The organism is Glutamicibacter sp. B1 (assembly GCF_039602135.1).
GTDB lineage: Bacteria > Actinomycetota > Actinomycetes > Actinomycetales > Micrococcaceae > Glutamicibacter > Glutamicibacter ectropisis.
In genome coordinates this window covers 3,100,327-3,156,055 of sequence record NZ_CP125942.1, presented here as the reverse complement: position 1 = coordinate 3,156,055, position 55,729 = coordinate 3,100,327, and the positions used below count along the sequence as shown (strand labels likewise).

General features: G+C 56.0%; 58 protein-coding genes (2 of these 58 running past the window's edge). 39 read left to right on the top strand and 19 right to left on the bottom strand.

The features are described from left to right. A protein-coding gene (locus QMQ05_RS14810) for a metal-sensitive transcriptional regulator (RefSeq protein ID WP_334122422.1) crosses the window boundary here: on the bottom strand, positions 1 to 185 show its 5' portion. It extends 145 nt beyond the left edge of the window; only the first 185 of its 330 coding nucleotides appear in the window; it begins with the start codon at positions 183 to 185; its stop codon lies beyond the left edge, outside the window. A 96-nt stretch (positions 186 to 281) separates the two neighbouring features. On the opposite strand from QMQ05_RS14810, the gene QMQ05_RS14805 reads away from it, so the two are divergent. Beyond that, the gene (locus QMQ05_RS14805; protein WP_345471251.1) at positions 282 to 1,424 is read left to right on the top strand and encodes a lipid II:glycine glycyltransferase FemX; all 1,143 of its coding nucleotides are present in this window, start codon (positions 282 to 284) and stop codon (positions 1,422 to 1,424) included. Positions 1,425 to 1,437: 13 nt separating this feature from the next. Then, positions 1,438 to 2,712, top strand: coding sequence for a carbamoyl-phosphate synthase (locus QMQ05_RS14800; protein ID WP_345471249.1), 1,275 nt, complete (start codon positions 1,438 to 1,440; stop codon positions 2,710 to 2,712). An 8-nt stretch (positions 2,713 to 2,720) separates the two neighbouring features. On the opposite strand, the gene QMQ05_RS14795 is transcribed toward QMQ05_RS14800, so the two are convergent. Beyond that, positions 2,721 to 4,112: a DUF4232 domain-containing protein gene (locus QMQ05_RS14795; protein WP_345471247.1), complete on the bottom strand. Its 1,392-nt coding sequence runs from the start codon at positions 4,110 to 4,112 to the stop codon at positions 2,721 to 2,723. Between the two features lie 84 nt (positions 4,113 to 4,196). On the opposite strand from QMQ05_RS14795, the gene QMQ05_RS14790 reads away from it, so the two are divergent. After that, positions 4,197 to 4,655: a GatB/YqeY domain-containing protein gene (locus QMQ05_RS14790; protein WP_058255691.1), complete on the top strand. Its 459-nt coding sequence runs from the start codon at positions 4,197 to 4,199 to the stop codon at positions 4,653 to 4,655. 125 nt (positions 4,656 to 4,780) lie between these two features. On the opposite strand, the gene QMQ05_RS14785 is transcribed toward QMQ05_RS14790, so the two are convergent. Further along, positions 4,781 to 5,548, bottom strand: coding sequence for a DUF2786 domain-containing protein (locus tag QMQ05_RS14785; RefSeq protein ID WP_345471245.1), 768 nt, complete (start codon positions 5,546 to 5,548; stop codon positions 4,781 to 4,783). Between the two features lie 218 nt (positions 5,549 to 5,766). Here QMQ05_RS14785 and QMQ05_RS14780 point away from each other — a divergent pair, with 218 nt between their 5' ends. Beyond that, positions 5,767 to 5,931, top strand: coding sequence for a hypothetical protein (locus tag QMQ05_RS14780; protein ID WP_345471243.1), 165 nt, complete (start codon positions 5,767 to 5,769; stop codon positions 5,929 to 5,931). A gap of 30 nt (positions 5,932 to 5,961) precedes the next feature. On the opposite strand, the gene QMQ05_RS14775 is transcribed toward QMQ05_RS14780, so the two are convergent. Further along, the gene (locus QMQ05_RS14775) at positions 5,962 to 6,630 is read right to left on the bottom strand and encodes an IclR family transcriptional regulator (RefSeq protein ID WP_345471241.1); all 669 of its coding nucleotides are present in this window, start codon (positions 6,628 to 6,630) and stop codon (positions 5,962 to 5,964) included. A 193-nt stretch (positions 6,631 to 6,823) separates the two neighbouring features. Then, entirely contained in the window at positions 6,824 to 8,521 is a 1,698-nt protein-coding gene (locus tag QMQ05_RS14770; protein ID WP_345471240.1) for a purine-cytosine permease family protein, read from the bottom strand. 276 nt (positions 8,522 to 8,797) lie between these two features. Between QMQ05_RS14770 and QMQ05_RS14765 the strand changes: the two genes are divergently transcribed. Then, positions 8,798 to 10,693 carry an FAD-dependent monooxygenase gene (locus QMQ05_RS14765; protein ID WP_345471238.1) on the top strand — a complete coding sequence of 632 codons (1,896 nt, stop codon included), beginning with the start codon at positions 8,798 to 8,800 and terminating at the stop codon, positions 10,691 to 10,693. A 123-nt stretch (positions 10,694 to 10,816) separates the two neighbouring features. On the opposite strand, the gene QMQ05_RS14760 is transcribed toward QMQ05_RS14765, so the two are convergent. Next, positions 10,817 to 11,437: an RES family NAD+ phosphorylase gene (locus tag QMQ05_RS14760; protein WP_345471236.1), complete on the bottom strand. Its 621-nt coding sequence runs from the start codon at positions 11,435 to 11,437 to the stop codon at positions 10,817 to 10,819. After that, entirely contained in the window at positions 11,431 to 12,204 is a 774-nt protein-coding gene (locus tag QMQ05_RS14755; protein ID WP_345471235.1) for a hypothetical protein, read from the bottom strand. The genes QMQ05_RS14760 and QMQ05_RS14755 overlap by 7 nt, the downstream gene beginning before the upstream one ends. A gap of 133 nt (positions 12,205 to 12,337) precedes the next feature. On the opposite strand from QMQ05_RS14755, the gene QMQ05_RS14750 reads away from it, so the two are divergent. Both QMQ05_RS14750 and QMQ05_RS14745 read left to right on the top strand, forming a co-directional pair. Continuing rightward, positions 12,338 to 13,057, top strand: a complete 720-nt coding sequence (locus tag QMQ05_RS14750; RefSeq protein WP_345471234.1) for an AAA family ATPase — start codon at positions 12,338 to 12,340, stop codon at positions 13,055 to 13,057. A gap of 80 nt (positions 13,058 to 13,137) precedes the next feature. Continuing rightward, the gene (locus QMQ05_RS14745; RefSeq protein WP_345471232.1) at positions 13,138 to 13,965 is read left to right on the top strand and encodes a PspA/IM30 family protein; all 828 of its coding nucleotides are present in this window, start codon (positions 13,138 to 13,140) and stop codon (positions 13,963 to 13,965) included. A 73-nt stretch (positions 13,966 to 14,038) separates the two neighbouring features. On the opposite strand, the gene QMQ05_RS14740 is transcribed toward QMQ05_RS14745, so the two are convergent. From QMQ05_RS14740 to QMQ05_RS14730, 3 genes are read right to left on the bottom strand one after another with little or no spacing between them, the layout of a single operon-like run. Beyond that, positions 14,039 to 14,914, bottom strand: a complete 876-nt coding sequence (locus tag QMQ05_RS14740) for a DUF4097 family beta strand repeat-containing protein (protein ID WP_345471230.1) — start codon at positions 14,912 to 14,914, stop codon at positions 14,039 to 14,041. Beyond that, a complete protein-coding gene (locus tag QMQ05_RS14735; RefSeq protein WP_345471228.1) occupies positions 14,911 to 15,600 on the bottom strand; it encodes a response regulator transcription factor in 690 nt (229 codons plus the stop codon). Before QMQ05_RS14735 ends, QMQ05_RS14740 begins: the two co-directional genes overlap by 4 nt. Next, positions 15,588 to 16,862, bottom strand: coding sequence for a sensor histidine kinase (locus QMQ05_RS14730; protein WP_345471226.1), 1,275 nt, complete (start codon positions 16,860 to 16,862; stop codon positions 15,588 to 15,590). Before QMQ05_RS14730 ends, QMQ05_RS14735 begins: the two co-directional genes overlap by 13 nt. 126 nt (positions 16,863 to 16,988) lie before the next feature. Here QMQ05_RS14730 and QMQ05_RS14725 point away from each other — a divergent pair, with 126 nt between their 5' ends. From QMQ05_RS14725 to QMQ05_RS14715, 3 genes are all read left to right on the top strand, one after another. Continuing rightward, complete coding sequence (locus QMQ05_RS14725; RefSeq protein ID WP_345474814.1) at positions 16,989 to 17,207, top strand: hypothetical protein; 219 nt, start codon at positions 16,989 to 16,991, stop codon at positions 17,205 to 17,207. After that, the gene (locus QMQ05_RS14720; RefSeq protein WP_345471224.1) at positions 17,159 to 17,572 is read left to right on the top strand and encodes a GNAT family N-acetyltransferase; all 414 of its coding nucleotides are present in this window, start codon (positions 17,159 to 17,161) and stop codon (positions 17,570 to 17,572) included. The genes QMQ05_RS14725 and QMQ05_RS14720 overlap by 49 nt, the downstream gene beginning before the upstream one ends. 101 nt (positions 17,573 to 17,673) lie before the next feature. Next, positions 17,674 to 18,498 (top strand): SGNH/GDSL hydrolase family protein, encoded by an 825-nt coding sequence (locus tag QMQ05_RS14715; protein ID WP_345471222.1) that lies wholly within the window; start codon positions 17,674 to 17,676, stop codon positions 18,496 to 18,498. A gap of 14 nt (positions 18,499 to 18,512) precedes the next feature. Here the strand turns inward: QMQ05_RS14715 and QMQ05_RS14710 are convergent, their stop codons facing one another. Further along, positions 18,513 to 18,944, bottom strand: a complete 432-nt coding sequence (locus QMQ05_RS14710; protein WP_345471220.1) for a VOC family protein — start codon at positions 18,942 to 18,944, stop codon at positions 18,513 to 18,515. Between the two features lie 204 nt (positions 18,945 to 19,148). Next, positions 19,149 to 19,571: an acyl-CoA thioesterase gene (locus QMQ05_RS14705; protein WP_334123475.1), complete on the bottom strand. Its 423-nt coding sequence runs from the start codon at positions 19,569 to 19,571 to the stop codon at positions 19,149 to 19,151. 208 nt (positions 19,572 to 19,779) lie between these two features. Between QMQ05_RS14705 and glsA the strand changes: the two genes are divergently transcribed. The 7 genes from glsA to QMQ05_RS14670 all read left to right on the top strand — a co-directional run bounded on the left by glsA (position 19,780) and on the right by QMQ05_RS14670 (position 25,073). Beyond that, a complete protein-coding gene (gene glsA, locus QMQ05_RS14700; protein ID WP_082635527.1) occupies positions 19,780 to 20,802 on the top strand; it encodes a glutaminase A in 1,023 nt (340 codons plus the stop codon). Between the two features lie 209 nt (positions 20,803 to 21,011). Beyond that, a complete protein-coding gene (locus QMQ05_RS14695; protein WP_345471212.1) occupies positions 21,012 to 21,566 on the top strand; it encodes an alternate-type signal peptide domain-containing protein in 555 nt (184 codons plus the stop codon). A gap of 24 nt (positions 21,567 to 21,590) precedes the next feature. Further along, positions 21,591 to 22,166 (top strand): hypothetical protein, encoded by a 576-nt coding sequence (locus QMQ05_RS14690; protein ID WP_345471210.1) that lies wholly within the window; start codon positions 21,591 to 21,593, stop codon positions 22,164 to 22,166. Continuing rightward, on the top strand, positions 22,163 to 22,729 hold the full coding sequence (locus tag QMQ05_RS14685; protein WP_345471208.1) for a signal peptidase I: 567 nt from the start codon (positions 22,163 to 22,165) through the stop codon (positions 22,727 to 22,729). The genes QMQ05_RS14690 and QMQ05_RS14685 overlap by 4 nt, the downstream gene beginning before the upstream one ends. Next, positions 22,726 to 23,382, top strand: a complete 657-nt coding sequence (locus QMQ05_RS14680; RefSeq protein WP_345471206.1) for a hypothetical protein — start codon at positions 22,726 to 22,728, stop codon at positions 23,380 to 23,382. The genes QMQ05_RS14685 and QMQ05_RS14680 overlap by 4 nt, the downstream gene beginning before the upstream one ends. Continuing rightward, entirely contained in the window at positions 23,372 to 23,947 is a 576-nt protein-coding gene (locus QMQ05_RS14675; RefSeq protein WP_345471204.1) for a hypothetical protein, read from the top strand. The genes QMQ05_RS14680 and QMQ05_RS14675 overlap by 11 nt, the downstream gene beginning before the upstream one ends. 1 nt (position 23,948) lies before the next feature. Continuing rightward, positions 23,949 to 25,073 (top strand): signal peptidase I, encoded by a 1,125-nt coding sequence (locus QMQ05_RS14670; RefSeq protein WP_345471202.1) that lies wholly within the window; start codon positions 23,949 to 23,951, stop codon positions 25,071 to 25,073. A 24-nt stretch (positions 25,074 to 25,097) separates the two neighbouring features. Here QMQ05_RS14670 and QMQ05_RS14665 read toward each other — a convergent pair whose 3' ends face one another. Further along, a complete protein-coding gene (locus QMQ05_RS14665) occupies positions 25,098 to 25,727 on the bottom strand; it encodes a TetR/AcrR family transcriptional regulator (protein ID WP_345471200.1) in 630 nt (209 codons plus the stop codon). Positions 25,728 to 25,870: 143 nt separating this feature from the next. Here QMQ05_RS14665 and QMQ05_RS14660 point away from each other — a divergent pair, with 143 nt between their 5' ends. The 7 genes from QMQ05_RS14660 (at position 25,871) to rlmN (ending at position 33,033) form a co-directional block, all read left to right on the top strand. Then, positions 25,871 to 26,848: a nitrilase-related carbon-nitrogen hydrolase gene (locus QMQ05_RS14660; RefSeq protein WP_345471198.1), complete on the top strand. Its 978-nt coding sequence runs from the start codon at positions 25,871 to 25,873 to the stop codon at positions 26,846 to 26,848. Beyond that, positions 26,841 to 27,863, top strand: coding sequence for an agmatine deiminase family protein (locus tag QMQ05_RS14655; protein WP_345471195.1), 1,023 nt, complete (start codon positions 26,841 to 26,843; stop codon positions 27,861 to 27,863). The genes QMQ05_RS14660 and QMQ05_RS14655 overlap by 8 nt, the downstream gene beginning before the upstream one ends. Before the next feature lie 96 nt (positions 27,864 to 27,959). Continuing rightward, a complete protein-coding gene (locus QMQ05_RS14650; RefSeq protein WP_345471193.1) occupies positions 27,960 to 28,709 on the top strand; it encodes a sulfite exporter TauE/SafE family protein in 750 nt (249 codons plus the stop codon). Between the two features lie 53 nt (positions 28,710 to 28,762). After that, on the top strand, positions 28,763 to 29,920 hold the full coding sequence (locus QMQ05_RS14645; RefSeq protein WP_345471191.1) for a hypothetical protein: 1,158 nt from the start codon (positions 28,763 to 28,765) through the stop codon (positions 29,918 to 29,920). A 53-nt stretch (positions 29,921 to 29,973) separates the two neighbouring features. Beyond that, on the top strand, positions 29,974 to 30,642 hold the full coding sequence (locus QMQ05_RS14640; RefSeq protein ID WP_345471189.1) for a GOLPH3/VPS74 family protein: 669 nt from the start codon (positions 29,974 to 29,976) through the stop codon (positions 30,640 to 30,642). A 385-nt stretch (positions 30,643 to 31,027) separates the two neighbouring features. Beyond that, positions 31,028 to 31,624: a hypothetical protein gene (locus tag QMQ05_RS14635; RefSeq protein ID WP_345471187.1), complete on the top strand. Its 597-nt coding sequence runs from the start codon at positions 31,028 to 31,030 to the stop codon at positions 31,622 to 31,624. A 110-nt stretch (positions 31,625 to 31,734) separates the two neighbouring features. Next, the gene (gene rlmN, locus QMQ05_RS14630) at positions 31,735 to 33,033 is read left to right on the top strand and encodes a 23S rRNA (adenine(2503)-C(2))-methyltransferase RlmN (RefSeq protein ID WP_345471185.1); all 1,299 of its coding nucleotides are present in this window, start codon (positions 31,735 to 31,737) and stop codon (positions 33,031 to 33,033) included. An 84-nt stretch (positions 33,034 to 33,117) separates the two neighbouring features. Here the strand turns inward: rlmN and QMQ05_RS14625 are convergent, their stop codons facing one another. Next, positions 33,118 to 33,363, bottom strand: a complete 246-nt coding sequence (locus QMQ05_RS14625; RefSeq protein WP_058255666.1) for a hypothetical protein — start codon at positions 33,361 to 33,363, stop codon at positions 33,118 to 33,120. Between the two features lie 256 nt (positions 33,364 to 33,619). Here QMQ05_RS14625 and QMQ05_RS14620 point away from each other — a divergent pair, with 256 nt between their 5' ends. The 3 genes from QMQ05_RS14620 (at position 33,620) to QMQ05_RS16960 (ending at position 36,535) form a co-directional block, all read left to right on the top strand. After that, positions 33,620 to 34,744: a YkvI family membrane protein gene (locus QMQ05_RS14620; RefSeq protein ID WP_345471182.1), complete on the top strand. Its 1,125-nt coding sequence runs from the start codon at positions 33,620 to 33,622 to the stop codon at positions 34,742 to 34,744. A gap of 128 nt (positions 34,745 to 34,872) precedes the next feature. Beyond that, on the top strand, positions 34,873 to 36,069 hold the full coding sequence (locus QMQ05_RS14615) for a pyridoxal phosphate-dependent aminotransferase (RefSeq protein WP_345471180.1): 1,197 nt from the start codon (positions 34,873 to 34,875) through the stop codon (positions 36,067 to 36,069). A gap of 106 nt (positions 36,070 to 36,175) precedes the next feature. After that, positions 36,176 to 36,535: a DUF2695 domain-containing protein gene (locus tag QMQ05_RS16960; protein WP_350340389.1), complete on the top strand. Its 360-nt coding sequence runs from the start codon at positions 36,176 to 36,178 to the stop codon at positions 36,533 to 36,535. A gap of 3 nt (positions 36,536 to 36,538) precedes the next feature. Here QMQ05_RS16960 and QMQ05_RS14610 read toward each other — a convergent pair whose 3' ends face one another. Next, complete coding sequence (locus tag QMQ05_RS14610) at positions 36,539 to 37,240, bottom strand: DedA family protein (protein WP_345471178.1); 702 nt, start codon at positions 37,238 to 37,240, stop codon at positions 36,539 to 36,541. A 320-nt stretch (positions 37,241 to 37,560) separates the two neighbouring features. Here QMQ05_RS14610 and QMQ05_RS14605 point away from each other — a divergent pair, with 320 nt between their 5' ends. From QMQ05_RS14605 to QMQ05_RS14590, 4 genes are read left to right on the top strand one after another with little or no spacing between them, the layout of a single operon-like run. Continuing rightward, positions 37,561 to 38,478, top strand: coding sequence for an ABC transporter ATP-binding protein (locus QMQ05_RS14605; protein WP_345471176.1), 918 nt, complete (start codon positions 37,561 to 37,563; stop codon positions 38,476 to 38,478). Continuing rightward, positions 38,475 to 39,230, top strand: coding sequence for an ABC transporter permease (locus tag QMQ05_RS14600; RefSeq protein ID WP_058255655.1), 756 nt, complete (start codon positions 38,475 to 38,477; stop codon positions 39,228 to 39,230). The genes QMQ05_RS14605 and QMQ05_RS14600 overlap by 4 nt, the downstream gene beginning before the upstream one ends. Continuing rightward, positions 39,227 to 40,357, top strand: coding sequence for a sensor histidine kinase (locus QMQ05_RS14595; protein ID WP_345471171.1), 1,131 nt, complete (start codon positions 39,227 to 39,229; stop codon positions 40,355 to 40,357). Before QMQ05_RS14600 ends, QMQ05_RS14595 begins: the two co-directional genes overlap by 4 nt. Beyond that, the gene (locus tag QMQ05_RS14590; protein ID WP_345471169.1) at positions 40,354 to 40,959 is read left to right on the top strand and encodes a response regulator transcription factor; all 606 of its coding nucleotides are present in this window, start codon (positions 40,354 to 40,356) and stop codon (positions 40,957 to 40,959) included. Before QMQ05_RS14595 ends, QMQ05_RS14590 begins: the two co-directional genes overlap by 4 nt. On the opposite strand, the gene QMQ05_RS14585 is transcribed toward QMQ05_RS14590, so the two are convergent. Further along, entirely contained in the window at positions 40,956 to 41,456 is a 501-nt protein-coding gene (locus QMQ05_RS14585; RefSeq protein WP_345471167.1) for a DUF456 domain-containing protein, read from the bottom strand. The two genes, QMQ05_RS14590 and QMQ05_RS14585, sit on opposite strands and share 4 nt — an antisense overlap. A 473-nt stretch (positions 41,457 to 41,929) precedes the next feature. Between QMQ05_RS14585 and QMQ05_RS14580 the strand changes: the two genes are divergently transcribed. The 7 genes from QMQ05_RS14580 to QMQ05_RS14550 all read left to right on the top strand — a co-directional run bounded on the left by QMQ05_RS14580 (position 41,930) and on the right by QMQ05_RS14550 (position 52,287). Continuing rightward, positions 41,930 to 42,922: an ABC transporter substrate-binding protein gene (locus QMQ05_RS14580; RefSeq protein WP_345471165.1), complete on the top strand. Its 993-nt coding sequence runs from the start codon at positions 41,930 to 41,932 to the stop codon at positions 42,920 to 42,922. Positions 42,923 to 43,010: 88 nt separating this feature from the next. Beyond that, a complete protein-coding gene (locus QMQ05_RS14575; RefSeq protein ID WP_434063152.1) occupies positions 43,011 to 44,591 on the top strand; it encodes a sugar ABC transporter ATP-binding protein in 1,581 nt (526 codons plus the stop codon). Further along, positions 44,588 to 45,610, top strand: coding sequence for an ABC transporter permease (locus tag QMQ05_RS14570; RefSeq protein WP_345471162.1), 1,023 nt, complete (start codon positions 44,588 to 44,590; stop codon positions 45,608 to 45,610). Before QMQ05_RS14575 ends, QMQ05_RS14570 begins: the two co-directional genes overlap by 4 nt. Further along, a complete protein-coding gene (yjfF, locus tag QMQ05_RS14565; protein WP_345471160.1) occupies positions 45,607 to 46,602 on the top strand; it encodes a galactofuranose ABC transporter, permease protein YjfF in 996 nt (331 codons plus the stop codon). Before QMQ05_RS14570 ends, yjfF begins: the two co-directional genes overlap by 4 nt. Positions 46,603 to 46,771: 169 nt before the next feature. Next, positions 46,772 to 47,164: a hypothetical protein gene (locus QMQ05_RS14560; protein WP_345471158.1), complete on the top strand. Its 393-nt coding sequence runs from the start codon at positions 46,772 to 46,774 to the stop codon at positions 47,162 to 47,164. Then, positions 47,139 to 51,386: an alpha-L-arabinofuranosidase C-terminal domain-containing protein gene (locus tag QMQ05_RS14555; RefSeq protein ID WP_345471157.1), complete on the top strand. Its 4,248-nt coding sequence runs from the start codon at positions 47,139 to 47,141 to the stop codon at positions 51,384 to 51,386. The genes QMQ05_RS14560 and QMQ05_RS14555 overlap by 26 nt, the downstream gene beginning before the upstream one ends. A gap of 115 nt (positions 51,387 to 51,501) precedes the next feature. Next, complete coding sequence (locus QMQ05_RS14550; protein ID WP_345471155.1) at positions 51,502 to 52,287, top strand: enoyl-CoA hydratase/isomerase family protein; 786 nt, start codon at positions 51,502 to 51,504, stop codon at positions 52,285 to 52,287. Here QMQ05_RS14550 and QMQ05_RS14545 read toward each other — a convergent pair whose 3' ends face one another. Continuing rightward, positions 52,288 to 53,835, bottom strand: a complete 1,548-nt coding sequence (locus tag QMQ05_RS14545; RefSeq protein WP_345471153.1) for a long-chain-fatty-acid--CoA ligase — start codon at positions 53,833 to 53,835, stop codon at positions 52,288 to 52,290. A 190-nt stretch (positions 53,836 to 54,025) separates the two neighbouring features. On the opposite strand from QMQ05_RS14545, the gene QMQ05_RS14540 reads away from it, so the two are divergent. Then, entirely contained in the window at positions 54,026 to 54,793 is a 768-nt protein-coding gene (locus QMQ05_RS14540; RefSeq protein WP_345471151.1) for a VOC family protein, read from the top strand. On the opposite strand, the gene QMQ05_RS14535 is transcribed toward QMQ05_RS14540, so the two are convergent. Together QMQ05_RS14535 and QMQ05_RS14530 are read right to left on the bottom strand one after the other, a co-directional pair. Further along, positions 54,783 to 55,586 (bottom strand): GNAT family N-acetyltransferase, encoded by an 804-nt coding sequence (locus tag QMQ05_RS14535; RefSeq protein ID WP_345471149.1) that lies wholly within the window; start codon positions 55,584 to 55,586, stop codon positions 54,783 to 54,785. The two genes, QMQ05_RS14540 and QMQ05_RS14535, sit on opposite strands and share 11 nt — an antisense overlap. A 90-nt stretch (positions 55,587 to 55,676) precedes the next feature. Then, positions 55,677 to 55,729 carry the final stretch of an LLM class flavin-dependent oxidoreductase gene (locus QMQ05_RS14530; protein ID WP_345471147.1) on the bottom strand. 994 nt of this gene lie beyond the right edge of the window, so the window shows 53 of its 1,047 coding nt (coding positions 995–1,047); its start codon lies off the right edge, out of view; the stop codon is at positions 55,677 to 55,679.

Sequence of the window (55,729 nt, the reverse complement as noted above, 5' to 3'; positions counted from 1 at the left end):
TGCAATGCGGCGTTGATCGCGGAGATCTGGGTCAGGATGTCGATGCAGTATTTGTCTTCATCCACCATCTTGGCGACCCCGCGAACTTGGCCTTCGATGCGCTTGAGGCGACGCTCCAGCGCAGACTTGTCTGCGTGATAGCCGTGATGCTCGGCGTGGGTATCTGGGCTCTGGCTGGTTTCCATACCTCAATAATACCCCTCGGGGGTATTAAGTCAAATACCATCCGGGGGTATCTAGCCTCCCTGCTTATCTGCACGAAGCACGATAGGATTTCACCCGTGAGCCACAACGACCTGCACGTGCGTCCGATTTCCAGCGCCGAACACTCAGCCTTCCTTGAAACCGCCCACGACGTCAGCTTCCTGCAGCGTCCGGAATGGGCCCGGGTCAAGGGCGGCTGGCGTGGCGAATCCCTCGGCTTCTTCGACCAAGACGAACTGGTAGGCACCGCCCTGGTGCTGCACCGAGCCGCCCCCGTGATCAAAAAGACTCTTGCCTACGTACCCGACGGTCCGGTCATCGACTTTCAGACCTACCGGGCAGAGAACGTCATTGGACCACTGGCCGCCTACCTCAAAAACCGTGGCGCCTTCCAGCTGAAAATGGGGCCAGGACGCGAAGTGCGCACCTGGGCGGCCGCAGCTGTGCGCAAGAATCTCGGCAAGGAAGGCTTCAACCAGCTTTCCGACCTCGAACTTAAATCCAGCTCCGAGCAGGCCCTTGCTCTGAACGACGCACTGCTAGATCTTGGATTCACCAAGGAAGACGTTGGACTGGACTTCGGTGCCGGTCAGCCAGAATACGTAGCCCGCGTCGCGCTGCAGGACGAAGAAGGCAACCAGCTGGACGTAGATCAGGTCATGGCCAGCTACTCGTCGACCACCCGCAATGAAACTCGCAAGGCACTCAAGAGCACCTTGGAAATCGAGGTGGGCGACACCGAGGACATGGCCCGCTTCCATGCCCTGTATAACCACACGGCGGACCGCCAAGAATTCACCGGTCGCCCACTGAGCTACTTTGAAACCATGCACCGGGTGCTCAACGAAGCAGTGCCAGGATCCTGCACCCTGTACATCGCCAGCAATGAAGGCGTGGATCTTGCGGCATCCATCGTGATCCGTTCCTCCAACCTGGCCTGGTATCTCTACGGCGCATCGTCCTCGGAACACCGTAAGCTCTTCGCCCCGAAGGCGATCATGAACCGCATGGTGGAAGACTCCATCGCTGCCGGTTGCCGCTACCTTGATCAGGGTGGCGTCAGCGCCACCTTGGATAAGGACCACCACCTATCAGGGTTGACCAAGTTCAAGACCAACACTGGTTGCGACATTGTGCAGACCAACGGCGAATGGGACCTAGCGCTGAACAAACCGCTGGCCTGGGCTTTCGAAAAGTACATGAACTGGCGCAAGAAGTAGGGAAAACAGCACTTTGGCAATAGATCCAACCCAGCCCTTCGTCCCGGTCATCCTTGGCGGAGATATTGGAACCTACACCCTGGCCCGCGAATTTTACGAGGCGTACGGGGTACGCTCGGTCGTGTTGCCGGCAGCTGGCAACGGAGTCATTGAACATTCGGTGGCCATCGAATTGCGCCCCATTGGTTCTATGGCCGATGAAGCACGCGTGGTTGCGGCACTAAGGGACTTGGCTGCCGAGCTGAATGCCGATTCCTCGCGCCCACTAATGCTCTTTGGTTCCTTGGACTTCCACATTATGTTGATTGCCAAGCACCGCGAGCAACTCGAAGAGCACTTCGTGATTCCCTACCCAGAGTTGGAAACCATCGAAGCGGCCGCGCTGAAGGAAAACTTCTATGCGCTCGCCGACAAGCTCCAGATTGCTCACCCGCGCACGGCCGTGTACTACCCGGGTACTGAGCTAGATGCGATGGCCAAGGACTTCACCTACCCGGTGATTGGCAAGCCTTCAAGCTCGGGGAACTGGATCGCCGCAAAGTTCGAGGGCAAGCAAAAAATCCACACCATCAACTCCCGGGCAGAACTTGAGAGCCTACTGGCAAAGATTGACGGCAGTGGCTACACCTCGGGCTACATCCTGCAGGAATACGTTCCCGGCGGCGATGACGCGATGCGCCTATGCACCTACTTCGCCACCCAAGAAGGCAAAGTCATCTTCGCTGGATACGGTGAAGTGGTCATCGAAGAACATGCGCCACTGGTGCTGGGTAATTCGGCAGCGATTGTCACCGGTCAGAATGATCAGATGGCCGCTGATGGTGCGCGCATGCTTGAAGAGCTGGGCTGGCGCGGTATTGCGATGATTGACGCGAAATTTGATCGCCGCGATGGGCAGATCAAGTTCTTCGAGATCAACCCGCGTCTGGGGCGAAACCACTTCTATCTGACCGCTGCAGGGGTCAACCCGGCGCGTTTCTACGTGACCGAGTTCCTCGGACCAGACTTTGATAATTCGGATCCGCAGACGGATGCGGTGATGGAGACTGCCGCTGGGGTACTACAGCTGCGCCACGAACAACTATTTACCGTCCTGCCACATCACTTGTTGCGACAGTTCCTTGACAGTGAAACGGGTAAAAAAGCTGCAGCACTGCTCAAGGCCGGCAAGGTTGCTAACCCGTTGAAATTCTCGGCAGAAAAGAATCCTCGCCGTAAGTTGTACTTGGTATTAAACGCGGTGAACCATTACCGCAAGTACAAGAAATTCCCGCCGCGCGCCCAGTAGGTTGACGCTTACGGGCGTTCGGCTGATGGCTGCTGGCCGACGTTACTTGGTATCGGCCAGCCATCGAGGGCTTGAAGCCAGTGGCTTTGGGTGACCTCACCACCATCCAGAATATCGAGGCTCGTGGTGGAACCTTCGGTCTCGGGGACGTAAGTAGCTTGGGGGAATCCGGACATCGCGGCAATCCTCAGCGAAGTAGTTTCATCCGGATCATTCGTTGTAGACATGGCCATCCACTTCAGCGCAGACATGACACTTTCTCCGGCCGGAATCACCACGCGCTCGCTGAGAATATTGCTCATCGGCATCAGCGATACATCGTTTTGGGATTCGCCCTGAGCGTTAAGGAACTGAATCTTCGGATACCCGTTGATGGCGCAGGAAGAAGCCGACATATTTTTGGCGTACACAGCCATATATCGTGATCCGGCAGCGGCATCTGGAGAACCGAGACTCAGTTCTAAGTCATCCTGCGTGCAACTTGGTGCTGCGGAATTCTTGGGCCACGCGCTGACTCCATCGGGCAATTGCGCTGGGCGAGCAATGAGCGATTCGGGAAGCTTTTGGCCAACCCAGCCTTCGATAATGTCGGCGTAGCCAGCATCGCTGATGGCGAACGCGGTAGGTTCCTGCAATGGCGAATGCTTCTTCAGCCATGATTCAAGCTGAGCAACCTCTTGCGATCCAGCTTCTGCGGTGGAATGTACCGAAAGGCCACTGGAATCGAAGATAGAGATTTCTACAGACTCGTGGGTGGCAGCCTCTAAGGTCAGTTCAAACTCGGCGAGATCCAATGGCTGATCGGAGCTATACCTGACTGAGGAATCCTCCAGGGCAAGACTAATAGGCCATTCATGCTCGGCGGTGTATTCGCCGAGGACCTTCAAGGACGGGATATCTTTGGCAACTGCAGATCCTTGACCCACACTTTGGGCACCGAGCTGACGCAGGGTGAAGGCCTGGGTGATTTGCTCTTTGATGTCTTCACCCGCAGAGACGTCCAATGGATACAGTTCGAGATCTGGAATGTCAGAATCCTGCGGTTCTCCGGAAACAAAACGCGCCGAACTATGTACTAAGGGTTGTCCGTCGACGAAATCTTGTATTCGAGTCGATGCTTCTTGAGCTAACTCGCCGGCTTGGTCTGCAGCCAGAGATTCGTCGAGTTTCACAGTCCATGAGGCTTGAGCAGAGTCTCCGTCCTTGGCATCAACGGCGGTGACTTCGTAGTCAACTTCTGCTTTATCGATACCTTCTTGATGCTTCAAATCCGAGGCAAGAGCGCAAAACTCTTTCGGCGCATCACAGATATTGAATGCTCTCCAAGGTTTCCAAATCACCACGGCAACCACCGCGAGGACAAACGTCGCGATGATGATGCCAATGAGCCGTGGTTTCATTTAGTTACCGTACCAAGGCAACCAATGGAATATTGGCGTCAAAGGGTAAAGTTTCAATCACACGTACTTTGAAAGCGAGACCCCATGAGTTTGAAAGATCGCCTGCGCGAAGACAGCATCGTCCACCTGAAAGCAGGCAACGAGCTGGAGAAAACCACCCTACGCAATATCTTGAGCGCCATTGGCACCAAGGAGAAGTCGGGCAAGAATCCCAGCGAACTCAATGACCAAGACGTCGAGAACCTGTTGCGCAAGGAAGTCAGCAACCGCGAAGAAACCGCGGCGTTAGCTGCCAAGGATGGTCGTGCCGAACATGCTGAGCGTGAGTTGGCCGAGGCTGCATTCATCTCCACCTACCTGCCAAAGATGCTCGACGAGGCTGAAGCCCAGAGCATCGTGGATAAGGTGATGGCTGAGCTTGCCTCAGATCATGAGCTGAGCATGAAAGACATGGGCCAGGCCATGAAGCTGGTTGGGGCTGAAATTGCTGGTCGTTTTGACGGTAAGGCAGTATCCCAGATGGTCCGCGCCAAGCTTGGCTAACGCTGGTGAACCAGCAGTGAGGGTCGTTCTTCGGAACGGCCCTTTTGCGTATCTCCGACAGTTAAAAATTTCCACTAAGCGAGACTTACTCGAAATTTTAGGGGTAAATTTCGAATAAGCAGGTCCTAGCTAGCGACTTCGCCGGCCGATCCACTGGATTCAACATCTTTTCCAAAACCAAGGTCGGCACGGCTACCGGCCACCCGTCCAGCCAATGCAGCATTCAAGCTACCGGTGGCGGCTCGATTTCGGCTTCGGCGCAGGGATGGATACTTTTCGCTCACGAATTCATCAACCTGTTCTTTGCGACTGACCAAAACTAGCTCGGTACCGCTACCGTTGTGTTGGCTCTCCTCCTGATAAAGGTCACGGAGGCGCTCGGCCACCTGCAGGTAAAAACTGCGTTGGAACTCTCGGCGCTCAATGACTTTTTCGGAATCGGTCCAATCCCAAGCCAGATACTTTCCTTCTTCGCCCCACCAGTGGCTCATCGCTAGGCTCGCCTGAATCACCAGGGAGGAGAACAGGCTTTTGACGGTACTCACGTCTGACTCGTGGCCAATGATGTACAAGCGACAGAAGCTTGAATAGTTCGTCTGCAATAGGGTCACAGTCCTAAACGCATGGCCCACCGAGGAAAGTCCGTCGCGTTGACCTAGCCGGTAGGTGCCGCTCATATCAAAGTGCTCTTCGATGATCGGCTCCTTCTTTTTGCCAGGGCCGGTCGGCTGCGCGTCCAGCTCCGCGCGCCCAATGCCATACCGAACCATGAGCCGTTCAGCGTGCTCTTGGAAGGTTTGTGCTTCTGCCGGAAAGTTGGTGTTTTCTGCCTTGTTGAGCAGTAACGCGATGCGTTCCTTGAGTCGTTGAAGCTTCTGTTCAGAGGTGCTCATGACATCTTCTTTCCGGGCAGTGCGATAGGTAGTGAAACGGTTTGTACTGGTTCACGGCACTAGTGTTGCAGGTCGTGGAGAATGCTGCTTGGCAGGGTGTGGGTAACTGTTTGGAAACGACTCTAGCCGGTGATGCGATCCGCGCGTAGAGTGAAGGCACCAAGCAGGTCCAGCACGCCTCGGGTGCAGAATTCGGGGCTGTTTTAGGAGAGGTTCTGATGGGCGATTTTCGGGTATACACCATGGATGAGCGGGCCACCTACCTGGCTCCTTCGTGTGAGCGTTGCGGACAGCATCGGCACATTGTGTGGGACAAGGTCGAAGGAACAGAAACCTACAAACCCCGCGATGCTGGGTGTTCTAACGAGGCCTGCACCGCGTAGGCAATCATCGGTAGGAGACATCTCAGGTAATTAGTTCAGTCGAATTCCCAGCGCAGCTGAGATGCGCTGGGAAGCTGAGGACAATACCTGAGCAATATGCTCTTCATCTAGCTCTAGTGGAGGGTAAATTACCGCGATGGCAGCGGGTTTTGCCTGCGGTAAAACCAAGGGTACGGCGATGGAGTGTAGCCCCGGAATGACTTCGTCGTGACTGGATTCGAAAGTTTTCGCCGGATACTGACTAGGATTGAGCTGCGAACGGATGACTCGTCCCGGTGCGCCATCATCAATGGGATGTCGTGTGCCAGGACGTTGGGCCACCGTCGCATCAGCCAAGCGTGGTTCGGCCGTGCTCAAAGTGACTGCCGCTTCACCATCAAAGACCACGAGCAAGGCAGTCATGCGAAGTTCATCGGAGACCGCAGCCAATTCGGGAGCCGCCGCAGACTGCAGCGATTTGGCAACATTGCGGGCCAGCGCGCCGAGGCGTGCGCCCAGTTCTAAATCTCCCGAAGGCATGCGTTCAACAAATCCGTACTGTTCAAACGTCTTGACCAGTCGATAGGCCATGGAACGGTGAATGCCCAGTTGGGCGGCCAGTTCAGCAACGCTCAGTGGTGCGTTCGATTCGCCAATGAGGGTCAGTGCTTCGAGCCCGCGGCCCAAAGTTTGGGATCCGCCTTCGGTGGATTTGGTCATTGCTTCATCATTTCATCTCGCCTGCCGGTAGCTCGGCAAGGTACTACTCTCGGTGTTCAGTTTCTTGCTCACAGCCTAGCCCAATGCCTTCATAGTCAATGACAGACCCTTGGCCTAGCGAACGTTGAAGGCAGGCTACGTTGCGTAGCCTGCCTTCAACGAAGAATGTCCTTTTTAGGGTCAAGTCCCTGACTTAGCGGATCGGTGGATCTGCCGGTAACAGGTGCTCACCGGTGCGGTCGGTGGCCAGAGCCAACGAGGAGATGTACTGTTTCTCCCCATTCTCGCTTGGTATGGCGGAGGCCAACATGTCCGGACGTTCGAACTTCAATCCGGTCACGCAGCAGGTGTACAGCTCATCGCTCGGGTTACCATCGGCATCCAACAGCGGACTGTCGATGCCGTCATCGCTGCGACGTAGGTAGTAGCGACCCTTGGTGATGATGGCCAAGACCGGTGGCAACAACAACGCCAAGCCGACGGCTACCAGAGGGCTGAACGGCTGAATCTGCGGGCCGAGCAAGCCGAAGAACACGGCGATGGAGGCGATGGCGGAGACAAGCATCGAGATGAAGCCCACCGGGTTCACCGCATAGAGCATGCCACGGCGGAATTCCGGCACCTTAGGAGAGAGCTTGAGCAGGTACTTGTTGATGGCGATGTCGCTGGCCACTGTGACCACCCAGGCCATGGCGCAGTTCGCGTAGAAGCCCAGCACGGTATTGAGGAAGTCGAACATATTCGATTCCATCAAGATCAGCGCGATGCCCAGATTGACCAGCACGAACACCATGCGACCTGGATAGGTTTTGGTGACTCGGGTGAAGGAGTTGGTCCAGGCCAGCGAGCCGGAATAGGCGTTGGTGACGTTGATCTTGATTTGCGAGATGACCACTAGGACCACCGCCAGGCTCATGGCCAGCCATGCCGGCATCATTTCGCGGTAGACACCGAGAAATTGGTGAACCGGCTCGTTTGCGGTGGCCGAAGCCTGGGGGTCCAGCGTGGCGATCAGGTACACCGCGATGAACATGCCGGTGATCTGCTTGATAGCACCGAAGATCACCCAGCCTGGACCGCCAAGGATCACGGCGGTCCACCAGCTGCGCGCATTGGCTGCAGTCTTGGGAGGCATGAAGCGAAGGTAGTCGATCTGTTCGGCGATCTGTGCCATTAAGGAGAGGCAAACGCCGGCCGCCAGCATCGCCGAAGCGAAGTTCACTCCCTGGCTATTGCCCTGCTCGCCAGCATAGTTCACGAAAGTGTCGACGGACTGCGGGTGGGTGGCGACGAGATAGACCATAGGAACAACCATCAAGACCAGCCAAAGCGGTGTGGTCCAAACCTGCAGCTTAGCTAGGGTCTTCATGCCGTAAATAACCAGCGGGATGACCATGAGGGTTGATATCGCATAGCCCAGCGCTTTAGGAATGCCTAAGCCCAGTTCCAAGCCTTGGGCCATGATGGCACCTTCGAGCGCGAAGAAGATAAAGGTGAAAGTGGCAAAAATGACGTTGGTGACGATTGAACCGTAGTAGCCGAACCCGGATCCGCGGGTGATTAGATCCAGGTCGAGGTTGTAGCGGGCCGCATAATAGGCCAGCGGGAAACCTGTAACGAAGATGATCACCGCGGCAATCAGCACGCCAGTGATTGCGCTCGCCGTGCCGTGGGCCAGAGCGATATTCGCCCCGATGGAGAAGTCGGCGAGATAAGCGATTCCACCGAGGGCGCTGGTGGCTACCACCGAAGGAACCCAGCGGCGGTAGGAGCGTGGGGCGAACCGTAGCGTGTAGTCCTCTAAGGATTCTTTGGCGGCGTTGAGTTGACCCTGATTTGTGCCGCCGGTTGTACTGACCGGTGCCTGTTGTTCTTCATTCGTCGTTGTCATGTGCTCCAGCCTAGGAAGCGGATGTTTCGCAGAGATTGGGGTTTCTGTGTCCGGAACGTAAATTACGTCGGCTTCGCGTAAACCCTTGGTTACATGGGCTGTTATCTATTTCTGTGTGTTGTTCCGTTCACTGTCCGGGGGTGGTTGCGCGAAACAGAGTCTCCGGAGCATGGTGTAAGTGGTCACATTGGGGCTACACTTGTTTCTATAGTTAGAACAGTGTCGCAACTATAGAGACAAAGAAGTTTTTGTGGCACAGAACTAGGAGTCACCGCAATGCAGATTCATCACCGGGGATACGTTTCAGGCGACCCACGCGTCAAAGAAGCCGCCGGCTATGGGGTCAACCGGGCAACAGAAATTCCCGAGGAAATGGATGTGCTGATTGTCGGGACCGGTCCGGCCGCTTCCGTTGTCACCGCCCAGCTCTCACGATTCCCAAGCATCAACGTACGCGCCATCGAGATGCGCCCCGGACGGCTAGAAGTTGGTCAGGCGGACGGCATCCAGGCCCGTTCGGTGGAAACGTTCCAAGCTTTCGGTTTCGCCAACGAAGTCACCGAAGAGGCCTACCGCAACGTCGAGATGTGCTTCTGGACCCCGGATCCAGAGAACCCTGCCAACATCAAACGCCACTCGCGGGCCGCCGATGATTCCACCGGTATGAGCGAATTCCCGCATATCTATGTCAATCAGTCGCGAATCTTGGACTACTTCCTGCGCGATGCCGAACACGCGCCAGGCAAAGTGACCCCCGACTACGGCGTGGAATACCTCGACTGCGAAATCGACCCAGAAGCCGAATACCCAGTCTCAGCCCGGATCAAGTATGTCGCCGGTGAACGAGCCGGTGAAGAACGCATTGTAAAAGCCAAATATCTGGTGGGTGGCGATGGTGCTCGTAGCCAGGTACGCCGCTCGCTAGGCCATAAACTCCACGGGGACGCTGCCCTGCACGCTTGGGGCGTGATGGACGTGATGGTCAATACCGACTTCCCAGACATTCAAGTCAAGTGCTCCATCCAGTCCCATGACGCCGGCAATATTCTTTTGATCCCTCGCGAAGGTGGCTACCTGGTCCGCTTCTACGTGGATTTGGGAGAACTCACCGCAGAAGATGCAGGAGCCATCCGCAACACCCCGGTGGAAGACATCGTGGCCACCGCCAACCGCATCATTCACCCGTACACCATGGACGTCAAAAACGTGGCCTGGTTCTCGGTCTACGAGGTAGCTCACCGCATCACCGACGGCTTCGACGACGTCTCAGAGGAAGAGCGTGGCACCCGCACGCCACATGCCTTCATCATGGGCGATGCCTGCCATACCCACTCGGCCAAGGCCGGCCAGGGTATGAACGTGTCCATCCAGGACGGTTTTAACCTCGGATGGAAGCTCGCTGCCGTGCTCGAAGGCCGCGCCCCACAGGCACTGCTGGACACCTACGCCGAAGAGCGCAAGGTGATCGCGCAGAACCTGATCGACTTCGATAAGGAATGGTCCTCGCTGATGGCCAAGTCCGTCGACGATTGGGAAGACCCAGATGAGTTGGAGAAGTACTACACCAAGACCATGGAGTTCCCTGCCGGCTTCATGACCCAGTACACCGAATCGGCCATCACCACCGGTGTTGAGCACCAGGATCTCGCCCCGGGATACCCGATTGGTAAGCGTTTCAAATCTGCCGAGGTGATTCGCCGTTCCGATAATCGCTGGCGCCACCTGGGCCACCTGCACGAGGCTGACGGGCGGTGGCGTGTTTATGCGTTCGCCGATGCTGCAGCTCCGGCAATCGAAGGCACCGCCATGGCAGATTTCGCAGCGTGGTGGGAGCAGGATCCGGCGTCTCCGCGTAACCTCTACACCCCTGCCGGAGGGGACCAGGACGCGGTCTTTGATACAAAAGCCATCTACCAGCAGGACTACACCGAGGTAGAACTGCATGATGTGCCAAAGATTTTCCAGCCGCTGAAGGTTCCCTATGGACTACACGACATTAACCAGGTGTTCGCCGCTGGTCATGGACGCGACATCTTCGAAGAACGTGAAATTAGCCGAAACGGTGCCATCGTCGTGGTTCGCCCAGATCAGTATGTTGCTGGCATCTTCCCGCTGGAAGCCCGTGAGGAATTGAGTGAGTTCTTCGCGCAGAACATGCTTCCGGTTTCTTGAGCTCGTTTCCGCGCTTAACTAAAAGTCGTCATTTGCGCTTGCAGATGGCGACTTTTGAGTATTGTATGGGTTCGAACGGTCACTCTTGAGCCAAACACGACCGTGCTGGGTAAAGCACAGTAATCAGGCCATCAGGATTTCAACGTCGACGCTAGATAGGTAATCCACAATTCTCTCGAATCCCGGACCGGCCGCGTAAATGTTGCCATGAACCGGCACGATATCAAGGTCTCCGTCAATCACTTTGTCGCCGAAGAAGACATAAGCACGGTCTGTATTTCTTCGATTGCTCATCCACACCAGACCGTCGAAACCTGCAGTGTGGGCAGCTTGAGCCCACTTAACTGTGCGTTGATATTCCGAAGACATCGTTCCAGTCACGTGTTTTGCTTCGGTGCCAAGTTTCCGTAGTCCGTCTCCCATGAGGGATGCCAGCTTCAGGACGCGGGAAGGTGTTATTTGCGCGCAGACCTTGTTCTTGATGTCGTCGAACATTACATAACCTGATCCCGGTGGTACATCGTGCAAGATGGTTTCGCAGATTGCTGCCTGCTCCGTTTCTGCGGCGTATAGGACAGAGACTAAGGGAATACCAAAGAACGCGAAGCGAGTTGGCGAGCCAACGCCAGGATTAAATTCCACGGGACTAGTTCTCTGGTTGCTGTAGACACGGTATAGGTGCGTACCTGGCTGGAGGCTATAAGTCAGCGGATCAAATGGATCGCCTGGTTCGAAATTCACCATTGGACACCAAAGGCTTGCTTTGCGACCTCCAAGACTTCGTCAGTATCAGTGAATCGGTCAACGGGTCGATCGCCGTCGAGATAGCTCGTGGGGCGAATGATCCACAGCGCAAGGCTCGATTCGCTACGTCCTGCTGCTTTGGCGAGAATGATCAGCTGTTCTATTACTGGAAGAATTACATGCTCTGTCCGATCGAATTGATAGCCCGGATAGAGCAATCCCTTGGGTCGTTTCACAGCAATCAACTTTCCCTGGGAACGCTGATTTGAAGCATAGGATCGATTGGGGGGATCGGATCCCACTAGGTTGGAGACCTCCGTGCTGGTGAGTAGCCCGAACTCGTTTTGAAGGTCGCGCCAAGCCTGTTCGGTTGCAGCGCTCGCACGAGCTAGTTGTGGAGATACAGGTGTGCTGATTTTTGCCAACGCCGGACCCAATGAAAGGAGGCTTTGCTGCATATCGACAGCGATATTGACCATTGTAGTATCGCCACGATCTACCTGAGTTACGTTCTGGGGAGCTGCTTCATTTAAGCGAAGATTATGCTGAACTTTCTCGGCTAGTGTTTCGAAAGCTTCGGTCGCGTCGCTAGTGATGGCAGCTCTTTGTGCAGGAGTGATTCCATGCAAACTTTGACTGTCCTGCTCCATCTTCTTACTTAGAGCGGACTGAAACTCTTTAGTTAGTGAGGTGATCCCGGCTGTTTTCGTCCGCACGCTGTCCTTGGCCGGACGCGCTTGCTGGACAGATCGCTTTGGGGTGCTCATGGCAACCTCCTGACGGTAGGTACAATCATTATATCTGTCAGAAGCGTCAGATCATAGGGGTGGGACACTGAGAACGAAATCCGACCGACAGGGGCAAATCCTCCTGTCGTACGGGGCTGATACTCTCTGGGACATGAACGCGTTCTTTGATTCCTTACCGCTACGCCGTATCGCCGAGCACCCCAAGGAACCGATGGACCGCACCGATTGGGCCGCCCAAATCCCCGCGGTCCGTCAAGTCTTAGATGAAGGCCTGGAATTGGGACAGCTGACCGTGCTCGTGGGTGAAAACGGTGCCGGCAAATCAACACTCGTAGAAGGTATCGCTGCCGCCTTTGGGTTGAACCCCGAAGGCGGAACCCAAGACGCCATGCACCAAACCCAGGCCACCGAATCAGGGCTGTCTTCTCACCTGCAATTAGAACGCGGTGCGGGTGCTTCTAAAGCCGGCGTCTTCTTGCGGGCCGAAACCATGCACGGACATTTCACCTACTTGGGATCTATCGGCTCACGCGGCAAACACAACTTTCAAAGCCACGGTGAATCCTTCATTGAATTCTTTACTCAACGGTCCGCCGTTAATGGCCTGTGGGTTTTTGATGAAGCCGAATCGGCACTCTCCTTTAACGGCTGCTTGATGTTGCTCTCGCACATCACGGATCTGCTGCGTAGTGGATCCCAAGTGATCCTTTCCACGCATTCACCGATACTTGCTTCCCTGCCGCAGGCGAAAATCTACGAGATCGGTGACTGGGGGATTCGTCCGGCACAGTATGACGACTTGGAAATGGTCAGTAATTGGCGCTTGTTCCTTGAAGCGCCGGGCCGTTATTTGCGGCATTTCGACGCATAAGTTCGCCCTCCGGGATCACGGTTATAGGGCTGGGCGCTCTTCCCCTAAGCTTTAAGCAAAGGACGACGAAGGGACGCACCATGGCAAAGAAGCGCTCATTTTGGGCTCGAATTTTCGGAATCGGCAAGGCTAACGCCAACGCAGCACTGGACGCCCTGGAAGACCCGAAGAAGATGCTGGACCAGACGGTCCGCGACTACACCAACAATATTGCTCAAGCCGAGCAGGCTGTCGCTCAAACCATCGGCAACTTGCGTATGGCCGAGGACGACCTGACCAAGCTGCAGCAGGAAGCTAGCGAATGGGGCACCAAAGCTGTGGCTGCCTCGAATAAGGCAGACGAGTATGCAGCGGCGGGGGACTCGGGCAACCAGCAGAAGTTCAACCAGCTGGCTACCGTCGCGATTCAACGTCAGATGGCTGCCGAGAAGAAGGCTGCTTCACTGCAGTCCACGGTCACCACCCAGCGTGAAGTCGTCGACAAGCTGAAGACTGGTTTGAACACCATGCAGTCTAAGCGTCAGGAATTGGTGGCTAAGCGTGATGAGCTGGTGGCTCGCGCACGTAATGCCAAAACTCAGACCCAGATGATGGACACCATGAAGGCCCTGGACTTCAGCAATCCATCGAGCGAGATCAGCCGATTTGAGCAGAAAATCCGCCAGGACGAAGCCAAAGTTCGTGGCGCTCAAGAACTGGCAGCGTCATCACTTGATGCACAGTTTGCGCAACTAGAGGATTTGGGTGCGGCGACCGAAGTTGATGCTCGATTAGCTGCCCTGAAGGCCAGCAATAATCCAGAAGACGTCATTGAACAGGCACCTGCCAGCCCAGAGCTGGAAGCTGCTGCACCGGATTTGTCTGAAGTTGAAGCACGCTTGGCAGCACTGAAGAACAAGCAAGCCTAAACTTTTTGTACGTAACGAGCGGGCTACCAATGATCAAGATTCATTGGTAGCCCGCTCTGTTTCTAGTTCGACTTTAGTCGTTCCACACCGCAGGGCCGGAGCCCTGTGGGTAGAAGGTTGCATTACCGGCAGCAACCTCCACCGAGATCTTGTTCGGTGAGTCCACATCCGTGCTCAGTCGGTTGCTCACGTCCCCGGCTGCAACATTCTGACGTAGGTCGTAGGTGCCTTGAGGCAGCGCAAGATCCAAAGCACCAGCGCTCACGCTTGCGGTCACATGCTGTGGAGCCTTGCCCGAGAGAGTGCCGTTCAGCTGACCAGCAGAAATCTTGAAGTCCGCCTGTTGTACATCCGCCAAGTTCACATTGGCCTGACCGGCACCTAGCTGAACCTTGGCCGACTGCGCCGCTCCCGACATATCTAGCTCGCCGGCACCCACCTCAATCTGAAGGTCTTTATAAGAACCCACGGCATTAAAATCTCCCGCTGCAAGTTTGAAGTAGGCATCCAAAGAGCCATCATTCATCGACTCGGGAAGGGTGAGTACTGCGGTATTTTCCTGGAAGTCACAGCCGAAGAAACACCAGTTACCCCACGGGTCAGGGGAATCTAAGACGAGGGTGCTGCCTTCGCGCTTGAGCTGCCAATCTTGGGCACTGGTGCTCTCGACTTCTAAGGTGGCTTCATTGATGTCGGCGAAGCGCAGATCAAAGCTTCCGGTACCGGCACTAATCTTCAGTGCCGTGACGCCTTGTACGCTCACGTTCTGTGTGGAGTGTTCGCGGCTCAGTGCGCCAAAGGCGCTTCGTGCCGAGCCGATGAGCAAGGTCAAAATAACCAAGCCACCAATCACAGCGAGAACTATATTCAAGGCGGTACCGTTGCCTCGTGGATTTCCCGTAGTTCTCGGGGGAACCGGTGGCAGGTTGGTGGTGTGCATGCTGGTCATGATCCGTTCCTATCTGTGCTGTTGGTGCCCAGGTTTTGAATATGTGCCAGGGCTGCCAGCACACGCCGGTTGCCCGTTCCGTCGGCTTCTAGGCCGAGCTTCTGGAAGATGGAAGTGATGTATTTTTCAACGCTGGCCTCCGAGAGGAAGAGTAGGGCCGCAATAGCTTGATTGGATTTGCCTTCGGCCACCGCAGCCAACACGCTGCGTTCCCTATCGGTAAGTCGTTGCATCCGGTCATCATGATTACGTCGGGTCAATAGCTGTGACACCACTTCCTGATCTAGGATCGTGCCGCCAGCAGCAATCTGCTCCAGCGAGGCGATGAACTCGTTGACATCGGCCACTCGGTCTTTGAGAAGGTAACCAATGGCCCCTGACTGGGTGGAAATCAATTCCGAAGCGTAGCGTTCCTCCACATATTGGGAGAGTACCAACAGGGGCAAATCCGGGTAGGCCTTGCGCACCTGGAGGGCCGCACGAATACCTTCATCGGTGTAGGTCGGGGGCAAACGCACATCCAAGATCGCGATCTGCGGGAAGTCATCGGGGTTTACCGTTGCTAGGAAGTCCATCAGTCCGCTCGCTTCGGGCAGGTCAGCGACCACATGGTGACCGCTGTGCTCCAGCAATCGCACGAGTCCTTCGCGCAAGAGCACCGAATCCTCACAAATTAGTACGCGCATGGCACACTCACTTCCAGGGTCGTCGGCCCGCCGGCCGGGCTTTGTAGCTGCAGGCTTCCACCGGCTGCCAGAACACGGTTGTTGATCCCATCCAAACCACCGCCGGGGGTGATGCGAGCCGAGCCCACACCGTTATCTTCGACCTTCGCCCACAGGTACGCTCCTGTCTCGCTTTCCCGTACCCGCACCGTCACCTGACAGCGTTGAGCCCGTGAATGCTTGGCCGCGTTGGTCAGGGCTTCAGCAATCGCGAAGTACACGGCCGCTTCGGCCACCCGCGGGTAACGCCCTTCGAGTTGGACATCGAGCTGGACCGGGATGTGTGACCGGCCGGCCACCGCAGACAGGGCCGCATCCAGGCCACGGTCATCGAGTACCGAAGCATAAATACCCCGGGTGAGCTGACGCAGTTCGGTAATGGCGGACTTGGTGGAGGCATGAGCCTCTGCGACCAATTCCTTGGCTGCTTCCGGATTGGAATCGATCTGTTGGTGGGCCAGGCCTAGGGTCATGGCCACCGAAACCAATCGAGGCTGAACCCCATCGTGCAGGTCGCGTTCGATCCTAGTGCGTTCTACCTCGGCGGCGCGCACTGCACCCTCACGTTGCACGGTGGTGCTGCGTACCCTTTCGGTCAGTACAGTTTCGCGGGCCAGGGACCCGATAATGCCCACGGTCATGCCGCGGTGTAAAAACGCCGAGCCGATAATGATGCCGATACCGGCAATGGCCAGCAGCATCAGCCATGGGGCTTGATCTGCCGGGGTGTTCAGGGAGAAAGGTCCTGTCACAGTTTGTACGTTGGTTAGTGGGGCGAAAGATAAGATCGCAAAGTGCACGGTCCACTGCAGCACGCTGAGCATGATCACCCCGGTAATGCAGGAGAGCACTAGGGACCCGATGGCGGCCCACATACGCCCATCACGGACTGCCCGGCCGAGGGTTTTGAGGTATTCGCCGAAGCCTGGGCCGCGGCGCTCTGGCCAGTGCAATGGCACCGCATCGATTCCGTAGAGTCCACTGACACGTAGGATTTCGATCCGTGCCACGAAGAAGAGCGTCGCGAGCAACCCCACGAGCAGTACTAAGCCGAGGCCAAATAGCGGGATGAACCCAATGCCGGCGGTCAACCAGATGGTCAGCAACGACAGTCCAACGGTGCCGAAGGTACCAAGAACTGCCAAATGAAGTAGGGTGAAACCTAATTTCAGCGGTGGACGCCCGGTGGCGGCGCCTGGAAAGAACCAAGGTGTCGAAGTCATAATTCAACAGTAGATTGACCCAGGTCGGGCTGGTACCGAGAGATCCAGAGAAGATCATTATGGAAAACCCGAACTTTTTCTCCGTTAGATCTGGTGATCGCTGTTGGGCAGGCGCAAGATGGTGGCATGGACACCGCAGTGACGCTACGAGTTGAACCGTTGGTTGAGTCGAGGATGGATGACTTTGCCGCGGTGGTGAACCCCAATCGCCGGGAGAAACACTGTTGGTGTTTGTCCCACCGGCTGAGCGCTCAAGAAATCCGTGAGCGCGGAGGAGATGACCGCTATGAGGCCATGTGCTCACTGAGCCGAGAAGAGATTGCCCCTGGGGTGACGCCTATCTAGATGACCAGCCTGTGGGGTGGTGCAGCATCTCGCCTAGAACCCAGATTCCGCGGCTGGAAGCCTCAAAGCTGATTCGGCCGGTGGATGACGTGGCGGTGTGGAGCATCATCTGCATGGTGGTACGCGGCGGGTTTAGGCGCCGGGGAGTGAACCGCGAAATGGTGCGTGGTGCGGTGGAGTATGCCAGGAAGCTGGGTGCACCGGCGGTGGAAGCCTACCCCGTAGACCCCGAAGGCAGAATGGATCTGACCATGGCCTTTGTTGGAACCCGCAAGATGTTTGAAGAACTTGGTTTTGAGGTGGTGGGTGTCAGTGATGCTCAGGCCAGTCGGATGCCTCGATTGATCATGCGCAAAATGCTCTAAAGAGTAAAAGCGAGCGAGCTTAGCATTTACCCGAAATTCAACTGGAGTCTTAATGACATGCATGTTGGGGCAATAGCGTCGCTACCATGGGACGGCTATTTATGGCGCTAGGAGATTCCTTCACCGAAGGTGTGGGGGACTGGGAGCCTCGGCTACCCAATGGCGTGCGGGGCTGGGCCGATAGGGTGGCCAAGCAACTGTCCAAGGCTGATCCGCAATGGCAGTACGTCAATCTAGGAATTCGCAGCCGTCGACTGGAACAAATTATTGAAGAGCAGATTCCAGTTGCGTTAGAGCTGAAGCCAGAAGTCATCACCTTCTATGCTGGCGGCAACGATATCTTGGAATTCCGCAAGGATATGAAAATTTTCCTTGAACGCTATGCCCAGGCAGTCAGTGACCTTGTCTCGACTGGGGCGAAAGTCTTGTTATTTACCGGTTTTGACATTCCGGTACACCCGGTGTTGGCTCCGTTCAAGAGACGGAACTGGCGCTTCAATGATTGTGTACGGGAATTGGCGCTCATGTATCCAGAGAACGTGGTTCTGGTGGATTACTGGCAGTGGGAAGTGTACCGGGATAAGCGCATGTGGGACACGGATAAGTTACATATGAACCGTGCCGGTCACCGTTATATGGCCATCCGCATTCTTGAGATTCTTGGCTCTGAACACCACTTGGAATTCTATCCGTTCGGTGACATTGAGCGGGTGGGTTTTTGGCAGGCTACCCAGCGCGATGTGGAATGGCTAAGACAATGGGTGCTACCAATGTTTGGTCGCAGAATGCGTGGAGTCACCCTAGGCGACTCACTTCCACCACGTTGGCCCGAACCGATCTATCCGGCCAAGGGGATGAAAAAACAATTCCGTAAACGTCGCGCACCATCCGGTGCACAACATTTACGGAATTCAGAAGTTTCCTAGAGCTGTGATGGCCTTTAGTTGCTTGGAGCTTCCATGGACTGCAAGGCTTCAGGGCTCATCCACGAAATTTCCCAGACATGGCCATCTGGGTCTTGGACTGCTGCCTGATACATTCCAGGGAACGGCTCATCGGCTGGACGATAGACGCTACCGCCACCTGCTTGGGCTCTTGTCACAAAATCATCGACACCCTCACGGGTATCGGAAGACAAAGCGTTCAACGCTTCACGATGCCCGGATCCAATTGCTGGCTTATCACCGTTGACCAAGAAGCTGGCGAAGAATTCTTGTTGCAGGCTCATGACAAAAATATTCTCGTCGATGATCCATGACGTGGCGTTTTCGTCGGAGAAGGCAGGATTCTTGGCGAACCCCAGTGCCTCATAGAACTTGTCTGCGGTCGCTAGATCGGCGGTCGGAAGATTAACAAAAATCATTTGGCCCATGGCTGTGCTCGCTCCTGTAGAGGCGGGTGCTAGTTGCTAGCAACTACTACTTTGCGTCATGCCTTGCGCCGGATCAAGAGTGCCGGGAAAACTCTAATCATGATGCAATAAGGCCCCGACCTGAGCACTGTGAAAGTGCTGCAGATCGAGGCCTTTGGAAACACCCTGAATGCAGTGTGGGCTTAGGGCAGTGGAAATGAATTTTTAGACGAGTGCCTTGGTGATTTCCAGCGGGATACGGTCGCGGGTGTAGGTGATGTGGTCGTAGCCATGTGGTTCAGGCTGGCCATCTTCACCGATGTTCACGAAGACGATCTTTTCGATGGTGAGGATTGATTCCTGAGTAAAGATGTTGCGTACTTCTGCACGCAGGGTGATCGAGGTTCGACCGAAGTCGATCGCGGTCAGGCCCATCTCGATCAGGTCGCCTTCCTTAGCAGAGGCGATGAAGTTAATTTCTGACATGAACTTGGTGACAACATGCTTGTTGCCTAGCTGAATGATGGAGTAGATTGCAGCTTCTTCATCAATCCAGCGCAAAAGGCTACCGCCGAACAGCGTGCCATTTGCATTCAGATCTTCTGGGCGAACCCACTTACGCGTATGAAAAGTAATACCCTTAGCCATACTCAAAATGCTAAGTCAGGTAGGGGTGGATGCGCTGTAAGTTGCTCCACATTGTCGCCCAAAACACATAGTCTCGCCATCATGGGTTCGGCTGTGCTAGGTATTACCAACCTAAAGAATCGACTTGATGATGCTATGGGATCACGGGGTTGGTAGTCTCAAATCAGGTACGAGTAATTAGGCGTTATCAGCGGTGAGGCAGGTGAGCGTGAACTATCCTTCGGAAGGTAATAACGAGACCATCCCAACAGATTTTGACGATGTGGTCCAGCAGGTTTCTACCGGTGAGCTGGAACATGATCAGATCGATCAGTTGTTGCGGCAAGCGCACGAACGCTATGCGGATGTTGATGAGGGCCTGTTGGCTCACTACATCCCGGTTCTTGGCCAAGCGGACCCGAACCTTTTTGGCATTGCCATGTCTCACGTCGGTGGTTCGGTGCACTCGGTGGGGGACTGCGGTTATCACTTCTCCATTCAGTCCATCTCCAAGATGTTTGTCTACGCTCTAGTTCTTCAGGAACATGGTCGAGAAGCGGTACGTGAACGCATCGGGGTGAACAACACCGGAATGTCGTTCAACTCGGTCATGGCCTTCGAACTAAATAATGGTCACCCGATGAATGCGATGGTCAATGCAGGGGCAATTGCCACCACGTCGATGATCCCCGGAAAGACCGCAGCAAAAAAGTGGGAGAACGTTCGGGAAGGACTCTCAGCTTTTGCTGGTCGTTCGTTGAGCCTAGATGACGAGGTTTACCATTCTGAGTCGTTGGCTAACGAGCGCAATAAGGCCTTGGGATACTTGCTCAAAAGTAACGGACGATTAGATGAGGATCCCTTTGACGCTGTTGATGTGTACACAAAACAGTGCTCGCTAAACGTCACCGCACATGACCTAGCCATCATGGGCGCCACCTTGGCTGATGGTGGAGTCAATCCGGTCACCGGCCAACGTGTCATCGATGCGGATGTTTGCCGAGACACCTTGGCTGTGGTGGCCACCAATGGCCTGTACGAACGCTCGGGCGAATGGCTTTTTGAAATTGGTATCCCGGCGAAGTCGGGAGTTTCCGGCGGCATTGTTGCGGTGGCACCGGGTAAAGGCGCCATTGGCGCATTCTCACCACCACTGGACATGGCAGGGAATTCCGTGCGGGCGCAGTTGGCCATTGGCCAGTTGTCTAGAGCGATGGGATTGAACCTTTTCGCTTCTGCTCCCAACGGTTGAGCGCAAATTCCAGTACTTGGATCTGTGCTCTTGTAAGAAGATTATCGCCATCCGTCTAATTCCCATAGACAAATGGTTGGCAAAATTTGGACGAATTTCTCCGCCTGGCATGACGGTCTTTCTAGGGTTTGGGCTTGAGAAAATCCGTAAATGAGATTCACTTAAAGTAAGGGTCACTCGGACACCTGAACTTTGAGGACAGGAATTTCATGAAAAAAGTAACCAAGGCAACCATCGCCGCCGTTGCAGCTGGAGCTCTGCTACTCGGTGGTGCGGGAACGATTGCACGTTGGCAAGCAACTCAGACCATTGACGCAGGTACCATCGAATCAGGCCATCTGAACTTGACGACCACCGGAACCGGCGAATGGCAGGACATCAGCAACCCGGATGCACCGGAGCCATTCGATCCAACGACCCAGCAACTTGTTCCTGGCGATGTCGTGACTTTCAGCCAGACCGCCACCATTGATGCTGAAGGAAAGAACATTGCCGGCGTGCTCAGCGTTGATCAGGAAGCTACTGATTTGAAGGGCCTTGCAGACTACGTCACCGTTGACCTCAAGGTAGATGCATCGGCGCCGGGAATCACCGAAGAAACTGATGGAACCCTGAGCTTCGCTGAACCAGGTACTTATGCTGTTCCGTTCCTCATCACCGTCACCTTCGACGAGGGTGCGGTGGGAGACACACCACCATCGACCTATGACCAAGTGGTAGACCTTCAGGCCCTGACACTGACCTTGGATCAGGTCCGTTCGTAACTAAGGACTAGTGCTTTTCGGGGTATGCCAAAACCGCTGAAGTTCGCCTTAGTCGCGGCCGTGCTGTTGTTGCTGGGAATCAGCGCGCAGGGCACGGCCGCTTCGTGGCGCGCAGAAAGCCGAGTTGACCCGCCCACAATAAAGACTGGATCACTCAGCTTATTAGCTGGCGGTGCAAAGGACTTTCAATTCACTAAGCTTTCTGGTTCTGCTTTAATTCCAGGATCGTTTACCCAGGCTCCGTTAGCGATGAGTAATGCGGGCACAGTTGCGTTGTCATATCAGCTGGATGGCGCGACAAATTCTCTGGCTTCACCGACGGCTGCTGACCGAGCGCTGGCCAATGCCGTGCAACTGAGCATCTATACCGGAATGGATCAGGCAGCCTGTGAAGCTGGCCAATCATTAACGGGTCAACAGCTCTACGTTGGACCGTTGGGTGCTGACGCGTCCTTTGCTTCCGCGAGAGATTTGGGTGTTGGCTCAACTAACTCAACCGAAAACTTGTGCATTCGTGTGTCGATTCCTTCGCAGGCGCCACAATCCGCCTCTGGTGGAAAGCTCTCGTTGAATCTACGTTTCACGGGACAACAACGATGAGCGTTCAAGAGCGAATCCGCGGTGGTGAACGGCCACAAAAGACAGGAATCTTTTGGTGGAGCGGCCAGATCATTTCGTGGCTCGTGCTCTTTATTGTGCTCGCTCTTATTGCACTCATGATTGTGATTCCAAAACTTGGGGGAGCCACCGCCTATACGGTGCTCACCGGTTCCATGCGCCCGAATTTTCCTCCCGGCACCTTGGTAGTTGTGAAGCCACTGGATCCGAAAGAACTTCACATTGGTGATGTGGCGACGTACCAACTGAAATCTGGTGAGCCAGAAGTCGTCACGCATCGGGTCGTCTCCATGGGAACAAACCTGAGCGGTGAACAGCGGATCATCTTCCAGGGCGATGCCAATAACACCGTGGATGATCCAGTGCGCAGCGAACAAATTCGGGGAAAGCTTTGGTACTCACTCCCGCTCTTGGGTTACGTCAACAGCGCCTTATCTATGCAACAACGAACCTGGCTGACCTGGGTCGTGGCTGGCGGTTTGATCGTGTACTCCCTGGTGATGTTCATTGGGGCATGGCGAGAGAGGCAGGGTAAGCAACGATGAAGAGCATACTGCGCCTCTCTCTATGTGCCGCCCTCCTGGCCGTTGTACTGCAGGTATTTCCAGGTGCTAATGTCCTCAGAGCTTCCGCTTCCTCCACGGAAAAAGGCCTGAGTTACAGCGGTGATGGGCAGACATACTCTCAGGATCCTCCGCCACTCTTCGAAGATGAGTCGACCCTGGTACCGGGGGACGAGATCACTAGATCATTGTGGGTGCGTAATGATCGCCCCACCGGAATCGAAGTCACGGTCCAACCCATTGAACCGGAGGCTTCGACCAGGATGTATTTTGAAACCGTCAACGCATCGGTAGCTAGGTTGCAACCTGCGCAAGCCAAGAAGTTTGAGCTCAAAATCGGACTGCCGTGGTCAGCAGATAAGTTAGCTGAAGATCGGCAGGAGCGATCATTGCAGGTGCGCATTGATGCCGTGGAAACCTATGACAGTGATCAACCGCCGAGTCAGGCTCCCCGAGATCAATCGCCCCAAGGGACTGATCCAGAAGAAAAGGATGAACTAGCCGATACGGGATTTAGTAGCTTGTGGTTACTGATGGCATTGGGATCTCTAGTCGCAGGAAGCATTGCGCTAGGTGCAAGTCGAAACCGGAATCAAAGAATTGCCCAAGGGAGGGAGACGAAGCATGAGCGGTAAATCGGTACGAGTCAAGGCGATCTTGTCGCTGGGCATCCTCGTTGGCTTTGGTGCGGTCTCAACGCTGGCTTCTTGGACTGGCCAGGCTACTGCCACTTCGAACATCAGCACGGCGACGGTTGCGCTGGGGGTTGGCGCCACGACAGGTAGTGCAACATCGGCGAGCTACCAGATGCCGATAAACGGTAACAATCTATATCCGGGGGCAAGCTCTGCATCGGTAGTGGTTGTGAAGAATACTGGTTCTATTTCTGCGCCCTATTCTTTCCAAGGAAAAATTACTGAATCCGGAGGTGCCACCTTAGGTTCTGCGCTAACGATCCTAGTGAAGACCGGCGCAACCCTGAGTGGTTCGGGCTCGAACGTCACCTGCTCGGGTGGAACCACGCTGATGACTAAGAACACGGGAACGAGTTTTGGGAGTGCCTCGGCCACACGACCTTTGGCCACGGGAGCCAGTGAATCTCTGTGCGTTCAATATTCACTTCCCTTGACCGCAGCGAACGCGCTGCAAGGTGCTTCAACTACCATTTCTTTGGACTTCACTTCGAGTGTGGGGTCATAAGATGGGTAGTCAACGAACTGGACACGAGAGCAAATCATCGCTCGGGCCGCTCCAGCGATTCTTGTTGAACTTCGGTGCCGGACTTGGAAGTCTTTGCTTGCTCCTAGCGGTGCTGGCGATGGTCATTGGCATAAAGCCTTTGGTATTTGTTTCGGGATCTATGGGACCGGGAATACCTGTGGGGGCCTTGGGCTTGTCTGTGCCTGCCTCGGTTGAGGAAGTTAACGTTGGCGATGTGGTGTCGGTGGTCAATTCTCAGGGGGAACGCATTACCCATCGAGTTGTTGAAAAGGCTCCCGAAGGGCTGGTTCTCAAAGGCGATGCCAACCCTGTTCCCGACATAGAAACCTACAGCGTCGAACAGATGGATCACCTGTTCTTGAGTGTCCCTGGTCTTGGCTATGTTGTCACGTGGCTGAGCCAACCATGGGCTTATACCCTTGGCATTCTGCTATGTGGGTACCTTTTGTATATTGCGTTTTGGCGAAAAGGTTCCAAACCAGATGATTCAAATGAAGAACTGCACGGATCCCAATCTGCGGAGCCCGGTGAACAAGATTCGCATAGCAGGACAGCGGGGCGAAAGAAACTAGGGAATCTTTCCCGAACCATCGGCGGATTGACCGTGGTGGTGTTGCTGGGTGCACTGGTCTTGCAGGTGCCGAAAAGCGAAACTACTCATGCAGCGTTTACCGGTTCAGCCACCGCGTCTGCTGCGGTGCAGGCAAATATAGTGCAACCGGCTACGGGTTCCTTGGCCTGTACAGAGTCTCGAGTGTTACTACTGACTACAGCTACCGTGTCATGGCCTGCGCAGCAACTCCCTTCGGGAGCACGCTTGGCAGTAAGGACCAAGGTCGACTCATCTACTTATAGGTATACGAGTTTGGCTTCCGGGGCAACCTCTACAGATTATGGGCCAAGACTCAATCTGATAGGGCTCATCACGGAGGGTGGGGCGCAGACTATGGAGGTTAAGCTTCTGGTGGTTTACACCACCGATAACAAAGACGTCACTGAAAGCGGCAGCAACATTGGATGGGTCTCGCCGGTGGCGGACTCTCCGACTCGCACCATCGTTTACCACCCCGGGCTGCTGCTCGCGAGAGACTTCACCTGCTCTTAGAACGCGAGCAATTTACGTCGAATTCTATTTTCCTGCCTTGAAAGTGCCTGCGGAACTCTGCTGTGCAAGAGACTCCAACAGCATGGAAAGTCCTAGCTCAAAGGTCACACGGGATCGGTTGCTATCGGCTAAATCGGCTTCTAATGCTTCCTTGAAATAGTGCGAAGATTCTGGTCCGGACTCCCATACAACTTCTGGTGCAGCTGCGTCTAAGGCAGAACCGAGGACGAAAGAATCGATGATGGTGATGGCTTGGAGGCGACGCTTGGGATCAAAGCCTGCCAGTGCGAAAGCCTCGGCCAGGGCATCGTAGACACGCAATGTGGTGCTATCTCTGACCGTGTGGCTGGTAAGTAGGGGGATAAGCCGTGGGTGCTCGGAATAGGACGTCCAGTATTCGGTGGCAATGGCTTCGACAGCTTCTTGCCACGTGACCTGCTGCAAGTTTGGAAGCTGAATCTGCGCCATGGCTCGCCCGCGCATCAGCTCGATAATTTCTGCCTTGCCCTGAACATGGTTGTAGAGCGATGATGCGGATACTGAGAGCTCTTTAGCTAGAAGCGGGAGGGTGAACTCTCCATGCGCGTCCACGAGTTTGAGTGCAGCATCAGCAATTGAAGTGGTGCTGAGCTTGGGCTTGGAAGGCCTGGCCATGAATTCCCCTCATACTTCGAAGTCTCTTGACATGAGCATACACAAATTAAACGAAAGTCATTCGTTAAAACTCTTGATTTCGTTGCGCCCATCCGTCTATCGTAAAAACGAATAGCATTCGTTTATTGTCGTAAAGGAACATCATGCAAGAAATACTGGCCCTCAATCCACCGGTCTCCCCGGCACGCGTCGACGATGCCGAACGTGGCACGCTCACCGTAGCTCTGGTCCAGCATCGCTGGCATGAAGACCCGGCAGCAACTGAAGCCAAACTAGAAGAAGGCATCAAGTCTGCAGCCAAGCACGGCGCCAAAATTGTCTTCCTGCCAGAACTCACGCTGAGCAAATACCCGGCCTTCGAAATCCCTGAGGCGACAGAAGCTGATGCCACCGCCGAAGACCTGATGACGGGCAAGACCTTCAGCTTTGCCAAGAAAATGGCCGAGAAATACGACATTCACGTACACATCTCGCTGTTCCGCAAAGCCCCTGCGCAGGACCGGCTCGGGCTTAATACCGCGATCATCGTTTCGCCCAGCGGTCAGCTGGTAGCCGCTACCAACAAACTGCATATTCCGCGCACCGCGGGCTACTACGAGGACAAGTACTTCCGTGAAGGACCCAACGAAGATCCATACCCGGTACACCGTGTAGCAGAACTGGGCGATATTGCCATGGGCCTACCGACCTGCTGGGACGAATGGTTCAGCGAACCACCGCGCATCTACTCGCTGGCCGGAGCCGACCTCTTGGCCTACCCCACGGCCATCGGCTCTGAGCCGGACCATCCCGACTTTGATACCGAACCCCTTTGGCGCCAAACCATCATCGGCAATGGTATCGCCAATGGCCTATTCATGGTGGTCCCCAACCGCTGGGGCGACGAAGGAGCGCTCACCTTCTACGGTTCCTCCTTCATCTCCGACCCCTACGGTCGCATCCTCGCACGTGCCCCACGCGATGAATCCGCGGTACTGGTAGCCACACTGGACTTGGACGCACGCCGTGACTGGCTCACCCTCTTCCCGTTCCTGCGTACCCGCAGGCCAGAAACCTACGGTGTCATGGGCGAAGCCCGCAACGATTCCGGCCTAGGTGAACGGAGCACCAGCAATGTCTAAGTTCTTTATGCCTGCAGAGACCGAAGCCCACGAACGCATCTTCATGGCCTTTCCTACCAGCGGCTACACCCTAGGGGATACCGAAGAAGAAGCCGAAGCTGCCAGAAACACCTGGAGCCAAGTGGCCAAAGCCATCGCCACCTTCACCCCGGTCACCATGGTGGTCGACCCATCGGCCCATGCTGATGCCCGCCGGCATCTCGGTGACGCGGTGGACTACTTGATCCATGAACTCGACGACGCATGGATGCGCGATATCGGACCCACCTTCGTGCGCACCGCAGAAAATACCCTGGCCGCCGTGAACTGGAACTTCAACGGATGGGGTGCTCAAAGCTGGGCCAGCTGGGAGAAAGACCAGCTCATTGCAGGCCACCTTGTGCAGTACACGGCAGTGCCAGAAATCCGCGCCAACATCACCAACGAAGGCGGGGGAATCCACGTCGACGGTGAAGGTACCATCCTGGCCACCCGAAGTGTGCAGCTGGATCCAGAGCGCAACCCGGGCGCCACCGCAACACAGATTGAGGAAGAATTCTCCCGAGTACTGGGCACCAGCAAGGTCATCTGGTTAGACCGCGGATTGACTCGTGACAATGAAGAATTTGGCACCCGCGGACACGTGGATATTGTGGCTTGTTTTGCTGCTCCCGGCGTAGTGCTCTATCACGATCAACAGAACCCAGAACATCCGGACTTCCTGATCTCCCAAGAAGTCAGAGAACGCCTCGAAGAATCCACCGATGCGAAAGGTAGAAAACTCAAGCTCATTGCCGTACCGGCACCGCAGGTACTGCGCGACGAGGAAGGTTGGGTGGACTATTCCTACATCAACCATCTAGTCACCAATGGCGGGGTGATCGCCTGCGCTTTTGATGACCCCAACGATGAGCAGGCAGCACGGATCCTTGCCGAGGCCTATCTTGGCCGCGAAGTGATCAGCGTTGATGCCCGCGAACTCTTCGCCCGCGGTGGCGGTATCCACTGCATTACCCAGCAATTGCCACGCCGCTAGCCCAGCCCAATCCCTGCTCCATGCACACCGTGTCAACAACGTCATGAACTGTCGACTAACGTAATAGTTGGTAATCAACAAAGACGTGGAGGCAGTGTGGAGCAGGGCGTGCAACTAGCGGCGGTGATTTCGCTGGCGGCAGCGGTATTTGTCGGAGCATCCACACAACGCATTTCCGGAATGGGTTTTGCGCTGGTCGCCTCACCGTTCTTGGTCATGGTGCTCGGGCCGCACGAAGGAATCACCCTAGTCAACCTCCTCGGAGCGTGCAGTAGCCTACTGATTTTCCTGCAGGTCTTTCGGGATGTGGAATACAAAAAAGTAGCACTGATCCTGATTCCCGCCATGCTGATGACTCTTCCAGGAGCATGGGTGGCAGCACGAGTGGACGGTCCTTGGCTCTCCATTGGTATCTCCGCCATGGTGATCCTGGCGCTGGTCTCCAGCTTCCTGATCCGAAACCTTCCGGCGGCCCAAGGCAAAGGACTAGCCATAGGTGCCGGAGCGGTCTCCGGATTTATGTCGGTGACCGCCGGAGTCTCCGGACCAGCCATCGCCGGATACGCCGTAGCCAGTCGTTGGCCCCAAGCGAAGTTCGCGGTCTCCGTGCAACTGTATTTCCTCGTACTATCCAGTACCTCGCTGCTAGCCAAGGGCGGCTTGCCACACCTGCAGCTCAGCCAATGGGTCGCCTGCTTCGCAGCGATGCTAGTCGGTATTCTCCTCGGCAATTTTCTGGCACCAAAAATCCCAGCTAAGTACAGCAGGGCCTTTGTGGTGCTAATTGCCTTTGCCGGAGCCCTAAGCCTGATGGTCGAAGGCATCACCGCGCTCGCCGGCCGCTAAGGCGAAATTTCGGCCCATAGAGCACTGCCAACGTCAATGAGAGAATGGGGTACGTGCCCTACCAGTATCCCGAAGTCACGCTCAGCCGCCGCGTCACCGAACTCGACATTGAACGTCGCGCGCTCTGGGCTGGACTCCTCTGCTCCGTTTTCGGTCTGACCGTCGGCCTCATATTTTTCGCCGGTGAACGCCCTGCACTTTTTGGGCGTTGGTCGGTGGGACTGGTTTCATCCGTGTGCGGTGGTACCGCTGCGGCAATGAGTAGTGCCTATGCCTTCCGCGCCATCCTGCGTTACCGCGAACCATGGTTGCGGCGCATCCCTACCTGGCGACAACTACTGACCGCGCTAGGCCTCGTCCTGGTGCACGTGGCCAGCTCGGTGATGATGATTCTGGTGCTCTTCCACCTGTTTCAACGAGCCTTTTTCGGGCTGCATCTCGATGTTCTGGCCGGTTCACTGGCCGTGAGTGCGGTCACCGGATTGACGGCGTACCTTTGCCTGGTGGCCACGGCGCGCACCAGCGCAGAAACCCTCTCGGTGGTTTTGGGAATCTTCATGGCCTCTGGCGTCCTGATCAGCATGTTGCTCGCCGAAGAACAACAGTGGTGGCGCAGCATGTTCTCCTTCTTGGGCACCACGCAGGCAGGTCGTGGATCATTCTGGACCTTTAATCTGACCCTGATTATTTCCGGTTTGGTGCTCGCAGCCTTTACCGAGTTCCTCACCCGAGACCTCGTTCTGTTATCGCGGACCTATCGTTGTCGCCCGGCACTGCGCAGATACAAGCTGGCCAGGAAGTTGCGCCCGCGCCCACGGGTAGTGCGCTGGTGTCTCGTGGTCGTCGCCACCGCGATTGTCGGCATTGGCCTGGTGCCGGTGAACGTTTCCCCACAAGTGCATTCCGGTTTTGTGCAGTTAGCTTCAGCCGCCATGATCATCCTTCTGATGGGCACCGCAGTCTTACTTCCGGGGTACCCTGCCGTTTTCCACCTGATGTCTTATGCTGCCGTGGGTGCAGTGTGGGTTGCTTTCGTACTTTGGCAGGACTGGTCCTACTACAATCTGACCGGTTTTGAATTGGCGGTGGTCGCCATCATGTTCTCGTGGATTTCGGTGTTTATCCGAACCACCTCGGCGATGACCCGCGATCGTGAAGAGCGGAATCAAAGCAGAATATCCCAAGATCATCCCTTGCCACATCGTTCCTAATATCCGTCAAAAGACTGAGGACGTGACCCCATCAGGGTCGGTAGCCTGTAGGCATGCTGATCTCAGAAAAGCTCTACTTACTGATGGCCAACAAGTACCAAAAGCCTGAAGCAGTCATGTCAGCTGCCGGCTTTGGAATGAACGCTGCAGTTTTATCTGACTTGATGATTGCCGGCCGAGTGACCTTAAACGAAGACGCGGATTCTCAGCTTCAGCTCATTGGTGCCGGGCCCTGTGCTGATCCGGTATTGGCGGCCCCGCTAGAAAAGTTGGAGAAACGAGCGGCGACTTCTTTGGGCGCTGCGGTGAAGATACCGTCGTTATGCAATGTCCGTCTCGTCACCGACTCCTTAGCTAAACAAGGCATTGTCGAATATGGTTCGCGAACGATGCTCGGTCTTGGTAAGGAACGCGTTCACGTGCTCAATGATCAGATCGAACGTCAGATACGTACCGATCTTTCCGCTGAAATTCAGGGGGAGCGCAGCGCACGCATCAGTGATTCTGCGGTGCTCTCGATACTGCAGGCCATGGGAATTGCGCAGCAGGTATTGGCCGACGAGCTCGCACCGATCGGTGCGAGCCAGGCACAAGAACGTCTTGCACAAATTGCTCAGGAGTCCCCAGCAATCGATGCTGCTCAGCGCGCCGTGGCAAAGATGAATGCCATCATTACCAACGAGCGGGTCATTCCACCGGCCTCCACCGGTCTCAAGGGCTAGCGTTTCAGGAGTTCGAACGCCCCGCATTTGTTTTGGTACCTCGATATTTCGGGGTGATAACAAGCAGGACTCAGATTGGGTGCCGGCACGGTTCTTCCGTGCGACTTTCACCGTTCGCCATGTAGTGGCATTGATTCTCTGGTCAGTATCTGTTTCTGCAGAGGGGCTGCATCCTGCGTTGCCTAGAGACAAGATTCGAGTCCATTGAGAGCCAGGCAAATGACTTCGCACTATTTAGGGAGAGCGGAGACGGGAAAAGAGCTCCGTAGAGGTATCAAGAATATAACCTTTATGTCCACCTGTTGAATTAAAGCGGTGGGTGACACAAACTGGCTGAGCCTACGACCGTATGCAACGACGCATGCGGCACGAGAAGGGAATCAGCATGAACAAGAAAACACGGACACTAGTTTCTGCAGCCAGTGCGCTGGCCGTAGCCATCTCCGTAAGTATGCCTGCATCGGCGGCGCCTGCTCAGAATCAACGCTCCACGTGGATGTCTGGCGAAGTGGCACAAATCGGTGAGATTGCGGGCATGGATGGGAACTCGCACCTCATCGGTTTTTCGGGCAAAACCGACGGCTTCTCAGACTTTTCGGTGACGAACTTCGATTGTCCCGAAGGTCAACTACCATCATGGGATCCGGAAAGCGGTTGCGAAATAGTTGGCAGTCTGGGCATGTATGGCTACGACCTGACAGTCAACATCAGCAAGAATCTCTCGCGCGGAACGATCTCGGGAATAGTCCGGGTCTACGAGGGGGATACCGAGTCGGGTGATCCGATCTGGGGTGAAGCTCGGGACGTAAATATCACCATGAAGGCCACCGGAAAAATGGTGGTCACCAAGGATAAGCAAGACGGATACACCCGAACTGACAAGGAGCGTCCGGCGGTAACAACCAGCGGTCAGGTCGGTGAATTCGATGTCACCGGGGCCGAAGGCAGCATCGTGCACGTGAAGGAATCCTATAAGGATTAAGGATTGGCTCCCAACGGTGCTGCGCCGCCGATAGACTTCGGTGTAGCACCGTTGGCGCGTGCCCAAACTCACCGCCACTACTGCCCTGAAACATGAAACAATAGGTAGTAATGACTTCCAGCGATTCCACCACACTCACCGCCGTTGAGCGCAAGGCACTGCGTACCGAGCAGGCCGCTGCTCAGCGTGCCCAGCAGCTGCGCATTTCGAAATCTCGCGCCGAAGCCGAAGGCCGTTCGCAGGTAATCCCGACCGCCGAAGGTTGGAAGCAGGAGATGGGCGCCGATGGCCGCCCCGAACTGCAGTTCTCCACCAAGCGCCGCGTCTCGCAGCCACCTAAGCACCTTGCCGACCTCACCCTTGCTGAGCGTCAGGCAGAACTGAAGGCGCTAGGCCTTCCAGCATTCCGTGCCAAGCAGCTTTCAACCCACTACTTCCAGCACTACACCACCGACCCTGAGAAGATGAGCGATCTTCCCAAGGAGCGTCGTGGGGAACTAGTCCAGGCGATGTTCCCGAAGCTGCTCACCGAGGTGAAGCGTCTCGAGACCGATGATGGCAAGACCATCAAGTTCCTCTGGCGTCTATTCGACGGCTCGTTGGTCGAGTCTGTGCTGATGCGTTACCCCAACCGCATCACCCTGTGCATTTCTTCGCAGTGTGGTTGCGGTATGAACTGCCCATTCTGCGCCACCGGACAGGCAGGTTTGACCCGCAACATGTCCACCGCGGAGATCTTGGACCAGATCGTTCAGGCTAACCGCGTGATCGCCGAAGGTGGTCTGGGTGGTCAGAAGCATCCAGACGAGCGCGTAGGCAATATCGTGTTCATGGGTATGGGTGAGCCACTGGCTAACTACAAGCGCGTCATGAACGCCGTGCACCGCATGGTTGCCGAAGCCCCAGAAGGCTTGGGCATGAGCGCCCGCGGCATCACCGTTTCCACCGTCGGTCTGGTTCCTGCCATTCGCAAGCTGGCCGACGAGAATGTCCCGGTCACCTTCGCTTTGTCCCTTCACGCGCCTGATGACGAGCTACGTGATGAATTGATCCCAGTGAACTCACGCTGGAAGGTTGATGAAGCGCTGGATGCAGCCTACGACTACTACGTGAAGACCGGTCGTCGCGTATCCATCGAGTACGCACTGATCAAGGACATGAACGACCACGAGTGGCGTGCAGAAATGCTTGCCAAGAAGCTCAACGCCCGTGGTCGCGGCTGGGTCCATGTGAACCCGATTCCGCTGAACCCAGTGCCAGGTTCCATTTGGACCCGTAGCGAGTCGGATATTACCTCGAAGTTCGTTCGTCGCCTAGATGAGCTAGGGGTTCCGACCACGCTGCGCGATACCCGCGGCAAGGAGATCGACGGCGCCTGCGGTCAGCTGGCCGCCGACGGCGACAAATAACAAACACAAAAATCGGGGCTCAGTTAAAAACTGGGCCCCGATTTTTCGTTAACTACAGCTTGTTGGGTGTGCCTTCGAGCTCATCTACGCGTTGGTGTTGCGCACTGCTGCGGTGTAGCGGCGCTCAAATTCGGCGGCGCTTACCAATTCTCGTTCTACACGGAATGACGACTCTGGGATCCCTAGAACCGCGGCGATGAGAGTTCGCGTGTAACTGGAGATCTTGCGTGATTTGCGGGTGCAGGTGACCTGATCAATTTCTGGAACCCAGATGTTCCACCAGCCGCCTTCTTTGCCGACGATTGCTTCAAATACTTTTTGTTCGCTCACTGTCGCGTCCTTTGAATCCCGAAATTAACACTGGCTGACTCTGGAACCAAACAGGTTCGAGTACCTACAGATCATTATCTGATACCAGTCTGCTGATTTTCTTTGGTTCTCACAATGACGTGGGGTGATATTTGTCGGTTGTTGGTCAGTCGTGTAACGAACAAGAAAACAAAAGGCGCGAGCTATTTACCTCACATGGGATAGATGTGATACTGATATATCAGATACATTGTTAGCTTCGTCACAAAGGGTTTTCGTGAGCAGTCAAACCTCAGCGCAAGATCTTTCGACCACAGGCAAGTCCGGCAGAACCCGGCGGGTCCTCACCTATGCTGGAGCGATCATTGCGTTCCTCATCGGTTCGGGATTCGCCACGGGCCAAGAAATTCTGCAGTACTTCACCTCCTATGGCTATGCAGGAGTCTTCGGAACCGGCCTCCTAGTTCTAGTGCTGATGGGCTACGTTGCAGTTGAGTTCTTTGTCGTGGGACAAGCCAAGAAATTTGAAAAGCCATCAAGGATTTTCCACTACTACAGCGGGAAATATTTGGGCACCTTCTTCGACTACTTCTCCATTCTGTTCGTCTTCTTGAGCTTCACCGTGATGGTTGCCGGTGCCGGAGCAGTTTTTGAAGAGCACTATGGAATGTCCAAATTTGTTGGTGGCATTGGACTGGCCATCGTGGTGGGGCTCAGCGTCTGGTTCGGCCTGAAAAACCTGGTGGATGTCATCGGCAAAATCGGCCCATTGATTGTGGTGGTGGCAATCAGCCTCGGACTATTAGGGATCCTGCGCAACCCAAGTGGAATCGCAGAAGGTCAAGCCTTGCTGCCGACACTAGATCTGACTCAAGCATCCACCAACTGGTTCATGTCGGGCCTGTCCTACGTAGGTTTCTGCATGTTGTGGTTGGCTGCCTTCTTGACCGCCTTGGGCAAAACGGCCCGCAACCGAAAAGAAGCAGTGGCTGGTGCTCTGACCGGTTCGACCGTCTTCTCACTTGCCTGCGTCATTGTTGGCTTGGGTCTGTTGGCCAACATTACTCGGGTGGGCGGAACTGAGATTCCAATGCTGGTCTTGGCTAAGGACATCAGCCCGGTCCTTGCGGCAGGTATCTCCGTGATGATTTTGGCCGGAATCTACACCACTGCCGTGCCACTGCTTTGGACCGTCTCTTCACGCTTCTACTCGGATAAGACCAAGGGCTTCAAATACCTCACCGTCATTCTGGCAATCCTGGGAACGGTCATTGGTTTGATGCTGCCGTTCTCTCAAATGGTCAACCTGGTCTACGTCATCAACGGCTATGTTGGAACGCTGTTGCTCGTGCTGATGCTGGTCAAGACCGTGATGCGGGCGGTGCGTCGACAGCCGGTGTAAGTGCGAGGTACGAGCTGGGACGGCCGGGTAGCATTAGAGATTCAAACTTGGGTGAGTGAGATCGAGTCGAGCAATGCTTCACCCGGCCGTGCGGGCCCACCGCGCCAGTATCGTAGCGAGGACAAAGAGTGCAGGTATCTCAACGCGCCAAGGTTGCACCATTCGAAGTGATGCAGATTGTCGAGCGAGTTTCGCAGATGCGCGATGCAGGCCATGACGTCATTTCCTTATGCGTGGGAGAACCCGGCGGGGGAGCGCCAGCAGCAGTCAACACTCTGGCGGCCCAACTGCACACGGAGGGCGCGGACCTCGGGTACACGGCGACCGCTGGTCTGCCTGAGATCCGTCAGGCGCTTGCCGATCATTATCGTGATGCCTATGGGGTGCAGATTCCTGCGGAAAACTTTGTCATGACTACCGGTTCCTCCGGCGCATTCCAGCTTGCGTTCCTCGCAGCCTTTGATGCCGGAGACGTGGTGGCGTTGGCCCGTCCTGGCTATCCCGCCTATGCCAATATCCTGCGTGCCCTCGGACTTAAAGTGCTGGACCTGCCCACCACGGCAGAAACGAGATTCCAACCAACCATTGAGCATCTGGAACAGGCCAAAAAAGAGCACGGGCGCCTCGACGGTCTGGTGATTGCTTCACCGAATAATCCCACCGGCACCATGTTTAGTGCCGAGGAATTAGAACAACTGGCCCAATGGTGCGAAAGCAACGGCGTTCGCTTGATTAGCGACGAGATCTACCACGGCATCGAATTCGATGCCACGCGACGTGGGCACACTTCATGGGAGTTCTCGCGCACGTCCATCGTGGTCTCTTCCTTCTCTAAATATTGGGGCATGACAGGGTGGCGTCTTGGTTGGATGGTCGTTTCCGAGGACCTGTTGCCTGCCGTAGACGCTCTGGCCTCAAACCTTGCCTTGTGTGCTCCTGCACCGGCGCAACGTGCAGCTGTGGCGGCTTTTGCAGCACAGAGTGTCGAAGAAGCGAATGACCGGGTGGCCGAGTTTGCCCGCACACGAGAACTGGTGTTGCAACGCCTGGATCATCTGGGAATCATTCAGGCTGCCCCAGCTGATGGAGCGTTTTATCTGTACGGCCGGTTGGCCAACGAGGTGCTGGAACATTTTGGTTCGGCTTCTGAATTCTGCCGAGCCGTGTTGGAGCAGGCTCATGTGGCATTGACTCCGGGCGGTGACTTCGATCCGTTTGAGGGCCATCTGTATATTCGGCTGTCTTTTGCCGCCGGTTACGAGCGTGTGGCTGAAGCCCTGGAGCGGGTGGATGCGTTTTTGCGCCGAAGCCTGGCAGGAGAGTAGAAGTCCACAGCTCGCCACATATTCTCTGAGTAGAAGACGGCGGTGGCCCAAGGTGGGTAGCGAGGCAAGTTGATCAGCTGGCCTCGCTACTGTCTTTTAAGGAGCCATGATGCCGCAATTACCTCGTCCCGTGATTCACGAATGTCTGCCTTGCTACCTGTATCGCGTGGCAGGGGAAACTCGCTGCGATGGAAGTCTGAGGGGACTTAGCTTTTATCGCGATGAATCTGCGCCGAGGGCCAGCGCTCTTGAGAGGAAAGTGCGATTGCTCGGGGGATTTTGCGATTGCGAAGTGCTGCTGAACGTAGTTCGACCGGCCACGACTGAGGCCATACGCCTCATTGATGCAGGGGAAGATTTGGTCTGTAAAGGAGTACGCCGCGGCACAATCCAACCTTGCGAGAATTGGTTGATGCGCCGCGGCGTACAGTGGGGTGGCGGACGTTTTAGCCGCCGAAGTGCTTAGAAACTAGTCTTCGATGTTCTTGCTTGGCTTACGTGCTTTGATTAGCTCAACACCGATCGGGATCAAGGAGATGAGAACAATCAGGATGAAGATAATGTCGATGTTCTTTTCGATCCAGCTGAACTGACCCAACCAGAAGCCCAAGAGCGTGACGCCGATACCCCAGAGGGCGGCGCCAATCAGGTTGAAGCTGATGAAGGTCTTGTGGTCCATCTTGGCGACACCGGCGATGACCGGAACGAAGGTTCGAACCACCGGTACAAAGCGGGCCAAGATGACTGCACGGCCACCAAACTTTTCGAAAAATTCGTGGGCTCGTTCAACATTCTTTTGCGAGAAGAATCGCGATTCGGGTTTGTTGAAGATGGCTGGGCCACTTTTTCTACCGATGAAATAGCCCGTCTGATCTCCGGCGAAAGCGCAAATGAAAATGGCCAACGCGAAGAGCCATAGTGGCACATGGATGGTGCCCGTAGCGATGAGCATGCCGACTGTGAACAGCATCGAGTCGCCCGGGAGGAAGAACCCGACCAGCAAGCCGGTTTCGGCGAAGACGATAAGGCAGACCAGCGCAACAACCCATGGGCCAAGGTCAGGGTTGTTGAGGAATACTGCTGGGTTCAGCCAGTCGGGCAGGAACGCGGCGCCGATGGTCGGCGGGGCGTAATCCGTCACAAAGGAAAGAAAAGAAGATTGATCTAGCACAGGAAAAATCCTACGGGATATGACTGTGAGTTTCCCATAGGGATAACCAGCAGGTCATGAGTCCTATGAGCTGATCACAAGGGCAAAAAATGACATTTCGTTCGTTGACTCGCAGTGATGTGCTCCGCGCCCATCAAACTCGAGTTCTTTTCCCGCCAGCATGAAAACCGCAAGCTGTTGCCAAGGTCACAATAGTTGTAAAGGTTCAAGCCAGATGGTTGTTTTACTGCAACTACCTTGCTGAACCCATGACAACGGTCATGGTCAGATCATGACATTCTGCTCTTTTGGTGGCCACCGGGAAGTTGAATGATTGAAGTATGGAAACGCTGATGAAAACCGACGCCATATCGCTGTCGACAGTGAAGAAAACATTTGTTGCTAAACACGCCAAAGTTGAGGCAGTCAAAGGGATCAACCTGCAGATTGCCCAAGGACAAATCGTAGCGTTACTCGGGCCCAACGGGGCTGGAAAGACCACCACGGTGGACATGATCCTCGGACTGACCCAGCCCTCCGCGGGAACAGTGCACGTTTTAGGACAATCTCCGCGCCAAGCTATATCTTCCGGCCAAGTATCAGCGGTCCTGCAAACCGGTGGACTCTTACGCGATTTGACGGTGCAAGAAACCGTCAAGGTCATCGGAACGATGCACGGACGAGCCGACCGTGTCCGAGAGGTCATGGAGCGCACCGGACTCACAAAAATCGCAAAACGAAGGGTGGGTAAGTGCTCCGGGGGAGAGCAGCAACGCATCAAATTTGCCCTCGCTCTTTTGCCGGATCCAGATGTACTGATCTTGGACGAGCCCACGGCTGGTATGGATGTGATGGCCCGCCGTGACTTCTGGCAAACGATGCGCGCCGAAGCAACGGGCGGCCGAACTATCATCTTTGCCACGCACTATCTCGAAGAAGCACAGGCCTTCGCCGAACGTACCGTGCTGATGAGTCAGGGAAGAATCGTTGCCGACGGAGCCACCGAAGAATTGCGGCATTTGATCAACGGCAGATCCATCAGCGCCACTTTCTGTTCTGAAGCCGATGCCCAACAAGCCCTGGGATTTGATGAGTCCATCGTGCTGACCGAACAACAGGGACTGCGATATCACTTCCAGTGCACCGACTCTGACCAGTTCGCCCTAGCTCTCTTGCAACAGTACCGGGGCCGAGACATCGAAATCTCTTCCCCCAGCCTAGAAGACGCTTTCATTCAACTCACCAAGGACGCATCATGATGGCAACCTATATCCAAGTTGAATTTGCTCGGCACTTTCGCGATGGATACAACCTTGTTTTTGCTCTACTCCTCCCGGCGGCCATGTATATCCTTTTTGGCAATATTCCTAGCTACACGGAATCAGATTTGGGAGCGGGAAACGTCAAGTTTTATCTCATGATCTCCATGGCCGCCTATGGTGCGGCCGTCAGCACGGTGTCCATCGCGGGAACCGTAGCCACTGAAACCATGCAGGGTTGGGGCCGGCAGATTGCCATAACTAAGATGCCGCCAGCCGTGTTTGTTGGAAGCAAGATGATCGTTGCTGCCACCGTTGCAGGTGTATCTGCCGCCATCGTTTTCGCCTTGGGAGCACTGACCGGGGCCACGGTGAACGAGTCGTGGATTTGGGGCGTTAGCTATCTGATCATCTTGATCGGTGCCATGGTCTTTGCTTGCTACGGCATTGGCGTGGGTATGGCTTTCAAGTCCGAATCTGCATTGGGCCTGGCGACGGGGCTCATGGTGTTCTTCGCCTTCTTCGGAAATGTGTTTATGCCTCTGGAAGGAACCATGCTTGATATCGCCCGGTTTACGCCGATGTTTGGCTACGTCGCCTTGGCCCGTTACCCGTTGCTCAAAGATATTCCGGAAGGAACTGAGATGGCTCCGGACCCAATGTGGATGATGACAACTAATCTAGTGCTATGGGCAATGATCTTCGCAGTCTTTGCGGTACTCGCTACGCGCAGGGCCAAAGCACGTCAATGAGTAGATGCCAGCCCAGCGCTCTAGAGGATGAGCAACAGTTCTGGAATCGCTGGGGCTGGCTCATGTCTGGGGTGTGGGTTGTCTTCTTGATCTTCCCGATTTTGGACTTGATCAACAACCCATACCCGGAGCCGGTGCGAGTTGCCGGGCTCATGCTTGTGGCAGTTTTTGCCGCGGTGTATCTGCACGCTTACGCCAAATACTCGTGGGCTGTGGGACAAGGCGGCACCAAGCAGATTCCGGCACTGATCAGTTTCGCGGTGTTGATACTGATTCTTCTGCTTGCGATGATCGCTACAGGAATTGGTGCCCTGAGCCTCATTCCGTTTATCACCTCGTTCGCGGCTTTCCTGTTGACCAGGCCCTGGACCATAGCGACCTACGCCGGGGCCGTGTTGATCTGTCTCTTGCTGCCATTGCTGCTTGGTCAGTTCATTGATGCGCTGTTTATCATCGGACTAAATTTTGTTCTGATGGTCGTCTACGTGATTACCGTGGAAGCAATTACTCGGGGTGTAGCAGCCGAAGAAATGCGCGCCGACTATCTGCTCGTTGCCGAACAAGAGCGAGTTGCCCGCGATGTTCATGACGGAATTGGGCATTCGTTAACTGCGCTCAACCTTAAAGCGCAGCTAGCCATGCGATTGCTCGATGCCCAAGAATACGATCGTGCTCGCACGGAAATGCAGCAGTTATCCGACTTGGCAGTGCAGGCCTTGGACTCTGTACGAACCACAGTTCAGGGGCTGAATCGGCAGGATCTTGAGGCGGAACTTGCCGAGTTGCGAAGAGCTTGCCAAGACAATGATCTGAATTTCACCGTGGTGGGAGACCCGGCTTCAATCCCTGTGCGATGGCGCTCGCATACCGCATGGATCTTGCGCGAAGCGCTCACCAACGTCTTACGCCATGCACACGCCAGTTCGCTGCGTATAGTTTTTGATAAATCCTTCGTAGGCATCGACGATGACGGAGACGGATTGGGTGTCAGCGAGGCAGGCCACGGGATCAGGGGAATGCAAGAAAGAGCCAAACAAATCGGCGCCACCGCAACGGTTGAAGCTTCATCACTAGGTGGCACCCGGGTCCAACTGACTTTTGACGGCAACTCACAGGAGACTCAGTGATTAGGGTATTGATCGCTGACGATCAACATTTGGTGCGTAGCGCACTGGCGGCATTGCTGAATCTGGAAGTCGACCTTGAAGTTGTCGCTCAATGTGCCGATGGCGATGAGGTGCCCTCAGCCCTAGCCTTGCACAAAGTGGATGTTGCTCTGGTGGATATTCAGATGCCTCGGCTTGATGGATTGAGTCTTGCGCAGCAGCTGAGCCAGACCCACCCCGAAGTGAAAGTGCTGGTCTTGACCACCTTTGATCGTCCTGGATATTTTCGGCAGGCTTTTGAAGCTGGGGCTAGTGGTTTCCTCGTTAAGGATGCGCCGCCAGAGGACTTGGTCTCGGCAATCCGTAAGGTGTACGCCGGGGATAAGATCATTGATCCGCAACGAGCAATGCTTAGCGTTGAAACTCAGCGCAATCCGTTGACCGATCGTGAACGTGAGATTTTGGCTCATGCGGCCAGTGGTGCACCGGTCTCGCGTATCGCTGCTTTGGTGCATCTGTCCGTGGGGACCGTACGCAACCACCTATCAAACGCCATCGGCAAAACGAATACCGCGAATCGGATTGAAGCTGCCCGAAAAGCTCGCGAACAGGGGTGGATCTAACGGGTGGCGAAGTGGGTGATTAGACCGATCACCCACACCGATGAGGCGAGTAGAACGCATCCGAACTCCACCACAATCCCAAGTCCCAGCGCCTTCAGGGCTGCCCATGATGAGCTGAATGCACCGGAGAGTTCTCGACGTCGTACGCTTTCACCAGCGAAAAGCCCCACTGCGAAACCGATAAAAAGTCCTACAACCGGGATGATAAACGCCCCAGCGATGGCACCGATAACAGCAAAGAGGATGGAGCCCTTGGGAACCTGATGCTCCTTGAGTTTCCTTCCGGTGAGTACCGCCGAAGCCGACCATCCCGCGAGGGCAATGGCCATGCCGATGCCAGCAGTCCACCACGACGCCGTCGAGCCGAGTAACCAGCCCCACGCCAGTAACGTGCCGATGGTCAGCAACGATCCTGGGAGCACCGGAAAAATCGTGCCCAAGGCCGAAATAACTAGCAGTATCCCAGCAAGAATCGTGTAAATAATCTGTGTATCCACTCACCCAGTGTGGCACGGTGAGCGGCAATGTTGGCGCTAACTGTTGACATGTATCTCAGGCTATTTATGCTGCCTTGGAAAACGGTCGCACGGTGATTGTGGGGAGTCATCATGTATTTGGGGGCAAAAGACGCCGATTCAAAGGCATTGGTATCAAGTGATGAACCAGAGACTCAATCTTCTCGTTCATGCGAATAAAGAATACTTTTTCTGGCAATGAAGTCTCCAATAAAGAGTGGGATTCTTGGATTACGATGCTCAGAAAACAAATCTTTCCGCTAGATCTCCTAGTGGGTGGGAGATAATTCTCTGCCGCCATATTTTTCTGCGAAGAAATTAACATAAAAGAAAATTCTCTAGACCTCTTCCCAGTCCAAAATGTTAGCGCTAACATTGTGAGCACCGACACATGTATCCCGCAGTCGGAACAATTCACTCGACAGTCGGCGGGGACCCACGAGAAGGACATCTCAATGAAGCGAAAGACCTTTTTACGCGCAGGAATTGCAACGCTCTCCGTTGCCGCGATGGCTGCACTGAGCGCATGCTCGGGCTCATCATCCAGCGAATCAGCTGATAACGGTTCGGGCTCCGACACCATCGCTATCGGCTTCTCCCAGGTAGGCGCCGAATCTGGCTGGCGTGCAGCTAACACCAAGGACATCCAAGACACACTGACCGAAGAGAACGGGTTCAAGCTCAGCTTCTCCGATGCTCAGCAGAAGCAAGAAAACCAGATTCAGGCCCTACGCTCCTACATCGCCCAGGGCGTTGACGTCCTGGCATTCTCGCCAGTGGTTGAGACCGGTTGGGACGCTGTGCTTCAGGAAGCAAAGAACGCCAACATCCCAGTGATCCTCACCGACCGTGCGGTAGACACCGCAGATGACTCCCTCTATGAGTCATTTATCGGTTCTGACTTCGTCGAAGAAGGCCAGCGCGCTGGTCAGTGGGTGGCCGATAACTTCAAGGATGAGGAACTGAAGGTCGTCGAGCTGCAGGGCACCACCGGTTCTGCTCCAGCTATCGACCGTAAGGAAGGATTCGAAAAGGCCATCGCTGGCACCGATATCAAGGTTGTGGACTCCCAGACCGGTGACTTCACTCGTGCCGGTGGCAAGCAGGTTATGGAAGGCTTCCTGAACTCGCACGATGACATCGACCTCGTTTTTGCCCACAACGATGACATGGGCCTAGGCGCTATCGAAGCTATCGAAGCAGCAGGTAAGAAGCCAGGCGAAGACATCAAGATCGTCACCATCGACGCAGTCAAGGACGGCATGCAGGCACTGGCTGACGGCAAGATCAACTACATCGTTGAATGCAACCCGCTGCTCGGTGCAGACCTGGCAGAAGTTGCCAAGAAGGTCGTAGCCGGTGAATCGGTGGAGAAGCGCATCGTCGTTGAAGACGCCGCCTTCACCCAGGAAGAAGCCGAAAAGGCCTTGCCAGATCGCAAGTACTAATCGCTAAAACACTCAAGCCGGCGGACGGTTTTTACCGTGCGCCGGCTCATCACTAAGTGGCAGTTCACGCACCCATAGAGGCATGTTAATGATCGCATCAGAACCTCAGCAACGGCCCAGCACCGCCGATGCTCCCGAACCTCAAGCAACCCATCCGGTGGTTCAGATGACCGGAATTTCAGTAGAATTTCCCGGTGTCAAAGCGCTGGATAACGTTGATTTCCGACTATTTCCTGGTGAAATCCATGCCCTTATGGGAGAAAACGGCGCAGGAAAATCTACCCTGATTAAAGCGCTGACCGGAGTGAACTCCCTTTCTGGTGGAAGCATCACGGTCAATGGCACCTCAACCCGTTTTAATGGACCGGCAAATGCCCGCGAACACGGCATCTCCACGGTGTATCAAGAAGTAAATCTCTGCACCAACCTCACCGTCGCCGAAAACATCATGCTCGGCAACGAGCCACGACGCTTCGGTGGCCTGGACTGGCGCAGCATGCGCCGCCAAGCCACGGTATTCCTCAAGAGGATGGGCCTGAATATCGACCCAGGTAGCTCCTTGGGGTCCCACTCACTGGCCGTCCAGCAACTGGTTGCGATCAGCCGCGCCATGGTGGTCGACGCCAAGGTTCTCATCCTCGACGAACCGACCTCGTCACTGGATACCGACGAAGTGCAGCAGTTGTTCACCGTCATGCGGCAACTGCGCCAAGATGGTGTGGCCATCCTGTTTGTCTCGCACTTCCTCGACCAGATTTATGCGGTTTCGGACCGCATCACCATCCTGCGCAACGGCAAACTTGTCCAAGAACGCTTCACCCGTGAACTGCCCCAACGCGAATTGGTGTCCCTGATGATCGCCGGCACCTCGGATGCCCAGGTGGGCCAGGCGGTAGCGCGAAACACCAATAATTCGCGCGCCGAAGACGCAAAACCACTACTACAGGCTGTGGGCTTGGGCCGTAAAGGTGCGGTACAACCGTTCAACCTGGATCTGTACGCCGGCGAAGTCATCGGCATGGCAGGGCTTTTGGGATCGGGCCGTACCGAACTGGCCCGACTGCTCTACGGCGCCGACAAAGCCGACGAAGGAACCATCCAACTTGGCGGGGCGAAAACCAAACTGCGCACCCCGCGCCAAGCCCTGGGACACAAGATCGCTTACACCTCTGAGGACCGAAAAGGCGAGGGCGTGGTCGGGGACTTGAGCGTGGCCGAGAACATCATCTTGGGATTGCAAGCGGCCCGAGGCTGGACCCGCCCACTGCCAGCCACCAAGGCTTCGCAGATCGTTGATGCCTATATCAAGGCCCTGGGAGTGCGACCAGCAAACCCCAACGCACTATTAAAAAACCTCTCGGGAGGCAACCAGCAAAAAGTCTTGCTGGCACGCTGGTTGGCTACCGCACCCAAACTACTGATCCTCGACGAACCAACACGTGGAATCGACATTGGCGCCAAAACCGAAATCATGAACCTGGTGTCAGAACTTGCCGAACAAGGAATGTCGTTGGTGTTCATTTCCGCCGAACTAGAAGAAGTCCTGCGCCTTTCGGACCGCATCGTTGTCATGCGAGACCATGCCAAGGTCGCCGAACTTCCAAGGACACCTGACGTGGATGTACCACGCCTCATTGAAATCATCGCCACTGGGGAAGAAACGAAATGACCCGCATCTATAAACACCGGCTGTTCTGGCCGTTGGTCGCGCTGGCCGCACTGTTGCTCGCCTGCACCATTAAACGACCAGACATTTTGGGCATCACCGTATTGGACGGACACCTCTTTGGTGCACCCATCGACATTCTGCGCAATAGCGCGCCACTACTGCTGGTCTCCCTAGGCATGACCCTGGTCATCGCAACCCGCGGTATCGACCTATCCGTGGGCGCAACGGTGGCCATCGCCGGCGCCGTAGCACTGACCTTTATCGCCAGCTCCGATCACCCCGCCTCCGTCGGGACAGCACTGGGCGCCATCATCGTGGCCCTGGGACTGTGCTTCATCTTGGGCTGCTTTAACGGCATGCTAGTCGCGAACTTCGGCATCCAACCCATCATCGCGACCCTGATCCTGATGACCGCCGGACGTGGTGTGGCCATGCTGATCACCAATGGTCAGATCACCACGGTGGCCAGCGCACCCTTTAGCACTTTGGCCTCCGGCTTCCTCCTAGGACTACCCGTTGCTGCCATCATCGCCTACGGCGTGTACCTCGTGGTGGCCCTGCTGGTCCGCCGCACCGCACTGGGTATGCTGCTCGAAGCTGTCGGAATCAACCCCGAAGCTAGCCGACTGGCCGGGGTCAAATCAAAAACCCTGGTGTTCACCGTCTACGCCCTGTGCGCCCTGCTCTCAGGTTTGGCCGGACTGATTTTTGCGGCCAACACCATGGCCGCCGACGCCAATAACGCTGGACTCTTTATCGAGCTGGACGCCATCTTGGCAGTAGTCATCGGCGGAACTTCACTGGCCGGTGGCAAGTTCAACCTCTCGGGCACCCTGGTCGGCGTACTGATCATTACAACCCTGAGCCTGACCGTTACGGTCTTGGGAATTTCCCCGCTGGTGACCTCGCTTTTCAAGGCCATCGTGGTCATCGCAGTCACCCTGATGATGTCCACCCGCTTGCGCACCATGCTGGCCGGACTACGTGAACGCCGTCGCTTCCAGGAGGTTTCCGCATGAGCACCGCAACCGCCACCATCGCCAAGAGTGCATCCCGCAAACTCTCGCTCGATCGCCGCTACCTTCCGGTGTTAGGCACCATCATTGTGTTCCTGTTGATGCTGGTCATCGGCGGGGTACGCTACGAGAACTTCCTTTCACCCGCTGTCATCTCCAACCTGTTCATTAACAACGCGCACCTGATCGTCCTCGCCACCGGAATGACCTTCGTTATTCTCACCGGCGGTATTGACCTGTCGGTCGGTGCAGTCTTGGCCCTATCCTCGGTCATTACAGCAACCCTGCTACAAGCCGGTGTTCCGTTGATTCTCGTCTTGCCGATCGCACTGCTGGCCGGGTCCATCATCGGTCTGGGCATGGGCGTAATGATCCAATACTTCGACGTGCAACCCTTCGTTGCGACCCTGGCCGGAATGTTCCTAGCCCGCGGGCTTTGCTTCATCTTCGCCCCGGAATCGGTGCCGATCCGCGATGAAGGGTTCATTGCCATCACCAACTGGGGCTTGAACACCGGACGCTGGCGGATCACCGCCGCGGTGGTCATCGCCCTGATCGTGGTCGCCTGTGCCTGGTGGATCTTGCACCGCACCCGCTTTGGCCGCACGGTCTACGCCGTCGGCGGTGGTGAAAGCTCAGCAACCTTGATGGGTTTGCGCGTGGCACGCACCAAGGTCACCGTGTATGTCATTTCTGGAACCTGCGCCTCACTCGGTGGCATTCTCTTCGCGATGTTCTCCCGCTCCGGTTATGCACTGACCGGTGTCGGCATGGAACTTGATGCGATTGCCGCCGTGGTGATTGGCGGAACGCTGCTGGTGGGCGGCATGGGATTTGTGCTCGGCTCCGTGGTTGGCGTCATGGTTTTGGGCCTGATCCAGACGATCATCACCTTTGAAGGAACGCTCAGTTCCTGGTGGACCAAGATCGTTATCGGTGTTTTGTTGCTGATCTTCGTGATCCTGCAAAGAATACTTTCCCTACGGCGAACCTAAGTCCGTAGTGAAAAGGTTCAGGGTTCGGCATTACCGTGCCGAACCCTGAAACATATCCAGCCGCTGTTCGGCGGTGAATATCCCATTACGACGACGGTGTCATTTGCCTGAACCCGTCCTCGTCATCACGACGTTAGCACGTCGACCTACCTCATGGAGGTTCAAGTAAGTGATGCATCCTCGTAAACGATGGGCCGTGCCCTTGGCATTGCTCGTCTCCTTCTCAATACCCGCCTCGGCGCTCGCCGCGGTTCCGCACGGCAGTAGTGCGAACATCGCCCAATCGCCGGGCGATGGGACATCGGACACGGACTATGCAGCCTATGTCTTTCCGTATTTCACCGGTGAAAGCACGGATGACGGAGAAAAAATTCATCTTGCCGTCTCTAAAGGGTCTGATCCCAATAGTTGGTACACGCTCAATGACGGCAAACCAATTTTGGAATCAGAGCTAGGCACCAAGGGCCTACGCGATCCTTTCCTGATCCGATCGGAAGACGGTTCAAAGTACTACCTGCTAGCCACCCGACCTCAAAATGTATGGTGGTGGTACCTTCGGTGACGCCCAAGAAACCGGAAGCCACTCACTGATGATCTGGGAGTCCTCGGATCTGATCAACTGGTCCGACCAGCGCGAAGTGAAGCTCTCGCCAGATAACTCCGGGAACCTGTGGGCTCCGGAAGCACACTGGGATCAGGCCACCGGCCAGTACGTGGTTTACTGGGCTTCAGCCCTCTATCCCGATGATGTTCCCGCAGATCAGCGCGACATCAAAGACTCTTACCAGCGCATGATGTACTCCACCACCTCTGACTTTAAGGACTTCTCAGAGCCCAAGGTGTGGATTGATGAACGTCAAGGTCCAGGGCTGGGAATGATTGACTCCACCGTGGCAGAGGTCGATGACACCTACTACCGTCTGACCAAAGACGAAGGCGACATGAGCGTTCGCATGGAGTCCTCGCCAGAATTGCTGCGCACCCAGGGTGTGAGCGAAGGCGATGGATGGGACCTGTTGGCCGAGCATATCGGTGTGGGTCAGCCTAACCCTTGGGGTGGCACTTTTACCTCGGGTGAAGGCCCGACGATGTTCCCCTCACTGACCGACGACAGCTGGTATCTGATGATCGACCAGCCTTCGTACCACGGCGGCAAGGGCTATATGGTGTTCGAGACCGAGGATCTGGCCGGTGGACAGTGGACCAGCGTGCCCGACGCGAAACTTCCCACCAGCCCACGCCACGGCACCGTCCTACCTATTACCGCCGAAGAGCAACAGGCGCTGATCGCCGCTTATCCTTCCAGCGAAGAACCAGAAACCCCGGGGCCAGTTGTTCCCGGACCGGACCCCGAACTTCCCGAAGGTACCTTCCGTGAGGAATTTGATGGGACCGAACTGGATGACCGGTTCTCCATTATTAACGAACAAGCCTCAGCTTGGCAGCTCAAGGATTCAGCCCTGGTGCTGACCTCTCAACGAGGGGACACCTGGCAGGATTCCAACGACGCCAAGAACCTGTTCATGGTTGATGTCCCGGCCGGCGATTTTTCGGTGGCCACCCACCTCACCGCCCCGGTATCTAAGGACTTCCAAGGCGCCGGACTATTGGCTTGGAAAGACTTCGATAACTACGTCCGTGCTGGCTTGGCCCATGTCTCCAGTGCCGCCGAAGGCCCGGTGGTGATCGAAAGCGCTGCCGAATCGGCCGGAGCATATGCCTCCCAATTCACCGCGCGGCCAGAATCCACCACCGAGTGGTTGCGGTTAGACCGCAAGGGCAAGGAAATCACTGTTTACTACGGTGACGCAGAAGGAAACTGGGCCAAGGCCTCAAGTTTCACGGTGGATTGGAACGCCACCAAGGTTGGCCTGTATGCGCTGGCCGCACAGGACGGCACCGGGCATACCGCATCCTTCGACAGCTTCTGGCTGGATGAATCCGGGGCAACCGACCTGGTGCCCACCGATCCATTTACCTTGAACCCCACCGATGATTCGCTCTACCTCGCCGCCGATAAGAAGCAGCGACTAGAACTGAGTACTACCCGTCCAAGCACCGCCCTGCGCTTCACCGCCAAGGAATCGGGCGAGGGGAATTCTGAGACCGAACATCCATTGATCCTCTCCAGCGCCAATGGAAACCTGTCGCACAGAAATGGGAAACTGCAGCTGAGCGAGGGTGCAGAAACCACGTGGCGGATCGTAGATGCCGGCGGTGGCAAGAGCTATCTACGCTTAGCTGGAGCTACCAATGAAAATGCTGCGTGGGTGATCCGCCATAAGAACGGTTCACTGCGTTTGGGCGCCAAGTCCCAAGCCGTGAGCTTCACCCTAGGCTCCGGTGAACTGGGGCAACAAGAACTGAATATCGATGGTGATGCCACGGCGCATGACATCAGCGATACGATGTACGGTGCCTTCTACGAGGACATCAACTACGCCGCTGACGGTGGGCTCTACGCCGAGCTGGTACGCAACCGATCCTTCGAATTCAGTAAGGCCGATAATAAGGACTTCACGCCACTGACCGGGTGGGAAACCATCGGTAAGGCAGAAGCGAAAGTCAGTTCTGAACGCGCTGAATGGCTCAACGACTCCAACCGCGCCTACCTTGAACTGAAGGCTACGGCCAAGGGTGATGGAATTCAGAACCAGTCCTATAACTCGGGGCTCGCAGTGAAGAAGGGAGCCAAATACGACTTCAGTGTCTTCGCACGATCTGCCAAGGCCCAGACGCTCGATGTTCAGCTCACCGACCCGCAGACCTCCAAGGTCTACGGCAGCGCAAGCATCAAGGTGGACGGCAGCGACCAATGGAAACAGTACAAGGTCACGATCAAGGCTAAGGCAAGCACCGATTCGGGCCGTCTGAGCCTTGCGACCACGGCAGCCGGATCGCTCAAGCTGGACATGGTCTCCCTGTTCCCACAAGATACCTGGGTGGGTCCAGTGAACGGCAAGTCCGTACTGCGTAAGGATCTGGCCGAAAAAGTGGCCGACCTGAACCCCAGCTTCCTGCGTTTCCCCGGTGGCTGTGTCACCAACGTTGGAACTTTCGACACCTATGAAGAATCCGATGGTCAGGACCGCCAGCGTACCTACCAGTGGAAGGAAACCATCGGGGCAGTTGAAACCCGTCCGACCAACTGGAACTTCTGGGGCTACAACCAGTCCTACGGCATCGGCTACCTGGAATACCTGAAGTGGGCCGAGGACTTGGACGCCACCGCGCTACCGGTCGTCTCGGTGGGAGCCAATGGTTGTGGTTCTAAGATTCCAGAAATGACCGATTCCGAACGCATCGATCGCTGGGTTCAAGACACCTTGGACCTGATCGAATTTGCTAACGGTGACACGAACACCACCTGGGGTGCCAAGCGTGCCGAATTGGGTCACAGCAAACCGTTCAACCTGAAGTACATCGGACTGGGCAATGAAGAAGTGACCAAGACCTTCGAAGCGAACTTCGGCAAATTCCGCGACGCCATCGAGGCGAAGTACCCGGAGATCACCATCATTTCCAACAGCGGCCCCGATGACACCGGAACCCGCTTTGATGAACTCTGGCGGTTTAACAAGGCCCAGGGCGTGGACATGGTCGACGAACACTACTACAACGACCCCTCCTGGTTCCTGGGCAACGACGAGCGTTACGATTCCTATGACCGCAGCGGCCCAGCCGTGTTCTTGGGGGAGTACGCCTCACGTGGCAATAGCTTCGCCAACGCCCTGTCCGAGGCTGCTTACATGACCGGCCTGGAGCGAAACTCGGACGTTGTGAAGCTCGCATCCTACGCACCCATGTTCGCCAATGAGGACTATGTTCAGTGGGCCCCGGACATGATGTGGTTCGATAATAAGCAGTCCTGGGGTTCGGCCAACTACTACAACCAGAAGTTGTGGATGAACAACGTCGGCGATCAGGTGGTCCCTTCCACGCTGACCGGGAAGAGCTCCACCGCACCGGATTTGACCGGCGGCGTCTTCCTGAGCAGCTGGCAGACCAAAACCTCCTACGACAACCTACGCGTCACCGACAATGAATCCGGTGAAGAACTCTTTAGCGACGACTTCACCGATGATTCGAAGTGGGAAGCGCAACGCGGTGCCTGGAATGTTGAAGATGGGCGCTACGTGCAGTCGGATACGAACATCGAGGATGCTCGTAGCCTGATCACCGGCGCCTATGACAAGGACTGGAAGAACTACACGGTGGAACTTACCGCGCGGAAGGACGCCGGCAAGGAAGGCTTCCTCATCGGCTTCGCCGCCGGGGCCGCCGACAAGTTCTACTGGTGGAACCTCGGAGGTTGGGGCAACACTCGTTCGGTCCTGGAACGTGCCGACTCTGCCCGCCAGGGTGAGGTGGCTGCCGGTCCAAACCTGAGCCTGGAAACCGGTAAGGACTACCAGGTGAAGATCGTGGTTGAGGGAAATACCATCAAGCTGTACCTCGATGGTGAATTCCAGTTCGAGTACACCGAACCTGCCGCCAAGCCGCTCTACCAGGTGGTCACCCGCGATACCGAGAACAACGAGCTGATCGTGAAGCTGGTCAACCCTACCGCTACCGCATCACAGACCAAGATTTCGGTAGATGATGTCAAAGTTGGTTCCACGGTTAAGGCCACGGAACTGGTCGCGGCTCCCGAGGCGCAGAACACCAAGGAGGATCCGATGAAGGTTTCTCCTAGGGACTTCAAACTCAAGGCCGACAAGAATGGCCTTGACTATGAGGTTCCGGCCTACTCGGTCACGTTCTTGAGGCTGACTGTGAAGTAACAGTTTCTTCACCTGGGTGCGCATGCCCCGTACCAGCGATAGATTGCTGGTACGGGGCATGCTTATTTGGCACGGCTTATTTGGCACGGCAGTTTTGAGGCTCAAGGAGGATCTGATGACTCATGAAGCTAGGGTAGTGGTGAGCATTGAGCAATCCACGGCCACGGTGCTACTGGATAACCCCGGGCAGTACAACGCACTGACCAAAGATATGTGCCTGCAACTGCTCGGCGCCTTCGCCTCCCTGGCCGCCGATCCCACGGTAGCCACCATTGTGGTGCGCGGGGCAAATTGTAGTTTCTGCTCCGGCATTGCCATCGACCAGATGGACCGGGTGCTCTTTGACCGGGACGATCGAGGGGAACTGATCAACCACTTTGACCTGGTCGATCGCAGCATTCAAAACTGTGGCAAAACCACGATCGCCGTGGTGGAGGGCAATTGTTTCGGGGGAGGCTGGCAGCTGGCCGCCGCCTGCGAAATGCAGTTGGCCAGCGATCAGGTGCGTTTGGCGATCACCCCAGCGAAAATCGGGCTGGTCTTTCCGCGCCCAGGCATCGAGCGTCTGGTGCGCACCGTGGGGGAAGACCGCGCGAAGTACCTGCTGTATTCTGGCGCCAGGCTTTCGGCCGAAGATATCAAGAATTGGGGTCTATTCACCCTGGTGGTCCCGCACACCGAACTAGAAGCGCGCCTGGGTCAATTGCTGAGTCAGCTGCAGGCGAATTCCGCGTATTCGATCGATCGTACCCGTGAAGCGATCGCACTGGCCGTTAACGCTGAGCCCAGTGATGACTGGTGGGACTCAGCCTGGGAAGAGAACGCGCAGAATGAGGACCTGGCCGAGGGGCGCGAAGCCTTTCTGCAGCACCGCGCCCCAGACTTTCCTAGTAAAAAATAGCTACTCGCGGTCGAACTGTGCCACCAGTTCGCGCTTGAGCACCTTACCGGAAGGACCCAGTGGGAATTCTTGGACGATCTGAATATGGCGCGGATACTTATAGGCGGCCATTTGCTCCTTGGCCCAGTCGCTGAGTTCGTCGACGCTCAACGTTGACCCGGCCTTGAGCGTCACCGAGGCGACGATCTCCTGGCCATGCTTTTCATCGGGCACCCCGTACACCGCGGCATTGGAAACGTCCGGGTGGCTGGTGAGCACTTCTTCGATCTCGCGTGGGTACACGTTGTAGCCATTGCGCAGGATCATGTCCTTGGTCCGGTCCAGGATGCGCAGGTAATCTTCCTCGTCCTTGGTACCCAAGTCGCCGGTGCGGAACCAGCCATCCACCACGGCCTCGGCCGTAGCCTCTTCACGATTGAGGTAACCGGAGAACAGGTTATGCCCGCGCACCACCAGTTCGCCCAGTTCCCCGCGGGGCAGCAACCGAATCTCCTGTGGGTAGGCAGGATCGGCGATCTCTACCTCTACGCCCCATACCGGGGTGCCCACGGTGCCCGGGCGCGGTTCACGACCCACATGGTTAAAGCAGGCCACCGGGGAGGTTTCGGTCAGTCCGTAGCCCTCGTAAATGCGCGATCCAAAACGCTCTTCAAAGGCGGTGAGTACCGACAGGGGCAGTGAGGCGCCGCCGGAGATGGCATAGCGTAGCTTGGTGGGTTTGCCCTCGCGCTGCGCCCCGGCCTCCAAGAGCGCCACATACATGGTCGGGACCCCAAAGAACACGTCAATATCTGCCTCCAGCACCAGCTCCAGGGCCGACTCGGCACTGAACTTAGGCAACAAGACAACCTCCGCGCCCGCGCGTAACCCGGTGTTCAAGACGCAGGTCTGCCCAAAGGTGTGGAACAGCGGCAGCCCACCAAAGAGCTTGTCACCGCGGCGAATTTCCATGGTGCTCAGCAAATTGGTGTGGGTCTGTTCGAGCAGTGCCAAATGGGTGCCCAGCGCTCCCTTGGGTTTGCCGGTGGTGCCCGAGGTGTACAGGATCGTGGCAATATCTTCGGGATGCCGTGGCAGGTAGGTGGTGATCGGGGTGGCGCTCGCCGCAAGATCCTCCAGACGGTTATCTGCCTGTGCCTCGGGATTCATGACGGTGAGCAGTGGCACCGAAGAATTTTTGGCCCCACCGGCCCCTTCGGCTAATAGTGGGGCGGCGCAGATCAGGAGTTTGACCTCGGCATCTTCGAGCACATAGGAAATTTCGCGGGCCTTGAGCAGTGCGTGGATCGGTACCACGGTGGCTCCCAGGGACAGGATCGCGTAGTACACGCGGGCGAAGTCGGTGACATTGGGGATCAGCACCGCCACTCGATCGCCCTCACTGATGCCGCGTTCTTGCAGTGCTCCGGCGTAGGCCTTGGTCTGCTCCCAGAGCTCGCGGTAGCTGGTGCTGGACCCGTTCATGGTGATGGCCGTCAGCTCGGGGTGGCGGGTGGCACCTTCGGCGAGGATGGCGGCGACCGAAAGGGTGAGATTGGAAGTGCTCATGTGCGTCTCCTCGAGAATACGATGTGGGATTGTGCCCTGTGTCACAAATAAGCGTAGAGGAACTGCGACTCAAATCAAGAGATTCAGTGTCGTAATAATGTCAGATTAAACTTTCGACCCATTGCTGATCTGCGCGGAACCGGAATAGACTCAGCGCATTGAGCTGGTATGAGCGCGAAATGGGGTTGCGATGCCGGTAGTCAGAGCCGAACGAGCCGAGCCTTGCTGGGTGGACTTGTTCACTAGCGATCTTGATGGTGCCATCGAGTTTTATTCCAGGCTTTTCGGATGGCAGATGCAGGGTGTTGCCCACAGTCGACCCGATCACTATCAGCAGGCGCAACTACAAGGGGAACCGGTCTGCGGTTTGGTGGCCAATGACGCTGAAGGCTCGGCGCCCGATGCGTGGATGACCTACCTGAGGGTGGCTGATATTCATTCGGCCATGTTCGCCACCAAACTTCACGGCGGCCAACGCTACCTGAAGCCCGTGGTGATGCCAGGACAGGGGACCATGGCGCTGATCGGCGATCCCGCCGGGGCAGGTGTGGGACTGTGGCAAGGATTTGCCCCGCAGGATCCAGAAAAGTCTCGCGGCCACGGACACCGCATCTGGAACGAATTACATACCAAGCACTTCGAGATCGTCGCGAGGTTCTACCGCGAAGCCTTGGGCTGGGAGCTAAACCCGGTCGCCGACTCGGCACAGTTCCGCTATTCCACGCTGGGGCAGGGGGCGCAGGCGGCCGCCGGGCTCTACGATGTTGCCGGCCAGGACACTGCCGAAGGCTGGCGCACCTACTTTGCGGTCAACAACACCGACGAGAGCGCCGCGCTGGCCCAACAACTGGGCGGCAGCATCATCAGCGAACCCCATGACTCCTTCTTTGGGCGCACCGCCATGCTCGCCGACCCCGGTGGCGCCGAATTTGCGGTGATCGCCCCGGTTAGGAATTAGCCGAACGCTGCCAAAGATAGGGCGTGGTGGTCGAGACTTTCACCAGGCCCCGGGCCTCTAGGATCGGGCGCGAATACTCGGTGGAATCGCTGTGGACATAACGGTAGCCGCCGGCCAGCGCGCTGCGTGCCCGCGCCTCGGTGAGCGCACGGTAGATTCCGCGCCCCCGGTATTCTTCCAGCACCCCGCCACCCCAGAGCCCGGCAAATTCACTGTCGGCCACCGGCTCCAACCGTCCAGCCCCGACCATTTGCCCGTGGCTCGTGGCCACCCATAATTCCATGCCGTCTTTTCTGGCCATGCGGTTGATCAGCGCCTGCGTGGTCCCCGGGTCGTAGGGCTCATCAAAGGCCCGATCAACCATGCGACACATCTCTTCGATCTCACTGGAGCTACTAATCTGCCGAACTTCCACGCCCTCGGGCACCGGACGCCCGCTGATCAGTGATTCCATGGCGCCAATCATGATGGACTCGCTGGGCTCGGCGCTGAACCCCAGATCCTTCAGTACCTCATCCAGGCCCGGAGCATGGTCGTGCCCGCGCGTTTTGAACTCCACCTGCAAGATCTCGGGTTGCTCTGCAAAGTACTGAATCGCCTCGGGTGCCAACTGGGCCAAAGATTCTGGTTCTTGCCCCGTGAAGTGCGGGAAGGTGATAAATCCGCGGCCATTGGCGAATGTCACCAGGCGCAACGGGCCAAGGCGTTGCACGTTCAGGGCGCTGGGAGTTTCGGCGTCAGTGCGTAGCTGCTGATCGTAGAGGCCCAGCAAGCGTTCACGTGAAAGGGTCATTTGCTCAGTGTACGGATAATGGCGGTCAGAGTTCTCAACAAAGAACCCCGACCGCCACATATTCAGCTGCTAAAAGTGACCGCTTAGAAACTACTGCGCGAACTTTGGAACCACTTCATCAATGAAGAGCTTCAGTGAGCGCT

Bases quoted from the DNA above. Each gene is read 5' to 3' on its own strand.
- QMQ05_RS14795 (WP_345471247.1), bottom strand. From the start codon at position 4,112: ATGAAACCACGGCTCATTGGCATCATCATCGCGACGTTTGTCCTCGCG.
- QMQ05_RS14790 (WP_058255691.1), top strand. From the start codon at position 4,197: ATGAGTTTGAAAGATCGCCTGCGCGAAGACAGCATCGTCCACCTGAAA.
- QMQ05_RS14785 (WP_345471245.1), bottom strand. From the start codon at position 5,548: ATGAGCACCTCTGAACAGAAGCTTCAACGACTCAAGGAACGCATCGCG.
- QMQ05_RS14780 (WP_345471243.1), top strand. From the start codon at position 5,767: ATGGGCGATTTTCGGGTATACACCATGGATGAGCGGGCCACCTACCTG.
- QMQ05_RS14775 (WP_345471241.1), bottom strand. From the start codon at position 6,630: ATGACCAAATCCACCGAAGGCGGATCCCAAACTTTGGGCCGCGGGCTC.
- QMQ05_RS14770 (WP_345471240.1), bottom strand. From the start codon at position 8,521: ATGACAACGACGAATGAAGAACAACAGGCACCGGTCAGTACAACCGGC.
- QMQ05_RS14765 (WP_345471238.1), top strand. From the start codon at position 8,798: ATGCAGATTCATCACCGGGGATACGTTTCAGGCGACCCACGCGTCAAA.
- QMQ05_RS14760 (WP_345471236.1), bottom strand. From the start codon at position 11,437: ATGGTGAATTTCGAACCAGGCGATCCATTTGATCCGCTGACTTATAGC.
- QMQ05_RS14755 (WP_345471235.1), bottom strand. From the start codon at position 12,204: ATGAGCACCCCAAAGCGATCTGTCCAGCAAGCGCGTCCGGCCAAGGAC.
- QMQ05_RS14750 (WP_345471234.1), top strand. From the start codon at position 12,338: ATGAACGCGTTCTTTGATTCCTTACCGCTACGCCGTATCGCCGAGCAC.
- QMQ05_RS14745 (WP_345471232.1), top strand. From the start codon at position 13,138: ATGGCAAAGAAGCGCTCATTTTGGGCTCGAATTTTCGGAATCGGCAAG.
- QMQ05_RS14740 (WP_345471230.1), bottom strand. From the start codon at position 14,914: ATGACCAGCATGCACACCACCAACCTGCCACCGGTTCCCCCGAGAACT.
- QMQ05_RS14735 (WP_345471228.1), bottom strand. From the start codon at position 15,600: ATGCGCGTACTAATTTGTGAGGATTCGGTGCTCTTGCGCGAAGGACTC.
- QMQ05_RS14730 (WP_345471226.1), bottom strand. From the start codon at position 16,862: ATGACTTCGACACCTTGGTTCTTTCCAGGCGCCGCCACCGGGCGTCCA.
- QMQ05_RS14725 (WP_345474814.1), top strand. From the start codon at position 16,989: ATGGACACCGCAGTGACGCTACGAGTTGAACCGTTGGTTGAGTCGAGG.
- QMQ05_RS14715 (WP_345471222.1), top strand. From the start codon at position 17,674: ATGGCGCTAGGAGATTCCTTCACCGAAGGTGTGGGGGACTGGGAGCCT.
- QMQ05_RS14710 (WP_345471220.1), bottom strand. From the start codon at position 18,944: ATGGGCCAAATGATTTTTGTTAATCTTCCGACCGCCGATCTAGCGACC.
- QMQ05_RS14705 (WP_334123475.1), bottom strand. From the start codon at position 19,571: ATGGCTAAGGGTATTACTTTTCATACGCGTAAGTGGGTTCGCCCAGAA.
- QMQ05_RS14695 (WP_345471212.1), top strand. From the start codon at position 21,012: ATGAAAAAAGTAACCAAGGCAACCATCGCCGCCGTTGCAGCTGGAGCT.
- QMQ05_RS14690 (WP_345471210.1), top strand. From the start codon at position 21,591: ATGCCAAAACCGCTGAAGTTCGCCTTAGTCGCGGCCGTGCTGTTGTTG.
- QMQ05_RS14685 (WP_345471208.1), top strand. From the start codon at position 22,163: ATGAGCGTTCAAGAGCGAATCCGCGGTGGTGAACGGCCACAAAAGACA.
- QMQ05_RS14680 (WP_345471206.1), top strand. From the start codon at position 22,726: ATGAAGAGCATACTGCGCCTCTCTCTATGTGCCGCCCTCCTGGCCGTT.
- QMQ05_RS14675 (WP_345471204.1), top strand. From the start codon at position 23,372: ATGAGCGGTAAATCGGTACGAGTCAAGGCGATCTTGTCGCTGGGCATC.
- QMQ05_RS14670 (WP_345471202.1), top strand. From the start codon at position 23,949: ATGGGTAGTCAACGAACTGGACACGAGAGCAAATCATCGCTCGGGCCG.
- QMQ05_RS14665 (WP_345471200.1), bottom strand. From the start codon at position 25,727: ATGGCCAGGCCTTCCAAGCCCAAGCTCAGCACCACTTCAATTGCTGAT.
- QMQ05_RS14660 (WP_345471198.1), top strand. From the start codon at position 25,871: ATGCAAGAAATACTGGCCCTCAATCCACCGGTCTCCCCGGCACGCGTC.
- QMQ05_RS14655 (WP_345471195.1), top strand. From the start codon at position 26,841: ATGTCTAAGTTCTTTATGCCTGCAGAGACCGAAGCCCACGAACGCATC.
- QMQ05_RS14640 (WP_345471189.1), top strand. From the start codon at position 29,974: ATGCTGATCTCAGAAAAGCTCTACTTACTGATGGCCAACAAGTACCAA.
- QMQ05_RS14635 (WP_345471187.1), top strand. From the start codon at position 31,028: ATGAACAAGAAAACACGGACACTAGTTTCTGCAGCCAGTGCGCTGGCC.
- rlmN (WP_345471185.1), top strand. From the start codon at position 31,735: ATGACTTCCAGCGATTCCACCACACTCACCGCCGTTGAGCGCAAGGCA.
- QMQ05_RS16960 (WP_350340389.1), top strand. From the start codon at position 36,176: ATGATGCCGCAATTACCTCGTCCCGTGATTCACGAATGTCTGCCTTGC.
- QMQ05_RS14605 (WP_345471176.1), top strand. From the start codon at position 37,561: ATGGAAACGCTGATGAAAACCGACGCCATATCGCTGTCGACAGTGAAG.
- QMQ05_RS14600 (WP_058255655.1), top strand. From the start codon at position 38,475: ATGATGGCAACCTATATCCAAGTTGAATTTGCTCGGCACTTTCGCGAT.
- QMQ05_RS14595 (WP_345471171.1), top strand. From the start codon at position 39,227: ATGAGTAGATGCCAGCCCAGCGCTCTAGAGGATGAGCAACAGTTCTGG.
- QMQ05_RS14580 (WP_345471165.1), top strand. From the start codon at position 41,930: ATGAAGCGAAAGACCTTTTTACGCGCAGGAATTGCAACGCTCTCCGTT.
- QMQ05_RS14575 (WP_434063152.1), top strand. From the start codon at position 43,011: ATGATCGCATCAGAACCTCAGCAACGGCCCAGCACCGCCGATGCTCCC.
- QMQ05_RS14570 (WP_345471162.1), top strand. From the start codon at position 44,588: ATGACCCGCATCTATAAACACCGGCTGTTCTGGCCGTTGGTCGCGCTG.
- yjfF (WP_345471160.1), top strand. From the start codon at position 45,607: ATGAGCACCGCAACCGCCACCATCGCCAAGAGTGCATCCCGCAAACTC.
- QMQ05_RS14555 (WP_345471157.1), top strand. From the start codon at position 47,139: ATGTATGGTGGTGGTACCTTCGGTGACGCCCAAGAAACCGGAAGCCAC.
- QMQ05_RS14550 (WP_345471155.1), top strand. From the start codon at position 51,502: ATGACTCATGAAGCTAGGGTAGTGGTGAGCATTGAGCAATCCACGGCC.
- QMQ05_RS14545 (WP_345471153.1), bottom strand. From the start codon at position 53,835: ATGAGCACTTCCAATCTCACCCTTTCGGTCGCCGCCATCCTCGCCGAA.
- QMQ05_RS14540 (WP_345471151.1), top strand. From the start codon at position 54,026: ATGCCGGTAGTCAGAGCCGAACGAGCCGAGCCTTGCTGGGTGGACTTG.
- QMQ05_RS14535 (WP_345471149.1), bottom strand. From the start codon at position 55,586: ATGACCCTTTCACGTGAACGCTTGCTGGGCCTCTACGATCAGCAGCTA.